38 protein-coding genes and 4 pseudogenes are annotated in these 49,430 nt (G+C 61.5%); 16 read left to right on the forward strand and 26 right to left on the reverse strand.

All coding sequences use genetic code 11. From position 1 onward, the window contains the following. Positions 1–70: 70 nt before the first annotated feature. Positions 71–226 (reverse strand): annotated as a pseudogene (locus tag AC0L23_RS28340) (DUF736 family protein); the annotation flags it as partial. A gap of 377 nt (positions 227–603) precedes the next feature. On the opposite strand from AC0L23_RS28340, the gene AC0L23_RS28345 reads away from it, so the two are divergent. Further along, on the forward strand, positions 604–762 hold the full coding sequence (locus tag AC0L23_RS28345) for a hypothetical protein (RefSeq protein ID WP_473357559.1): 159 nt from the start codon (positions 604–606) through the stop codon (positions 760–762). A gap of 16 nt (positions 763–778) precedes the next feature. Here AC0L23_RS28345 and AC0L23_RS28350 read toward each other — a convergent pair whose 3' ends face one another. From AC0L23_RS28350 to AC0L23_RS28375, 6 genes and pseudogenes are all read right to left on the reverse strand, one after another. After that, positions 779–1,258, reverse strand: a complete 480-nt coding sequence (locus AC0L23_RS28350; protein ID WP_473357560.1) for a hypothetical protein — start codon at positions 1,256–1,258, stop codon at positions 779–781. Between the two features lie 134 nt (positions 1,259–1,392). After that, a complete protein-coding gene (locus AC0L23_RS28355) occupies positions 1,393–2,316 on the reverse strand; it encodes a DUF2493 domain-containing protein (RefSeq protein ID WP_473357561.1) in 924 nt (307 codons plus the stop codon). Between the two features lie 329 nt (positions 2,317–2,645). After that, complete coding sequence (locus tag AC0L23_RS28360; protein ID WP_473357562.1) at positions 2,646–3,707, reverse strand: DUF7146 domain-containing protein; 1,062 nt, start codon at positions 3,705–3,707, stop codon at positions 2,646–2,648. Then, a complete protein-coding gene (locus AC0L23_RS28365; RefSeq protein WP_473357563.1) occupies positions 3,707–8,029 on the reverse strand; it encodes a strawberry notch-like NTP hydrolase domain-containing protein in 4,323 nt (1,440 codons plus the stop codon). Before AC0L23_RS28365 ends, AC0L23_RS28360 begins: the two co-directional genes overlap by 1 nt. 185 nt (positions 8,030–8,214) lie before the next feature. After that, complete coding sequence (locus AC0L23_RS28370) at positions 8,215–10,332, reverse strand: ParB/RepB/Spo0J family partition protein (protein ID WP_473357564.1); 2,118 nt, start codon at positions 10,330–10,332, stop codon at positions 8,215–8,217. A gap of 108 nt (positions 10,333–10,440) precedes the next feature. Further along, a pseudogene (locus AC0L23_RS28375) lies at positions 10,441–10,740 on the reverse strand (zincin-like metallopeptidase domain-containing protein); the annotation flags it as partial. 147 nt (positions 10,741–10,887) lie between these two features. Here AC0L23_RS28375 and AC0L23_RS28380 point away from each other — a divergent pair. From AC0L23_RS28380 to AC0L23_RS28390, 3 genes are read left to right on the forward strand one after another with little or no spacing between them, the layout of a single operon-like run. Continuing rightward, positions 10,888–12,099, forward strand: coding sequence for a tyrosine-type recombinase/integrase (locus tag AC0L23_RS28380; protein WP_354111401.1), 1,212 nt, complete (start codon positions 10,888–10,890; stop codon positions 12,097–12,099). Continuing rightward, entirely contained in the window at positions 12,096–13,037 is a 942-nt protein-coding gene (locus AC0L23_RS28385; RefSeq protein ID WP_247297731.1) for a tyrosine-type recombinase/integrase, read from the forward strand. Before AC0L23_RS28380 ends, AC0L23_RS28385 begins: the two co-directional genes overlap by 4 nt. After that, on the forward strand, positions 13,034–14,026 hold the full coding sequence (locus AC0L23_RS28390) for a tyrosine-type recombinase/integrase (protein ID WP_473357565.1): 993 nt from the start codon (positions 13,034–13,036) through the stop codon (positions 14,024–14,026). Before AC0L23_RS28385 ends, AC0L23_RS28390 begins: the two co-directional genes overlap by 4 nt. An 82-nt stretch (positions 14,027–14,108) precedes the next feature. Here AC0L23_RS28390 and AC0L23_RS28395 read toward each other — a convergent pair. The 3 genes and pseudogenes from AC0L23_RS28395 to AC0L23_RS28405 form a co-directional block, all read right to left on the reverse strand. Then, positions 14,109–14,762 (reverse strand): annotated as a pseudogene (locus tag AC0L23_RS28395) (ArdC family protein); the annotation flags it as partial. Between the two features lie 502 nt (positions 14,763–15,264). Beyond that, complete coding sequence (locus AC0L23_RS28400) at positions 15,265–15,594, reverse strand: hypothetical protein (RefSeq protein ID WP_473357566.1); 330 nt, start codon at positions 15,592–15,594, stop codon at positions 15,265–15,267. Next, positions 15,581–16,129, reverse strand: a complete 549-nt coding sequence (locus AC0L23_RS28405) for a thermonuclease family protein (protein ID WP_473357567.1) — start codon at positions 16,127–16,129, stop codon at positions 15,581–15,583. The genes AC0L23_RS28400 and AC0L23_RS28405 overlap by 14 nt, the downstream gene beginning before the upstream one ends. A 310-nt stretch (positions 16,130–16,439) precedes the next feature. Here AC0L23_RS28405 and AC0L23_RS28410 point away from each other — a divergent pair, with 310 nt between their 5' ends. After that, positions 16,440–16,706, forward strand: coding sequence for a hypothetical protein (locus tag AC0L23_RS28410; protein ID WP_473296787.1), 267 nt, complete (start codon positions 16,440–16,442; stop codon positions 16,704–16,706). Between the two features lie 31 nt (positions 16,707–16,737). Here AC0L23_RS28410 and AC0L23_RS28415 read toward each other — a convergent pair whose 3' ends face one another. Beyond that, positions 16,738–16,923: a DUF3606 domain-containing protein gene (locus tag AC0L23_RS28415; RefSeq protein WP_354062518.1), complete on the reverse strand. Its 186-nt coding sequence runs from the start codon at positions 16,921–16,923 to the stop codon at positions 16,738–16,740. A 109-nt stretch (positions 16,924–17,032) separates the two neighbouring features. Here AC0L23_RS28415 and ligD (AC0L23_RS28420) point away from each other — a divergent pair, with 109 nt between their 5' ends. Next, entirely contained in the window at positions 17,033–17,953 is a 921-nt protein-coding gene (gene ligD / locus AC0L23_RS28420) for a non-homologous end-joining DNA ligase (protein ID WP_473357568.1), read from the forward strand. Then, a complete protein-coding gene (locus AC0L23_RS28425; RefSeq protein WP_473357569.1) occupies positions 17,953–18,120 on the forward strand; it encodes a hypothetical protein in 168 nt (55 codons plus the stop codon). The genes ligD (AC0L23_RS28420) and AC0L23_RS28425 overlap by 1 nt, the downstream gene beginning before the upstream one ends. 48 nt (positions 18,121–18,168) lie before the next feature. On the opposite strand, the gene AC0L23_RS28430 is transcribed toward AC0L23_RS28425, so the two are convergent. Continuing rightward, positions 18,169–18,783, reverse strand: coding sequence for a cell envelope biogenesis protein TolA (locus AC0L23_RS28430; RefSeq protein WP_473357570.1), 615 nt, complete (start codon positions 18,781–18,783; stop codon positions 18,169–18,171). Positions 18,784–18,926: 143 nt separating this feature from the next. On the opposite strand from AC0L23_RS28430, the gene ligD (AC0L23_RS28435) reads away from it, so the two are divergent. After that, positions 18,927–19,874: a non-homologous end-joining DNA ligase gene (ligD, locus tag AC0L23_RS28435; protein WP_473357571.1), complete on the forward strand. Its 948-nt coding sequence runs from the start codon at positions 18,927–18,929 to the stop codon at positions 19,872–19,874. 84 nt (positions 19,875–19,958) lie between these two features. Here the strand turns inward: ligD (AC0L23_RS28435) and AC0L23_RS28440 are convergent, their stop codons facing one another. From AC0L23_RS28440 to ku, 3 genes are all read right to left on the reverse strand, one after another. After that, the gene (locus tag AC0L23_RS28440) at positions 19,959–20,423 is read right to left on the reverse strand and encodes a metallophosphoesterase family protein (protein ID WP_473357572.1); all 465 of its coding nucleotides are present in this window, start codon (positions 20,421–20,423) and stop codon (positions 19,959–19,961) included. Next, entirely contained in the window at positions 20,420–20,890 is a 471-nt protein-coding gene (locus tag AC0L23_RS28445) for an NUDIX hydrolase (protein ID WP_473357573.1), read from the reverse strand. The genes AC0L23_RS28440 and AC0L23_RS28445 overlap by 4 nt, the downstream gene beginning before the upstream one ends. Before the next feature lie 96 nt (positions 20,891–20,986). After that, positions 20,987–21,919 carry a non-homologous end joining protein Ku gene (ku, locus tag AC0L23_RS28450; RefSeq protein WP_473357574.1) on the reverse strand — a complete coding sequence of 311 codons (933 nt, stop codon included), beginning with the start codon at positions 21,917–21,919 and terminating at the stop codon, positions 20,987–20,989. 146 nt (positions 21,920–22,065) lie between these two features. Here ku and AC0L23_RS28455 point away from each other — a divergent pair, with 146 nt between their 5' ends. From AC0L23_RS28455 to AC0L23_RS28470, 4 genes and pseudogenes are all read left to right on the forward strand, one after another. Next, on the forward strand, positions 22,066–22,461 hold the full coding sequence (locus AC0L23_RS28455; protein WP_473357575.1) for a hypothetical protein: 396 nt from the start codon (positions 22,066–22,068) through the stop codon (positions 22,459–22,461). Positions 22,462–22,506: 45 nt separating this feature from the next. Beyond that, a pseudogene (locus AC0L23_RS28460) lies at positions 22,507–22,955 on the forward strand (hypothetical protein). Between the two features lie 82 nt (positions 22,956–23,037). Then, on the forward strand, positions 23,038–24,066 hold the full coding sequence (locus AC0L23_RS28465) for an IS110 family RNA-guided transposase (protein ID WP_473357576.1): 1,029 nt from the start codon (positions 23,038–23,040) through the stop codon (positions 24,064–24,066). A 263-nt stretch (positions 24,067–24,329) separates the two neighbouring features. Further along, a complete protein-coding gene (locus AC0L23_RS28470) occupies positions 24,330–25,055 on the forward strand; it encodes an SOS response-associated peptidase (RefSeq protein ID WP_473357604.1) in 726 nt (241 codons plus the stop codon). Between the two features lie 146 nt (positions 25,056–25,201). On the opposite strand, the gene AC0L23_RS28475 is transcribed toward AC0L23_RS28470, so the two are convergent. Beyond that, the gene (locus AC0L23_RS28475; RefSeq protein WP_473357577.1) at positions 25,202–27,835 is read right to left on the reverse strand and encodes a lysozyme inhibitor LprI family protein; all 2,634 of its coding nucleotides are present in this window, start codon (positions 27,833–27,835) and stop codon (positions 25,202–25,204) included. Positions 27,836–28,627: 792 nt separating this feature from the next. On the opposite strand from AC0L23_RS28475, the gene AC0L23_RS28480 reads away from it, so the two are divergent. After that, positions 28,628–29,260 (forward strand): hypothetical protein, encoded by a 633-nt coding sequence (locus AC0L23_RS28480; protein WP_473357578.1) that lies wholly within the window; start codon positions 28,628–28,630, stop codon positions 29,258–29,260. A 213-nt stretch (positions 29,261–29,473) separates the two neighbouring features. Here AC0L23_RS28480 and AC0L23_RS28485 read toward each other — a convergent pair whose 3' ends face one another. Next, the gene (locus tag AC0L23_RS28485; protein ID WP_473357579.1) at positions 29,474–30,271 is read right to left on the reverse strand and encodes a hypothetical protein; all 798 of its coding nucleotides are present in this window, start codon (positions 30,269–30,271) and stop codon (positions 29,474–29,476) included. A 284-nt stretch (positions 30,272–30,555) separates the two neighbouring features. On the opposite strand from AC0L23_RS28485, the gene AC0L23_RS28490 reads away from it, so the two are divergent. Next, the gene (locus AC0L23_RS28490; RefSeq protein ID WP_473357580.1) at positions 30,556–31,878 is read left to right on the forward strand and encodes a hypothetical protein; all 1,323 of its coding nucleotides are present in this window, start codon (positions 30,556–30,558) and stop codon (positions 31,876–31,878) included. A gap of 64 nt (positions 31,879–31,942) precedes the next feature. Here AC0L23_RS28490 and AC0L23_RS28495 read toward each other — a convergent pair whose 3' ends face one another. Genes AC0L23_RS28495 through AC0L23_RS28530 form a run of 8 tightly spaced genes read right to left on the reverse strand, consistent with a single transcriptional unit; the run spans position 31,943 to position 45,981 of the window. Next, complete coding sequence (locus tag AC0L23_RS28495) at positions 31,943–34,024, reverse strand: hypothetical protein (protein WP_473357581.1); 2,082 nt, start codon at positions 34,022–34,024, stop codon at positions 31,943–31,945. Continuing rightward, positions 34,021–36,420 (reverse strand): sensor histidine kinase, encoded by a 2,400-nt coding sequence (locus tag AC0L23_RS28500; RefSeq protein ID WP_473357582.1) that lies wholly within the window; start codon positions 36,418–36,420, stop codon positions 34,021–34,023. Before AC0L23_RS28500 ends, AC0L23_RS28495 begins: the two co-directional genes overlap by 4 nt. A 46-nt stretch (positions 36,421–36,466) precedes the next feature. After that, positions 36,467–37,384 (reverse strand): phospholipase D family protein, encoded by a 918-nt coding sequence (locus AC0L23_RS28505; RefSeq protein WP_473357583.1) that lies wholly within the window; start codon positions 37,382–37,384, stop codon positions 36,467–36,469. A 3-nt stretch (positions 37,385–37,387) separates the two neighbouring features. After that, positions 37,388–39,211, reverse strand: coding sequence for an ATP-binding protein (locus AC0L23_RS28510; protein ID WP_473357584.1), 1,824 nt, complete (start codon positions 39,209–39,211; stop codon positions 37,388–37,390). Next, positions 39,183–40,811 carry a DEAD/DEAH box helicase gene (locus AC0L23_RS28515; protein ID WP_473357585.1) on the reverse strand — a complete coding sequence of 543 codons (1,629 nt, stop codon included), beginning with the start codon at positions 40,809–40,811 and terminating at the stop codon, positions 39,183–39,185. Before AC0L23_RS28515 ends, AC0L23_RS28510 begins: the two co-directional genes overlap by 29 nt. Positions 40,812–40,820: 9 nt before the next feature. Continuing rightward, entirely contained in the window at positions 40,821–41,648 is an 828-nt protein-coding gene (locus AC0L23_RS28520) for a phosphoadenosine phosphosulfate reductase domain-containing protein (protein WP_473357586.1), read from the reverse strand. After that, positions 41,645–45,028 (reverse strand): P-loop NTPase family protein, encoded by a 3,384-nt coding sequence (locus tag AC0L23_RS28525; RefSeq protein ID WP_473357587.1) that lies wholly within the window; start codon positions 45,026–45,028, stop codon positions 41,645–41,647. The genes AC0L23_RS28520 and AC0L23_RS28525 overlap by 4 nt, the downstream gene beginning before the upstream one ends. Further along, positions 45,028–45,981 carry a DUF4007 family protein gene (locus tag AC0L23_RS28530; RefSeq protein ID WP_473357588.1) on the reverse strand — a complete coding sequence of 318 codons (954 nt, stop codon included), beginning with the start codon at positions 45,979–45,981 and terminating at the stop codon, positions 45,028–45,030. Before AC0L23_RS28530 ends, AC0L23_RS28525 begins: the two co-directional genes overlap by 1 nt. 93 nt (positions 45,982–46,074) lie before the next feature. Between AC0L23_RS28530 and AC0L23_RS28535 the strand changes: the two genes are divergently transcribed. Beyond that, positions 46,075–47,235: a cysteine desulfurase family protein gene (locus AC0L23_RS28535; RefSeq protein WP_473357589.1), complete on the forward strand. Its 1,161-nt coding sequence runs from the start codon at positions 46,075–46,077 to the stop codon at positions 47,233–47,235. A gap of 163 nt (positions 47,236–47,398) precedes the next feature. Here the strand turns inward: AC0L23_RS28535 and AC0L23_RS28540 are convergent, their stop codons facing one another. Continuing rightward, positions 47,399–48,460 carry a hypothetical protein gene (locus AC0L23_RS28540; protein ID WP_473357590.1) on the reverse strand — a complete coding sequence of 354 codons (1,062 nt, stop codon included), beginning with the start codon at positions 48,458–48,460 and terminating at the stop codon, positions 47,399–47,401. 390 nt (positions 48,461–48,850) lie between these two features. Here AC0L23_RS28540 and AC0L23_RS28545 point away from each other — a divergent pair, with 390 nt between their 5' ends. Next, a complete protein-coding gene (locus AC0L23_RS28545; protein WP_473357591.1) occupies positions 48,851–49,156 on the forward strand; it encodes a hypothetical protein in 306 nt (101 codons plus the stop codon). Positions 49,157–49,430: the final 274 nt, after the last annotated feature.

Consider the following 49,430-nt stretch of genomic DNA (forward strand, 5'->3'; position numbering starts at 1 on the left):
CGCAGTCGCAAAAGCTCGGGAAAATCGCGGCTACCAGTCCACGACTCCGCATAATCCCGCGCTACGCATAATCCGCTCGGCCCACGTAGATGCGGTGGCTGGGAGCGTTGTCGTTGGAGCGGTTGGTCTCGGCGACGATACGGACGCCCTTGGCTTGCAGGCTCAGGGTGACGATCTCGCCCTGGAAGTCGTTGCCGACCTTCTTGAAAGAACCGATGTTAGCCATGTCACTTCTCCTGTTGTGTTTCGAGCCCGCGACCACCGCGGCCTCGTTGGCGATCTAAAGGCCGAGGACGATCGGCGACGCACCCGCTCGGGCCGGAGCGCAGCGGAGGACGCCGTTGTTGCGACTTTCTTGCCTCGCGAGGAATGGGCGAAGCCCAGGGGAAGAAAATCGCATCAAAGGCGTTGCGGCTCAGACGATCGAGGCGCAGCCGGTCTTCGGCCAGATCAAGCCATCAAAGAGGCCACGTGGTCTGCGTGCTGAACCGCAATCTTGAGGAGAAGACTGGCGAATCTCGGTTCTGCTGAATAAGGGGTTGGTACGGTTCGGCGCAGAAAGAGAAACAATCTGCCGCAAAGGGCGGTATTGTCCCGGAAGGAATGATCGAGCGCGGCGCGCCGCTCCACCGCAGCCATGTGGGCCGGACAGAGATTGGTAGGGCTTGCTTGAAGCGCTCCGAGGAGAAGCCCTGTTACTTCTCGCTTAAGCGCGACGACCCCTCGTTCAACGTGGCGCCCTGTGCGCCGTTCGACCGATGATGGCGACCAAGCCTCATCACCCTTGCGTGGCGGCTGTGAGAACTGGTTGAGGCGCATTCTCCACCACCCCGGCCGACTCCGACGGGAGGGTCTCCGCGAACACGGTCAAGCGTGTCCATGCCGTGCCGCCGATGCAAACCGCTCCTAGGCATGCGAACGCCTCGCGCCAAGCCAGTGAAGGCACCCCGATCTGCGATAGAGCAAACACCACATGATAGCCGGCGATCGCTGCGGGGACCGTGAATACGGTTGCGATCGCGACGCGCAAGGTCAAGGACCGACCAACGGCGACGGCGACCTGACCAGCGGCAAGCGTCAGCGTGCCAGAAGCAATTCCGATAAGCGGTGCGCCGAAGACGCCCGCGCCATGACGAAATGCCAACATCCCGACACTGAGTGCGACGAAAAATGGCAGGGCATACACAGCGAGCGCAAAGATGGCCCAGCAGAACAAGCCAATGCCGAGTGTGTTGAGAACAAGCCCAAGCGCGAGCATGGTGGTGGCTCCATGTGCATGGATTTATCAATCGCGCCTTCCACCACCACCACGGCGCAGTTTTGGATGTAAAAACGAAACGAGGCGGAGTTGCGGCGTGCAACTCCACCTTGGCGTCTTCGAGGCGACGGCGCTCATGCGCCGCCGAACTTCCAGACGGGAATGCCGAGCCGCTTCGCCTTGTCGGCGAGATTGTCCTGAATTCCCGTGCCCGGGAAGTGCATGACGCCGATCGGCAGAAGCTCAAGCATCGCATCGTTGCGCTTGAAGGGGGCTGCCTTGGCGTGCTTCGTCCAGTCAGGCTTGAAGGCGATCTGTGGCACCTTGCGATTGGTCGCCCATTTCGAGGCGATCAGTTCGGCACCCTTGGGCGAGCCGCCATGGAGCAGGACCATCTCGGGATGCTTGACATGAACCTTATCGAGGCGATCCCAGATCAGATGATAGTCGTTGAAATCGAGCCCGCCAGTGAGTGCGATCTTCGGCCCCGGTGGCAACATGACCTCAGTCTCGGCGCGGCGTTTTGCTGCGATGAAGTCACGGGAGTCGATCATTGCCGCGGTGAGCGTTCGGTGATTCACCAATGATCCCGACCTCGGACGCCAAGCTGAGCCGGTGTGGACCTCAAATTGCTCGATGGCCTGATCCCGGAAGAGCTCCAGGCAATTGCGGCGCTCAATCAGCGTGATGCCTTCGGCAGTCAGGCGCTCGAGTTCGACCGACCGCACTTCCGATCCGTTCTGCTCGCGCTGGCTCTTATGCTGCGCCTGTTCGTTGTCGTCGAGCTGCCGTTCGATGCGGTCAACGGCACGATGGAACAGATTGACGGTCGACCAGAGCAGATCGTCAAGGTCCGGCTCAAGCCGCGTGTCGTTCAAGGTCGCAACAAGGGCGTCAAAGATATCGACCACGGCGCCGACGATCATCTTGCCCTCCGGGAGCGGTCTTGGATCGGGCTGGTCATCTAAGGGACGATAGCCGAAGAGCTGTAGTTCGGTGAGGACGTGGTCGGTTGGAGATGTGGCGTGCGGCCGTTCGATGTCGTCATGGTCGGTCATGAGAAGGGGTCCTTTGCCGGATCGGCCGCGACCATCGCGGCTTCGTGGCGATCCTCTGACGGCAGGCGGAACGGGTCAGCACCCGACGGGGCCGAAGCGACAGCGGAGGATGGCGGAGGCCGGCTATTTTGCTTCGCGATGCAAAGCGCGCAGCCAACCGCATGATGTGTCTTCGCATCGCGGGCGCGCGGCGGAAAATAGCCGGACGCAGCCATTGCCGGCCCGGGCCGCTTGCCGTCCGATCGCCCTCTAGAAGGCCGAGGTCGCGTCCTCTTCCGGTATTGGCCTCGCCTATGACCGGCCTGGCAGCGTCGATCGAGGACCGGGAGCTATTCCGCGGCCACCCTCAACGAATGCAGGAAGCGGACGAGGTCTTCCGGTACGAGTTGAACCCGCAGCGCTGCTTGGAGGGCATCGTGACCGAAGACATGCAGATCTTCGTTGAAGTCGCCCAGCCGGGGTGACAGCGCGATCGCTTCAATGCCGGCGTCGGCTGCGCGCTGGCTGAGAATAGCCTGCACCGCATCGCCGGCGGCGTCGGCGTCCTGGGCAATGTAGAGCCGGCGCAGGCTCGAGGGCAGCAACATTGCCGAAAGGTGATTGGCCGATAGGGCTGCCGCCATCGGCATAGTCGGCAGCACGTACCGCAGCGACAGCATGGTCTCGATACCCTCGCCGGCAACGAGCACGTCGTCGACCACATCGAACCGAACGGCATTGCCGAGCAGGTCGCCCATGGCGCGTCGTGGCGTATCGATCGGAGCCTTGCCCAGCCGAACGCGATCGAAGCCGTCCGGATCAAGCCAGGTGCGATGCACGCCAGTGATCCGTCCAACTAGATCCGTGACGCAGGCAATCATCGCCGGCCACGTTTCCGTCGGCAAATGCTCGTCCGGCCGATAGTAGCAGCGTGGGTGAAAGCGCAGGGAGCCACCATGGTGGATGCGGGTTATTCCGCGGCGCTGCAAGTACGTTTCAGCCACTGTCCCTTCGATCGGACTGGATATCGCAAAGAGCCGACGGGCAGCCGCCTGCGATCCCGCCGGTACTGCCGGACCAATAGTCCTTTGGACGAGCTCGGGTTCAGCGCGGGGCAGTCTCAAAAAACGTCTTGCCTCCTGCGCGACTTCGCGGAAGTCGCGCAAGCCTAGGCTTTCACGGATGATGTCGAGGAGATCGCCATGCTCGCCGGTCGCAGCATCAGTCCACTTGCCCGCCGGCCCCTTCGGCGATTCCTGGAGCCGCACGAACAGTGAGCGGCCCGGGGTGTTGTGCACGTCGCCGACCACCCAGTACCGCCCCGCCCGCTTGCCATTGGAGAGATAGTGTCGGCACACCGCCTCAGCCTCGCGCGCGAGGCGGCGTGCTAGCTCGGAGGCTTCGCGGGGCATTAGGCGGCCTCCCGCTCACTGATGCGCGCGACCGGATAGGTGTCGAGCACCTGCGACAGGATCTCGACGCCGCTCGCATCCGTCGGCACGAACATGCGCAGCTTCCAGGAGATGATCTCTCCAAAGAGGCCATAGGCCCGCAAACGGTCGCGCATCGTGTCGTTGAACCCAGACAGTTCGATGCGGTATGCGCCCATTACGCGGACGCGGCAAAGCTGGAGCCCTTCCGCAAGCTCGAGGACGGTCCGTCCCTCCACGAGTGCGGCAAAGGCAGCGTGCGGCGTCAACGCCGGCGCGTCAGCCTCAAGGGCGCTCGCGACCCAGGTCGCCGAGACCTTGCGGCCGATGATGCGTTCGCCCGCGTCGGTCTGGAGCCGATACACCCGTGTCGACTCGTTCGGTAGCCGCTTCCAGATCGGGAGCAGCAAGCCGGCCACGACATGGATTGTCCTGTCCGTATACTCGGGCACATCGGCGAGCTCTGCCAGCCAGGCCGCGGCGAAGCGTTCGCGGTCAGCGTCCACCCAATCGCTTTCCGCCATGACGGCCAAGGGGACGGTGTGCTGCTCCATCAGCCGGATCAGGCGGACGCGCCGCTCGATCTCGCCATCATCGAGCATGACGCTCGCTGCCGGAACCTGCACGGTTGCCCGCCCCGAGCGCTCGTTGATCAGCAGGACGGAATGGCGATCGGAGACACGAGCAAGAGCATCATCCAGCCTCAGAGGATGATTGCGCTGGCGCTGGGTGATCGTGAGAAGCCGGGTCTCGGCACCGGTGCCGGGATGAGCATAGATTGGCCGCCGGTCGGTGACCACAAAGCTCTCGGCGCGGAGCGTTTCCAGCCCGAGGTCATAGGTGCCCGAGGCAACCGCGCCTTCGATCCGGGCCGTCAGTAGCTGCTCGAAGACGGTGAACAGGATGTTCTGAAGATCGATCGTGAGCGCGAGCAACCTGTTCAGGAAGGTCGTGATCGGCGGCAGGTCATCCCTGAGCCCATTGGCATCCGTGAGTTTCAAGCCGGTCGCATCCTCGAATCGCTCGAGCGAGCAGCCCTCGACCTTGCCGCGTGCCAGCAGCGTGTAGAGCTGACGCAACGCGTCGCGGCCGTACTGGCTTTCGAGATTGTCCTCGGGCCGGAACAGGCCCTGCCCTCCGGTCTGGCGCTGACCGCGCGTGATGGCTCCCAACGTGTCGAGCCGGCGCGCAATGGTGCTCAAGAAACGCTTTTCGGCCTTCACGTCGGTCGCGATCGGACGAAACAGCGGGGGCTGCGCCTGGTTGGTCCGGTTGGTGCGGCCGAGCCCCTGGATCGCAGCGTCCGCCTTCCAGTCGGGCTCAAGCAGATAGTGGACCCGCAGGCGGCGATTCCGCGCCGACAGCTCGGCGTGGTAGCTCCTCCCCGTGCCGCCCGCGTCCGAGAACACGAGAATCCGCTTGACGTCATCCATGAAGGCGGAGGTCTCGGCGAGGTTGGCCGAAGCTGCCCGGTTTTCGACGACCAGCCGGTCGCCCTTGCGAACGATGCGGCGCGAGCGCCCGGTTACCTCGGCGACCATGTCGGTGCCGAAGCGCTGGACCACCTGGTCCAGCGCCCCAGGCACCGGCGGCAGCGAGGCGAGTTTCTCGATCAGGCGGTCGCGGCGGGTGACGGCCTCCCGGCTCTCGGCCGGTTGGCCGTCGCGATAGACAGGCCGGGAGCAGAGATTGCCTTCCGAGTCGGTAAAGGGCTCGTAGAGCTGGACCGGAAAGGAATGGGCGAGATAGTCGAGGACATACTCGCGCGGGGTGATGTCGACGTGGACGTCGCCCCAGTCCTCCGTTGGAATCTCGGCGAGCCTGCGCTCCATCAGCGCTTCGCCCGTCGACACGATCTGGATGACAGCGGCGTGGCCGGCCTCAAGGTCGCGCTCGATCGATCGGATCAGCGAAGGCGTCTTCATCGAGGTCAGGAATTGGCCAAAAAAGCGCTGCTTGGCGCTCTCGAAAGCAGATCGCGCGGCCGATTTGGCCTGGCCGTTCAGCGTGCCGGTCGCGCCGGTGATGTTGGCGGCCCGCACTGCGGCGTCGAGATTGTTATGGATGACGCTGAACGCGCCGGCGTAGGCGTCATAGATCCGAACCTGCTCGGGCGTGAGCTGGTGCTCGACGAGCTCGTACGCGACGCCCTCGTAAGAGAGCGAGCGGGCGGCGTAGAGGCCGAGCGCCTTAAGGTCGCGCGCGAGCACCTCCATGGCGGCGACGCCGCCCTCCTCGATCGCCTCGACGAACTCGGCGCGGGTGGCGAACGGAAAATCAGCGCCGCCCCACAGGCCGAGCCGCTGGGCATAGGCGAGGTTGTGCACTGTGGTGGCGCCGGTTGCGGAGACATAGACGACGCGGGCATTCGGCAAGGCGTGCTGGAGCCTCAGGCCCGCGCGCCCCTGCTGAGACGCCGCCTGATCACCGCGCTCGCCCTTCTGGCCTGCCGCGTTCTGCATCGCGTGGCTCTCGTCGAAGACGATCACTCCGTCGAAGTCGGAGCCCAACCATTCGACGATCTGCCGAACGCGCGAAAGCTTCTCGCCACGCTCATCGGTGCGCAGCGTAGCGTAGGTGGTGAAAAGGACGCCTTCCGCGAGCCGGATGGGTGTGCCCTGCCGAAACCGGGAGAGCGGCGTAACCAGCAGGCGCTCCATGCCTAGCGCGGACCAGTCGCGCTGCGCGTCTTCGATCAGCTTGTCGGATTTGCTGATCCAGACCGCGCGGCGGCGGCCTTTGAGCCAATTGTCGACAAGGATGCCTGCGACCTGCCGGCCCTTGCCCGCGCCGGTGCCGTCGCCCAAGAACCAGCCGCGGCGAAAGCGCACGGCATGTTCTGCATCGTCGCGCGCGGCCGCCACAACGTCAAAGGTCGCATCCAGCGTCCAGGAGCCCGCAAGAAACTCGGAATGCGCCTCGCCGGCATAGATGACGCTCTCGAGCTGGGCGTCGGACAGGATGCCATCCGCCACGAGTTTGGCCGGCAGGTGGGGCCGGTAAGACGGCTTCGGCGGCGCGACCGAGGCCATCGCGGCGGACTGCACGAGTTTGGTCGGATGCGCATGCGTGTCCGGAATACGGATCGCCTGCAGCGCGTATTCCTCATAAAGCGCATCGGTCAGCCGAGCGCCTTCTGGCGGCGACCATTCGACTGTCTCATAGGTCAGTTCGGCGCCTTCTGGCGCTACGGTGGTCGAAGCGGACGATGGGCGTGGCGCCGAGGCGCCGACCGCTCGTAATACTGCAGGGCACCTGACGACATCGACCGCTACCGGCGTCGCGATGGGCAACCTCGAGGGCACATGCTGGGTCACCCACTCGAGCAAAGTGGCGACATCGCTCGCCATGCCCGGTGAAGCCGGAAAAACTTTCGGGTCTGCGACGGGCTGCTTGTCGATCACAAGCAGTCGTGTGTCGGTCTGCGTTCCGTGTTTCGCATAGACCGCGCCGTCCATGGCGGCAGAAAATACCACCCGCCCGCTCTCCTGGAGACGAACGAAGGCTTCTCGCCATGCCGGATTGTCGGGCGCAAGGCTCGCGCCGGTGATGGCGACCAGACGCCCGCCGTCGGAAAGACGCGCCAATGCAGAGGCGATATGCCGGAGAGCCGCGTCCGCCATACGTCGATCGACATTCACCAACGCCGAGAACGGCGGGTTCATCAGGACGACGCTCGGCACGACGCCCGCATCGAGGTGATCATCGATCTGGGCGGCGTCGAACCGCGTCACCTTAACGTTGGCGAACAGTTGGTCGAGCAACGCCGCGCGGGCCTCGGCCAGCTCGTTCAATACCAATGCGCCGCCGGCGAGCTCGGCGAAGATGGCAAGCAAGCCAGTCCCCGCGGAGGGCTCCAAAACCCGGTCGGACGGCGTGATACCAGCCGCGGTGCATGCGGCAAGCCCCAGCGGGATCGGCGTTGAGAATTGTTGAAGGGCCTGGCTGTCCTCGGAGCGCCGCGTGTGGGTCGGCAGGCAGTTCGAGATTCTCGCGAGCATCGGCAGCATCGCGGCCGTCGAGCCGGCCTTGACACGGATGGCGGGACCAAACTTGCGAAGAAATAGAACAGTTGCCGCCTCGCATACGTCATAGGCGGTCTTCCATTTCCAGGCGCCAGCGGCGTCGGAAGCGCCGAAGGCAGCTTCCATGGCGGTGCGCAGGACAGCGGCATCGATGCGACGTCCGCACTCGAGATCAATCACGAGCTGTCGCGCGGCCCTGATGGCGCCGGAGGTGAGACTTGCAGCGGCACGCATCGAGAGCGGCGCGGCGGCAGCGCCGCCGGCGAGAGATTCGGTCATGGCAGGATTTCTTTCAGAGAGCAGGAGCGGGTCGAACCATCAGGCGCTCTCCTTTAAGACCCGACGGCTCAAGACCTTCCCGGCCCGGCTCTCCCTCTCAGCCCTCGCCCACAAGAATGGGGACCGGCACGGCACACCGGTCCCCAAGCGATTGCCGGACGGCCGAAGCCATCCCGTTCTAGATGTCACTCAGCCGCGTCGAGCTGTTGCGGATCATCCTCGCCCGCGTTGTCCCGATCCTCGTCCTCGCCGAGGAATTCGGGCAGCGGGCCCGCTTCACTCTCCTGCTCCACTGACGCCGCATTGGGATCGACGAGACGCAGCGGCTCCGCTAGCCACCCCGAACCATCGAGAAGACGCTCAGCTTCCTTGGCCATGTCGGCCTTCTTCAGGTGGTCGATCAATTGCGCCGAAGACTCGCCTCTCGCTTCTCGCACCGCCTCCAGAATGCGAGGCTTGGTGACCCGGCCGAGATAATTGTCGACGGAGGGCTTCCACCCCGCTTGAACCAGGTCGAGGCCGACGGCACGTGCCAGCACATCGGCCTGGTCGAGCCGGGTGCGGACGCCGTGGGCGGAGACGCGGCCCTGATTGTAGCGGTTGGCCGGCTCATAGAGAGCGTTGACCGCAAACGACGCGCAGTGCGCGAACAGCGATGCCTGTGCACCACCATCGAGAGCCGTCAGCGCGTCCCAAAGATCGTTCTCGCCCTTCGGCAACCGTGCTTTCCAGGACTCATGCCGCGCCTCGACGGCCTTCGCCGACGCGCTTTCCCTCAAGCCAGGCGCTTGAGCCGGAAAGGCCGGCGTCCGAAGGCCGATCTCGAGGCAGCTTCTAGACGACGCGAACCGGTAAAAGGCCGTCAGCACGAAGTTGTGCAGCACCGCCTGGAACGCAATCGCAGGATTTTCTGCCAGCGCATCCCGCAACGCCAGCGTGCGATGCGCCGTCAGTTCAGTGATGAGGCGATCCGGCAGAGGTTTTGTCGCGTCCTCATCATCGTCTTCGGTATCAGCAGCGCCTCCCGCGACCGCGATGACTGTGCGCTGGATGGAAGCACCAGCCGCTTTCCCTTCGGTCGATTGCGTATCGGCACCCTGCTCCACATCGGGATCGACTTGAGGCACCTCGTCTTCCGGCCGGACATAACCCCGGTCCACCGAAAGCCGTCCTTCGGAATCGATGCTGACGAAGACGCCGGCCCGGGCAACCTCGGCCGGATCGTAAGTCTTAGGCCAGCCTTCGAGCGCCAGCAGCGCCGCTTCGATCGCGCCGAGACGCTGGTCGACCTCTTCGGGCAGCTCATCCGCATGTTGATATTCGGTTTCAAGCTTCGCTTGCTCGGCGCTGAGAGCGTCGATGGTGGCCTGCTCCTCGCAGTTGAGATCGACAGGTTGGCCTTCCAGCTCGCGCAGGCGTGTCGTGTGGCCGTAGGGGAAGTCAACGGCGACTGATATCCATTTCCATCCCTCCGCCGCAATTGCTTCCGCCTCGGCTTTGAGCTTCTCTGTCACGAGACGGTCGAGCAGAGCGACATCCTGGAGCCAGCCGCCATCATCGTGCTCGAACAGATCCCGCAAAATCCCGCCGCCAGCCTGTTCGTAAGCGTCCAGCCCGATGAACTGAACGCGGCGATCGGACGCGCGAACGGTATTTTCGGTGAGCATGCGCCGGATCTGGTAGGGCTCATCATAGCCGGACCGGCTGACGTTCTCCCAGACCTGCTCCTGCCTGGCGTGATCGGCTGTCACAGAGAAGGCCATGAGCTGCTCGAGGGTCATTCCGTCCTCAGCATAGACGTCGTGCAGCTTTGGCGACACGGACGCCAGCCGGAGGCGTTGCTTCACGACGACCGGCGATACGAAGTGCCGGGCAGCAATGTCCTCGTCCGATAGTCCGGTACGACTCAGGGTCTGGAATGCCCGGAACTGATCGAGCGGATGAAGCCCTACCCGCTCGTCATTCTCTGCAAGCGAGTCGTCTTCAGCGATACCCCCTTCGCGCACGACACAAGGGACGACTTGCGTCTTCGCCATGCGCTTCTGCTTCAGGAGAAGCTCCAGCGCGCGATAGCGCCGGCCTCCGGCGGGCACCTCGAACATGCCAGTCTCATTGCCTTCGGCGTCCACGACCGCTCGCACATTGAGACTCTGCAGGAGCGTACGCTGCGCGATACTTTCGGCGAGTTGCTCGATGGAAATACCCGCCTTCACATGACGGACGTTGGACTGGCTCAGCACCAGCTTGTTGAACGGAATATCGCGTGAGGGCGACAAGGTGATCTTTTGGACAGCCTTCGTCATATCGATTCTCCACGACGGGCAGCCGAGAGCCTCTCTCTCGGCCTCCAACCCGTCACGGAAACGACAGCGCCCCTCTTACTCTTGTACCCGCGGCCACCAAGCAGAACCTCAGGCCGCCTGCTGGTCATCCGTCATCATGTCGACGACAGGTTCTGGGAGGAATCCAAGAAGATAATCCGCAACCTTGCTGGCTTGGGAAGCGGCCCGGACAATTGCACGATGGTCCTCGCGCAACACGTCAAGCCACGATCCAATATAATCGGCGTGCCGCACCGTCGGCACGATACCGAGTGACGCGCAACCGAACGCAGACGCGATTTCCGCAATCAACTCCTCAAAGGCATACTTCCTGGTACCAAAGCTGCCCGACAAGTCGCGGTTTAGACGTGATGGATGGCCGCTGGCATGCACGTTATGCCGATATCGGCATAAGGCGCATAATGCCGCGATCCAGATTATGCCGCATCTGCTCGGCTGGGCCCGGTTGGCGGCATGATCGCGCCAATCCCATTCGGCATAATCTTCGTCGCTCCAACAACAAGGAGCACGAAGATCATGTCTCAATATTTGCAGACCTGCATCGAGCCGCATCTTGGCTCGTTCGCAGCGAGTTTTGCGGCGGAGAATTACAGCGCCGGAACGGTCAAGACCTACCTATCGATCCTACGGAAGGTGGGTCACGCGATGGACGTCCAGGGCATCGGTCCTTCAGCGTTGACGCTCGATATGGCCGAGCATCTGGGACGCAAGGTGCCGCGTAAGAAAACCGGCACGATATGGCCGTATAGGTTGGCCCGCCGGTTCGCGCAGCATCTCCTCGATATCGGCGTGACGCATCCAGTGCCGTTGAGCGAGGCGCAGCAAGCGCGTGCGGCCCTACTGGCGGACTTCGAGACCTATTTGGTCAAGCATCGCGGCCTTAGCCCGCGGACGATCTATCACACGCTGCGGTTCGCCAACCGGTTCCTCGATCATCGCTTTGGCGATGCGATGGTTGATCCGGGGCGGTTGCGGCCCGCCGACGTGATCAGCTTCCTTGAGCACGTAATGGCAAGTGCGCGGCGCGACAAGACGGTAGCGACGCATGTTCGTATCTTCCTGCAATATCTGTTCGGCAGTGGCGCGACAGCGACCAATCTAGCTCTGAGTCTGCCTAGAACGGCGAAACGCTGGGGAGCACGACTGCCGCGCCATCTGGTGCCCGAGGGCGTTGAGGCGGTGCTCGCCTGCGTGCGCGACAACCCGCGGCACGGGGCTCGGGACTATGCGATGCTGCTCATCATGGCCCGGCTTGGCTTGCGTGCTGCCGAGGTCATCGCGATCCGGTTGGACGACGTCGACTGGCGCGCGGGCGAACTCTTGGTTCGTGGCAAGGGCAAACTCCACGATCGCGTGCCGATCAGCTCGGAGGTTGGCGATGCGCTGAGCCGCTATCTGCGCGAGGAGCGCGGCCCCACGTCTTGCCGCATGATGTTCGTTACCCATCGCGCGCCACACCGTCCGTTCAATGACAGCCAAATCGTCAACGCCGTCCTAAAGGATGCCCTGAAGGCGACCGGCCAGAAACCGGTGACGCCCTATGTGGGATCGCACCTGCTGCGTCATAGCCTTGCGGTCCAGTTGGTGAACTCGGGTGCATCGCTCGACGAGGTGGGCGACGTGCTGCGGCATCGCTCACGCACATCGACCATGATATATGCCCGTCTCGACATAGATGGGCTGCGATCGATAGCAATGCCCTGGCCCGTAGTGGGAGGCGCGCAATGAGCCTCACCTCCCAACTCGATCGCTATCTGGCCGTGCGGCGCAGCCTCGGCTACGACCTGAGCACCAGCGAGCGCATCCTCCGCCGCTTCACGCGGTTTGCCGACCGCGAGCGTGCGACGCATATCGACACGGCGCTGTTCCTGCGCTGGCATGCTACGCTCGACGAGGCCAACGGCAGGACGCGAGCGGCGCGGCTTACCGTCGTGCGCCTCTTCGCGCAGTGGCTAAGTAGCTTCGATCTGGCGCATGAAGCCCCGCCCCGGGGATTGTTGCCGAATACCGTGATGCGCTCCCGACCGTATATCTACAGCGACGCGGAAGTCGCTTCGATCATCGCGGCCGCAATGGCACTTCCGTCGATTTGCGGATTGCGCGGGCTGACCTGCTCGACGCTGTTCGCACTCATCGCGATCACGGGCCTGCGCGTCAGCGAGGCGCTCGCGCTCGATGGAGACGACCTCGATGCCGATAATGGTGCGTTACGCGTCCGACAAGGTAAGAACGGTAAGGAGCGACTGCTGCCGCTCGACCCCAGCGCCGTCGAGCGACTGCTAGACTATCGCGTCAAACGCGACCGGTTGATCGGTCATCCGGCGAAGCCGATGTTCATAACTGACAAGGCGACTCGGCTCACCGACTGTGGGGCCCGCTACAACTTTGCGCAAGCATGCCAGCAGATCGGATTGCGATCCGAGCAGCAGTACCAGCGGCACGGCCGGGGACCGCGCATCCACGACCTGCGCCACACCTTCGCCGTGCGTACGATGATCAACTGGTACCGGACTGGCAAGGACCCGGCGCGCGAGATGATCCGGCTGACGACCTATCTGGGTCATAGCAACCCTTCTGGAACATATTGGTATCTGGAGGCGGTCCCGGAGCTGCTCGATCTAGCGATGGGCCGCGCCACCGCGAGCGGCGGGGAGATGGCACAATGAGCACCATCGCCTTACCAGCGCTGATCCAGCGCTTCTTCACCGAGCGGCTTTGCACGCAACTGGAGGCGAGCCGACATACGGTCGCTGGCTATCGCGATACGTTCCGGCTACTGCTCAGGCACGCGAGCACTCGCCGCAACAAGCCGCCAGTCAACCTGACGGTCGAAGATATCGACGCCGATCTGGTCGCGGACTTCCTCGCCCATACCGAGACCACGCGGGGCAATAGCGCCCGCAGCCGCAACACCCGGCTCGCGGCGATCCGATCGTTCTTCCGCTTCGTCGCGATGACCGATCCGACCTGGCTACTACACTGCCAGCGTATCCTGGCCATGCCCAACAAGCGCTATGTGAAGTGTGCAGTTACGTTCCTCGATGCCGAAGAGATGGCGGCGTTGCTGGCGGCTCCGGATCGCACCACATGGGCGGGCCGGCGCGATCATGCTCTGCTGTTGCTCGCAATCCAGACAGGCCTGCGAGCTTCCGAACTGGTCGGCCTTACCCGGGGCGATGTCGCGCTTGGAACCGGCGCTCACATCCGTTGCATGGGCAAGGGCCGCAAGGAGCGCGCCACCCCACTTCGCCGCGAGACAGCCAAGCTGCTGGCGACGTGGATCGGCAACGACAAAGACCAGAGCAAGCCGCTGTTCCCGTCGATCCGGGGCGAACGGCTGAGCCGTGACGCTCTTGAGCATCTGGTCCGCAAGCACTGCCTCACGGCGTCGCGCGCGTGCCCGAGCATCGGCACCAAGCGGGTCACACCGCATACGCTGCGCCACAGCACGGCGATGGACCTGCTCCATCATGGCGTCGATCCTGCGGTGATCGCGCTCTGGCTTGGTCACGAGAACGTCGAGACCACCCAGATCTACATCCACGCCGATATGCGGATGAAGGAAAAGGCGCTCGCTCTCGTCGCCGCACCATCCGCGCCGCCGGGTCGGTTCCGGCCGGACGACAAACTGCTCGCGTTCCTTGAAGGGCTCTGATTATGCCGAACAGCCGCATGGCCAACACCGGGATATCCAGCCTCCAACAGAGGCCATGCGGCATAATCTGGATCGCGGCATTATGCGCCAGCTCGTGCAAGGCCGTTCGATGCCAATTGATCGGCTCAAAATAAGCTTGTGGGGGCGGCACCTGCACATAATCTTCCGTCGGTGCATAGAAGGCGCGGTTGCCGCCGATGCGGAAATCGATGCCGGTCACCTTGATCAGGTATTCGACCTGCGGCTCGATCAGGCCGGGCGGCGGAGGCGGCGCCGTTGTTGCGATCTCGGGAGGCAGGCCGTCGCATTGATCGCTGTTGAAAACCGTGAAGCGCTTGAGGAACGGAATGGCCTGCGCTTCCTCGCCGTTCTCGCTCGCGCGGCGCTTTTCATCGACTGGCACAAAGCGGTCGGCATAGACGACGGTCGTGCCGCGCTCACCTTTGCGGACGTGACCACCGAGCGACAGCGCCTGACGGAATGTAAGCCAGCTCTGACCTGTGAATGCGCGCTCAGTGGCTGCTCCCCAGAGAATCAGAACATTGATGCCGCTATACTGACGGCCGGTCGCGGCGCTTTTCGGTATGGCCAAAGGCGCCTTCGCCGCCGCGCTGCCCCATGGCTGGACCCACGGCACTCGACCAGCCTCCAGCTCGGCGATGATCTTGTTGGTAATATCGTCATAAAGGCTTGCCCGGTCCTCACCGGTGCGCGCCCGAGGATGATGTCTGGACATCGCGGATCTCCGCGACGGGCGCCGCGAGCCTCTCTCGCAGCCAGTAACCCGTCACGGCAAAACCGCGCGAGACTCTTACTCTCGCCTCTGCCTGAGAGAATGCGAAATCTGGGACGCAGCCCGCCTTCCATTGGACGTTCATGGGAATTGCGTCGAGCTACCTAGGGCCGAAGGCGCGACCAGGCGTGCGCCAGGGGCGCATCGCCTCTACGGAAAATGGCACCCGGAGAGCGTGAGCATAGCGACCCGAAGGGGCACGCGGGTCCGAGTGCAGCGACGAGACCGGTTCAATAGCGGCACCCGGGAACGGGGCAGTGATAGCGGTCGCCGCAGGCGAGCCCCTTTTCCGAGTGCCCCCGGCGAGGAGCTCCGCATCCCCTTGGCGCGAGGGATCGACGCCGCACGGCCGAGACGCAAAGCGGCTCGGTTCAAGAGAGCCCGGTGCGGCGACAGCCGCACGCGCGCAAGCGGAAGAACTCCGCCAAGGCCTGAGTCCAAGGACCTAGATTTCCTCGCGCGCATTCGTCTGCGCGTCGTAGATCCTGATCTGAAGCATGGGAAAACGCTTCTTTAGTTCTTCGCCACCTGCCCTGGCGCCGTCCCTGGTTGTAAATTCGGCTTTGAGCCGGCCGTCCACTTCAAGCGCGTAACCAGAGGCCGGCAATTCACGGGTGGCTGCAACCATTTCATTCCCATTGTGCAGTGAGGTAATTGGAACTGATGGGTAGCGCGAGTCGCCCGAGCCGCGCCAGACCCACCGGCCGAAATGCGGTGATAAACCATTGCACATTGTGAATTGGCGCGTTGCTGGGATTCCGTCAAGGATGGGCATTTGCATTGTCCGAACAGGCGGACGGCTTTCCACTTGCGCGGATGCATGCACGATAGAGCCATGGCTCGACGTAGCTGCCCTTCCAGAGTCCCTGGCCGGTGCGCTCAGCCTCGCGCTGAGCTTCGCGATATCTGCCCTTCGAGTATTGCGGCCAATCCAACGCAAGGCCGTTGCGTACAAGCCATTCACCGAGATCAACACCAGCGACCGAGCAGGTCGCAACCGTGCGGCCGTACGGGTCGAGGCTGACTGGAACACAATTGACGGGACGGCGGGCAATGAAGGCGTCAAGGTCGTTCGCGGCCTGCGCACCACACCGATATTGCAAGCTGTCTTCGCCGCGGCACAGCTGGCTGCTCTCCGGTGCATCGATGCCCCAAAGCCGGATGCGCACTCCATGCATTTCCAACGTGTCGCCGTCGATAACGCTGGCCTGTCCGGCAAACTGATCGGCCAGCGCCGCGCTCGACAGAATGGCGAGAATCAATGCGACAGCAGTTCGACGCATTCCAATGACCTTGAAGTTACTGCACATCTCGCCGACTGCCGTCGTTGAGCCAATCGGAAGATCATGCCAATGATCCTGACCACCGAGGAGGGGCGAAGTCTTGATGCACGTCCCTCGTGTCGAGGCAAAAAGGGAGGGCTACAGCACACGAAACGCTGAAAGTTGTCATGCGCGACGCGGACAAGGAAGACAAGATTGCTGCGTGGCTGGTTTTACACAGGGCGGCGGAACACGTGGACAAGCACCTGCCCTAACGATTTGGAATCCCTGCTCTGTGTTAGCAGCCGGAACGAATCGACGGCCGCAATGATTCGTCATTCGCGGAGGAGCGATCTTGATGCTTATGACCAAGGAGAGACGGACGGCGATCCGCACGGTACGGGGGTGGGCGATAGCCGTGCTGCAGGAGGCAGGCGCTTTCCGCGAGTGTGAGTACCACGGCTGGATGCAGGACCGCGCAGATCCGCACGCCCGTGAGCGGGCGTTCGAAATCGCCCGCCAGGACGCGCCACCGGGTCTTTCGCCCGAGGCGGCCGCCGACGCGGTGAGCGAGGTGCTGGACTCGATCGGCGACACCTGTCCCGAATGCCCGCCCGAGGTCTAGGCACGCGATCGCCAATCGAGCGAGCAAAGACCTAGCGCGCGAGACGCTTCTCGACCCGCTTCCGGCTGTTGCCGACCTTCTTGACAGCTTTCTTGACTGCTGAAGCCGACCGCCCGGTCTTCTTGGACTCGTACCCCACTTCATACTTTTGCCCGCCGGCCACACGGGCCCGGTCCTGCTTGCGCCCGCGCGCCGTCTTCTTCTTCGCTGCCGCCATCGGCTCCTCCTGTCGGACTGATAACAGACCAACGCAGTAGGGGATTCACGGGTTCCGGAACGATTCGAACTGTGTCAGTTTGAATCAGCTGTTGCGTGGAGTTTCTCCAGTGGCGTTTCAGCGTAAAAGACCCGCGGCAATCGGCGTGAAGGCGCCGTTGCCCGACTTCATCGAACCGGCCTTGGCCACCTCGATCGAGAGGGTGCCGTCCGGCAGGCGATGGATTCACGAAATCAAGTTCGACGGCTACCGGGTCCAGGTCCACTTGGCCAACGAGGCGGCGAAGATTTTCACCCGGCGCGGACACGATTGGACGCATCGCTTTAAGAAGGTCGCCCATGACGCCTGGCAGATCAAGGCGAGCTCGGCCGTCATCGACGGCGAGATTGTCGTTCCCGCTGCCGACGGCACGACCGATTTCTCGGTGCTGCAAAACGAGCTCAAGGGTAAGTCGACCAAGATCGTGCTGGTGGCGTTCGATCTGCTCTATCTGAACGGCCGCGATCTTCGGAAGCTGCCGCTGATCCAGAGGAAAGCCGAGCTCAGGAAAATCGTCGATGGCACCGACGTCCAGTTCAGCGAAAGCTTCGAGATCGAGGGACGCGAGATGTTCGCGCACGCCTGCAAACTCGGCCTGGAAGGTGTCATCTCGAAGGTGCGAGACGGTCCCTATCCGAAGGGCCGTACAAGCGATTGGGTGAAGAAAACATGTGTCCAACGGGAGACCCTGACCATCGCCGGCTTCGCACTCGATGGAACGAAGTGGGACGGCATCTATGTCGGCCGCCGCAAGGGCGACGATCTGGTCTATGCGGGCAAGGTCGACCATGGCTTTGACAAGACGTCCGCCGCTGACCTCCAGAAGAGACTGAAGCCGCTGATCCGGAAGACGCAGCCCTACACAAGGAGGATCACCCACAAGGGCATCTGGGTCGAACCAAAGCTGCTCGCCGAGATCGAGTATCGCGCGAAGTCAGCCGAGGGAAAGGTACGGCATCCGTTCTTCCGGGGCCTGCGGGAGGATCTGTGATGGATGCATTCGATCGCTTCTGGCAATGGGCCAACAAGCCCTTGGAAAGTCAACTGGCGATACCGGCCGAGCTACATCGGGCCGTCATGGAGCTCGCTCCTGAGGAACGACGGGACCGCGCCGCCGTGAACCAAGCCGCAGCACGCGTCCAAGATCCCGAACGATGAACGCTTGAAGGAGACACTGGCCTTCGCTCGTGAGCGCCGCCACAGAAACTAACCCCGCGCGCGCCGCAGTGCGGCTTCCAATCGCTCCTTTTCCTTATCCCAGCGGGCTTGTTCGGTCTGCGATCTCTTCTCAAGAGCCTCGAGTTCGGCCTGGATGACGGCAGCCCGCTTCGCGTGCTCCTGTTCGGCCTTGTCCAACGCAGCCTGTGCCTTGTCGACCGCCTGCTGACGGCGTTCACGCTCTTTCTGCCTGGCGGCCTCTTCCTTCACCCGTTCAAGCTCGCGGCGCCTCTGCTCTCGTTCGTAGGCGAGAGCGGCGTTGCGCTCCGCCGACTTATCAACGGGGCGAGAGGAAGGCTTCTTCGCCTTTGGGCCTTTCAACTTGCGGGCGGCTTTCGTCCGTCCGCCGCCGCCAAGGTCGGTAGGCAGTTCGGCGTGTTCGCTGAAAGGTCGATCGGTACCAACCGGACGCCTGAGAACGACGCCGGGCTTTGCCATCGTCGCGGCGATGACGTCCGGGTCGTGGCTTTCCTTCGCAGCGCCCTGGTGGAAGAGATTACTGTCAGCCCCCCATGCTTCGAGAGCCGCCTTCATCGAGGGAGCGGCGATTGCCTGATCGAAGAAGCCCAGCGACGTCTGATAGGTCTTCAGTTTCCTGGCCATCTGTCTAATCCGCCCCTCCCCGATCAATCGTCAACGACGCGCCCGCCAAGGCGCCAGCGGAACACGACGCGGCCTCGAAGCGTTCCCTCATCCTTGAAGGACGTCCATGCATTTCGCAACGCGCTCTTAAGGATTGGCCTCGAATGAGCCGGACGTCGACCCTGCCCAAGCGCCTGCAGCCGATGCTCGCTACGCTCACCGACGCGCCGTTCGACGACCCCGGCTGGGTTTTCGAGGACAAGTACGACGGATTCCGAATGATCGCGGAAATCCGGCGGGGCAAGGTTGCGCTCTACAGCCGCAACGGCAAGATCATCAGCCGCAGCTATATCGAGGTCGCCAAAGCGTTGGAGGGCGTGACGGGCGACGCCGTGATCGACGGCGAGCTCGTCGCGATCGGAAAGGACGGTGTCTCACATTTCCAGCTACTCCAAAACGCACTGCGCCATGAAGCGAAGCTCAAGTATTGCGCCTTCGATCTCATGTTTGAGAACGGAGTGGACTTGCGCAAGCAGCCTCTCCTCGAGCGCAAGAAGCGGCTGAAGGCAATTCTGCCGCGCCACAAGCTGATCGCCTTCAGCCATCACCGTAAGGGGAACGGCACGAAATTCTTCGCTGAGGCCGAGCGGAAAGGTCTCGAAGGCATCATGGCGAAGCGCGCCGACAGCGCGTATGCGTCCAGAAGTCGGAGTCCGGATTGGCTGAAGATTAAGACGGCAAAGCGACAGGAAGTGGTGATCGCGGGCTTCACTGCGCCCAGGCGCACTAGGCCGTTCTTCGGCGCCCTGGTCCTCGCCGTGCGCGAAGATGACGCTTGGCGCTACATCGGTCATGTCGGCACTGGCTTCAGCCACAAGGTCCTGGAGAACATCCATGCCAAGCTCATGAAGCTGACGGCCTCAAAATCACCCTTCGCTGCCAAAGTGAAGGATGAGGCCGCGACGACCTGGGTCAGGCCCTCGTTGGTTGCCGAGGTCAAATTTGCGGAGTGGACGAGCAAGGGCGAACTGCGCCAGCCCGTCTACCTCGGGCTCAGGTCCGACAAGCGGGCGAAGGATGTCGTGCGCGAACGAGAACGTTCTCAAAAATAGCGCTTCCCTTCGGGCCTAACCGGCAAACGGAACGAATTGATGCATTCGCCTCCTGCGCTCTGAATTCCGTCCAAAATGGTGTGCTCAGTCGCCTCCAAGATCGTGAATTTCCGGTCGCACGTCCTCACGCGTGACTTCGAGCGTCGCAAGCGTGATCGGCAGCTTGAAGCGCCGCGGTCCCGCGCTGCCGGGATTGAGGTAAAGAACGCCACCGACCGTGTCGACCTTCGGTACGTGGGTATGCCCGGAGACGATGACGTCGATGCCGGCGCAGGGATCGACCTGCAGCGTCTTCAAATCGTGCAGAATGTAGATCGACTTTCCCGCCAAGCGCACAAGATGCGTGTCAGGGTATTCGCGGGCCCACTCGCCACTGTCCACGTTTCCACGGATGGCGGTGACGGGCGCGATCCGGCGAAGCGCGTCGACGATCTCGGGCCGCCCAATGTCGCCAGCATGGATGATGTGATCGACACCCGTCAGGCTTCGTTCCGCCTCGGGTCTCAACAGGCCGTGCGTGTCCGAAATGATTCCAATTCTGAACATCATTCACCGGCGCTCTCACCCGCGATCGCCAAAAAGCGGTCGAGAAGCTCTACCTGCCCGGACAGAATCTTCGTCCGCGCGAATTCGGTATTGAACCATTCCGCTCGGTCGACTTCGGGAAAGCTCTGCCGTCGACCGCTTCGGGGCGGCCATTCGATATCGAAGGTATTGCTGATCAGCGCCGCCGGTTCAAAATGGCCCTCTCCGGCGAATGCGATAACGCGCTTCCCTCCTCGCTGTCGGACCTCCCCCAGCGGCTGCAGTGGTCCAATCGAAGCACTCGGGCCGAGTTCTTCCGCAAACTCGCGCCGCGCGACCTGGTCCGGAGCATCCGCGGTATCGATTTCGCCCTTGGGAATGGACCAGGCGCCATTATCCTTCTTGCGCCAGAACGGACCGCCGGGATGAACGAGCAGAACCTCGAGGCCGCGAGCGCCCTTGCGATAGGCGAGAATGCCCGCACTCAACATCGATCTGCTGGAAGTTTTTTCAGCGCAGCCATATCGCTCCCTATCGCGGAGGACGAAGTAACGGCCGTCTGGCGGCACTGGATGCTTAGCGAGTCGCTATGCTGACTTCCGCTGCGGTTTGGCCGCCGGCTTCTTCGCCGCGGCCTCCTTGTCCGATTTCTTGCCGGTGATCGGCATCAGCATTTCCTTCTGCCCAGCAGCCGCCTTGCGCGGCTTCTTGGCTGTCTTCTTCGGCGCCTCTGTCGCGGCCGCACCCTCTCGTCCGATGCTCTTGCGCAGCGCGTCCATCAGGTCCACGACGTTCTCACCTCGAGGACGCGCTTTCGCGGTGATGGGCTTGCCGGCGCGCTTCTGATTGATGAGATCGATGAGGGCGGTTTCGTACTGGTCCTCGAACTTGTCCGGCTCGAAATGGCCCGCCTTCTGATTGACGATGTGCCTGGCGAGATCAAGCATGTCCTTGGTGACTTTGACGTCCTGAATATCGTCGAAATACTCATCCGCGGAGCGGACTTCGTAGGGATAACGCAGCAACGTTCCCATCAGCCCCTTGTCGAGCGGCTCCAGCGCAATGATGTGTTCGCGATTGGTCAGCACCACCCGACCGATAGCGACCTTGTTCATCTCACGGATCGTTTCGCGGACGACGGCGAAGGCGTCGTGTCCGACCTTTCCGTCTGGCACCAGGTAGTAGGGACGGATCAGATATCGCGGATCGATCTCGCTGCGGTCGACGAACTCGTCGATTTCAATCGTTCGCGTCGATTCCAGCGCGACGTTCTCGAGCTCCTCCTTCGTCACCTCAATGAAGGTGTCGGTGTCGACCTTGTAGCCCTTGACGATGTCCTCGTTGGCGACTTCCTCGCCGGTATCGGCATCGACCTTGGCGTACTTGATGCGGTGGCCGGTCTTCCGATTGAGCTGGTTGAAGGAGACCTTTTCGGATTCCGACGTGGCCGGATAGAGCGCTACCGGACAGGTGACGAGGGAAAGACGCAGGAAGCCTTTCCAGTTAGCGCGGGGGGCCATGGCGGGGGAACTCCAATACTGATGCCGGATTCAAGACGAACGGCCGGGCTTGGTTCCGACATCGCGGCCCGTCCAACAGCGCGATTTTTTCTCCGCAACCGCTTGGTCGGACTCGACATTTGTTCTCTTTATGTTCTAATTCGGAAATGACCGATCGACCCGCGAGCTGGCGCATGCCGACCCCGAAGCAGATGGAAAAACTGGCCGCTGAAGCGGCCCGCAGGCCAGCTCTCCCCACGGCGGCTCCAGATGCGCCGCTCCCGGCCGAATACTGGGAAACGGTCCTCAAAGACCCTCGCGCCGGAGCGGCCGAGGCCCACCTGCGGCAGCGGCGTCTTTCGGAAATTCAGGGCCACGTGCTGCGCATCTCCTGCCGTCGCTGCGAGCGGACCGTGGAAATCCAGACCGCCGATGCCGTCCGCTTGTATGGTGCCAACGCGGTCTGGAAGGACGTCGCGCAGCGACTGCTCAACAACACCTGCCAGCAGCGCACCGGCAGGCATGAAGAAGACGGGTGCTGGCCGGCGTTCGAGACGCCGTAGCCCGCTCTGGATTGCCGATCCGATCTTTAGCGCCTGGATGTCCGGATGGCCCCGAAATATCACCCCACGCCCCTGTCGGGCGGCGACCGCAAGGCTCTGGCGAAAGAGCTCGGCAATGCGCGGGCAATGGCCAACATCCTGGCTACCCGATCGGCGGAGACGCGAGCGAAGGGGGAAGCGCTCATCCAGCAGGCCGACAAGTGCTATGCGAGAGTTGGAACGAACGCATGTGGTCAGACGGACAACCGATTGATCCGTCCCCGACGATCGACCAAGCGGTGAATGGCGGCTTCCCTTGGTTGGAGATCCAGTGTGCGCGCTGCAAGACGCCGAGCGACGTTGATCTCGCGGCGATGAACCATCCGCCGACCACCTTCGTGCACGACCTCGCCGGCCGGCTGCGCTGCCGCAAATGCGCCAAGGCGGGCCGGCGTCCTTCCGCGACTCTGCTACAATTGGCCTTGCAGCCGCGCCACCCTCGGACCGAAGCCTGACCGATGTGCTGGTGTGGACGGCCTCTCATCCCCACGGTTTGATGGCGCTCTCGGCGTCACAGAAAGATGAGAGGAAAGTCTAATGAATATTCCCGTTCGTATCGGCATGGATACCTCGAAGTCGGTGCTCCAGCTTCACGGTGTTGATGAAAATGAGGTAGTGGTTGTCCGGCGCCAATTTCGGCGAGCCGAGATGATCCGCTACTTCGAGCGGCTTCCGCCGGTTCTCGTCGCCATAGAGTCTTGCGGCAGCTCGCACCATTGGGGGCGCCTGCTCCAATCTTTCGGGCACGAGGTAAAGCTGATCCCTCCTCAATACGTCAAGGCTTACGTGAAGCGCGGCAAGAACGACGCGGCTGACGCCGAGGCACTGTGCGAGGCGGTCACCCGGCCCAGCATGCGGTTCGTACCTGTGAAGTCGAAGGAACGGCAAGCGGCTTGCATGTTGATGACTGTGCGGGAACGCCTAGTCAGCGTTAAGTCGCAGCTTTCCAACGCTTTCAGGAGCTATGCCGCTGAGTTTGGTATCGTCGGACCCGCCGGCCAGCAGAACGTCGCGGCACTCATCAAACGTGTGCTCGAAGACGAAAGCCTGCCGGAAATGGCGCGGGATCTCTTCCGCCTTCAGGCTGACGAGTATGCCGCGGTCCAAGCTCGCCTGGCGAAGATCGAGGCCAAGCTGATGAAGTGGCATCGCGAGGATGACATCAGTAGACGTATTGCGACAATTCCAGGCGTCGGTCCGATTGGGTCGTCGATGCTCAGCATGAAAGCGCCGCCGCCCGAGACGTTCAGATCGGGTCGCGACTTTGCGGCGTGGCTCGGGCTGACACCCAAGGATCATTCAACTGGCGGCCGGCAAAGGCTCGGCGGCATTACAAAGGCCGGAGATTCTATACTGCGATCGACATTGATCGTCGGCGCAACCGCACTGCTGAGGCATATCCGAAAGGGCCGTCATAAGCCCACACCATGGCTCGCTTCGCTGCTGGGGCGAAAGCCGCCAAAGTTGGTCGCGGTGGCCTTGGCAAACAAGTTTGCCCGCATAGCTTGGCGCTTGATGATATCGGGTGGCGTGTACAAGCAGCCGGTGGCCGCCATGCCGACTTGATCTGAAATCGGCCCGCGAGCGAGGTTGCTCGGCGGATTGCCCACGAACTTGCAGGACGCAGTAGATGGAAGGACCGATCGGTCGATACGCGCGAGCTTCCGAAGATTACACTGGCACTAAGAGTGTCGCCCATGTGCTTGGAGCGTGCGTAGCGAACACCATCTCGGCCAGCGGGCTTTGTCCGCGCAAACAGGCCGGACATCTGATAGCAAGCGATCTGGCCAAAAGTCTGCTACAATCCTGACAAGTGGGGGGCCGTCCACATCTGCAATCTCTACTCGATCACGACCAACCAGGCCGCGATCAGCGCATTGTTCCGCGTCGTGAACCGATACGTTGGTAATCTGGCGCCGATGCCGGGGGTCTTTCCCGATTACAAGGCGCCGATCGTGCGCAATGGGGCCGAGGACCGAGAACTCGCCACGGCGCGGTGGGGAATGCCGTCGTCATCAAAGGCGCTGATGGACGCCACCAAGAAGCGAGCCGAAAAGCTGCAGGCCAAGGGCAAGACTGTCGATTTCAAGGAGCTGCTACGGATGGAGCCGGACGGTGGCACGACCAACATCCGCAACGTGAAGAGCAAGCACTGGACGAGATGGCTGGGAGCCGAAAACCGCTGCGTGGTGCCGTTCAACTCGTTCAGCGAGTTCAACAAGGCCGAAGGCGGCGACATCTGGTTCGCGCTCGATGAGACCCGCCCCCTCGCCTGCTTTGCCGGCATCTGGACCAATTGGACCTCCGTCCGGAAGGTCAAGGAAGGCGAGACCACCAACGACCTCTACGCGTTTCTCACGACGGAGCCGAATGCCGAGGTCGGTGCCGTCCACCCCAAGGCGATGCCCGTGATACTGACGACACCGAACGAGGTCGAAACCTGGATGACAGCCCCTCTCGACGAGGCCCTGAAGCTGCAGCGGCCGCTTCCAAACGACACGCTTCGGATCGTCGCCCGCGGCGTCAAGGAAGATACCGCCGGGCTGGCGACGTAACACTCAAGGACGAGGCAGCGTTCGCGGGTAAGCACACGCATCCGAGGGACGCCTCCGGGGAATTGGTCCGGGGCGCCGTGCCTGAGGATCGTTTCCTTGCAGGTGACGTTAAACAAAGACGTGACGTCGCCTAAGCTAACGCCTTTTCACCAACCGAACGTCTTGGCGAACCACTTGCCGGCTTTGTTCTTTGCCTCATCGAAATCGCGGCCGGCCTTGGGAAGGAATGCGTCATGACCGCCGAGAGGTGTTCTGAAGGAAACGTCTCTCACTTCGATGCCAACGGATTTAAGGGCTTTGACGACCTCGTTGTTGGGACCCGGTCCCTTTGTCAGGTCGTTGACCGCGTTGTTGATCGCCTTGACAATCGTATTGTCGGGTCCGAAGCATCCGGAACCGCCAATTCCCTGCGAGAAGCATTTGCTAAGCTCGTTCAGCGTCAGCCAGCCGGCGGTGCAGGCCGCCGCCGTGACGGGGACACCGCCCGAAGACGCGGCGCATTGTGCCGCGATCATCCATTCCGGATTCATTTTTGGACCGGCCGCGCATAGCGCGAATCCCGCGTAGCTTTGCGATTGAGCGGCGCAAGTCAGTAGGCGGCCTTGATCGCCGCCCAGGAAGGGAGCGGCCGCGCACCCCGCTAGAGTTCCCATGTCGCCGTTCGACTTGGCGGCGCACGCCAGAGCTTGCCGCGCTTTCGGGTCTTTGACGAACCCTTCCGTGCAGGAGACGAGCAGATCGCTCGGCTCTTTCCCGCTCGACACGCAACGTATGGCGGCCAAGGCATCGCGAGTTCTGGAATCGGCGCTCGCCAGGCACGTCAGCACGTCGTCGTTGTGTCCGGAAAACCGCGTGAAGCAGGACAATTGCTCCGTCGGCGGGTTCGGCAGACAGGACGCGATCCACTGTTGCGCATCCGTAGTCGCCTTCTGCAGACATTCATTCAGTGCCGTGTCTAACTTCAAGTTCGCCGCGCCCGCGCAGCCGAGAAGCGCCGCCGGACCGGTCGAAGCCTTGCTGAGACAGGAGACCAATTCCACGGTGTCGGCGGCCCCGGGCAGCAGCGAGGCGCACTTCAGGCCGTTGGTCGGCTCCTTTGTCAGACAAGCTCCGACTTGCGTGATGGCGGGGTCGATTCCCCGGGATATGCACGATGATATCGCATCGAACGGTTGGGAGTGTCTGGCGAGGCAATCCTTCGCTTTCGCCCAATTTTGGGCAGAAGACTCGTCCAGGCACGCAGTCGGATCACCGCGATGATTCGAAATTAGACAGTCGAGCCGATCTACGTCTTGCCCAGCGGCCTGCATCACACAGATCGCCAGCGCTTTCGCATCGTTTTGCTTGCTTGCGCACGCGGATACCGGATCGCTACCGACCGCCGTCTTCAGGGCGCAGTCGACATAGGCCTTTTCGTCGCCGACGTGATCGGCCTGGCAAGCCTTCACTTGGTCTAGGTCGGGTAGTTTTGCTTGCACGATCAAGGGCGCATTCCAGGAAAGATTCTGGCTCGCCAGGTACTGCGCGGCGGCGATCGGCGTCATGTTGAGCTCGCAGACCCCATCCTGGATGCATGTCCGCAACAGGGGCGGCGTCAAGACGCTGCCGGAGCAATTGAACATTTCTAGGATGGAGGTCGCACCGTGCGCCAAGCAACTCAGCACGACGTGTTGAATGTCCTCGGGCACCCAGGTTTTGGGAACGTCGAACGGCTGGGGTATCTGCCAGATATAGGCGTCTTGCGAGATACCCAACCATTGGGCCAAGGCCAACGTTTGGCTGGCGTGCGCATTATCCGTGTACGACGCGACGACGATCATCCATTGCGTTTTGTCGAGATATGGCGGGTAGAGGCTGAACTGCTGGGCTGGAAATTGCCTCATCAGTCGATTGAGTTGGCGTTGTGCCTCAGGCTTCGATCCAACGGACGCGACAACCGTAAAAAAGGAGTTGCCGATGTTTATGTCTGCGGGTCGATCGTTCAACCGATCTCGAAGATATTCGTTTGCTGACGCGACATCCTTGGCCCGAATGTCGATCTCCTGGTTACCGCAAGTCATTTTCCCGATCGCGAAGGGCGAGGGCTGGCAGGCGGTCCACGCGGGAGCCGATGCGAGCGGTTCGGGTAAACGCCAAGCGACCGGAGACGGCGACATGGCGAGCGCTCGAGCGACCTCTCGTGCCTTCTGCGCCTGAGCTTCGTCTATGTACGAAGCCGAAACGATCATCCATGATGTCGACGAAGCGTACGGTGGATAGAGATCAAAGGACTTGAACGGATAGTCTTTCCTCAGACGCTCCCACTCGATGATTGCATCGGCGGGGGTTCCGCGCGCAGCCACGATCGTGAAGTAGGAGTTGGCCGGCGCTAGTTGGAGCGGCCTGCTCCGAAGCATGTCCCTTGAAGATCCGGACGTCTTTGCCAGTTTCTCGATCCGGGCCAGATATTGATCGACCACGCAAGGCCGGGCGCGTAGAGCATCCGGCGCTTCGACGATCGTCGGGAGCTGGCACCGGTTGGCGATGCTCTGCTGCCAGGCCCTTTGCTCCGTTTGAATTATCCGGCGGGCCGGCACTGCCGAATTGGCGAGCGATCTTCGATAAAGCTCGACGTTCTCCGCATTCAGGGCTGCAATTTCTCGATCGTTGCAGACGATGAAATCGAGTGGTGCGAACCAGGGTCCTTGACAGCCTCCCGATGAAGCCGCGAACGCGGTGGAAATCTGCAGAGCGAAGGCCAGAACGGTAGCAGCTCCTAGCCGATTACCGAAGTCGCCCATCCTTACCTCCATTGCCGGAAAACGAAACGAATGCCTCAAAAAATGCTGCGAAACTTGATTCGATAGCGATTTCGTACGCTTCGGGCGCGACGACGCGGAAGCGTTGGATTCTTAGCCGATGTCTGGATCCTATCTGCGGGCGAGTAAGCCGCGCCTTGGACCGGCAGTCATTTGGTTTGGGGACCGGGCGCATTCGAGCGGCGTTGTCTACTTTCCGGCAGAGCAAAGCTTCGTAAGGCCCTCCTGAAGGGCCGTGCGCGCTCGCCCATTTAGATCGAATGCGGCGGCAAGAACTCTGCCGATGTCGCCGGACGGCCTGATGCCCGCGCTTTGCACGGCGCAATCGGAGCCGCCAACGACCGCATCCGCGGTCACGCGCTCGGAAATGCTCACGGGTATCAGGGCTCGGTCGCCGGAGTGGCATCTCAAGCTTGCGATGACCTGGACCGAGGATGTAGGTCCTTCTGAGGCGTAACAAACGCTTTCGAGCTTATGGTCGGATTTGTCGACGCCCGCCCTCCCCAATTCGGAGCAACCGAGAGAAGCGATCGCGGGGGCGACGTAGGTCGCGAGCAGCTTGCCCGCGAGTTCATCGCAAGCACCTGCGGTTTCGGCCGACGCCACCATGAAACCGAAACATATGTAGGCGCGCCACCTCGAACCGATCATACGAATGATTCCCGAATATGAATGAGACTATAGACACGTAATGGCTGCAATTGTTACTAGTCGCAATCGTCTCGTCAAGCGAGACCGCTTGTCCGGGGTCATAATTTTGAGAATGAGGCTCGTGTGCTCTCGTATCTGACGGCCGAGTCCGGCTTCCTCAGGGCCTACGGCAATCGTAGCCTGCTCCTGCTGCTGATGTGCGTCCTGGTGCGGACCGGCGATGCCGGCGGACAAGCGGGATCAGCCGGCCCCAAAGTATCGGCGCTAGGACTTTCGATCGACATCAATCCCGCCGTCTTGCTGTGGTTCGGACCTTTCGTTGCGCTTCTCCTGGTGGTCTCGCTCAAGATGGAAGCGGATACGCTATGCATCGCTCGAGCGGCGGTCCTCGACGAATCGAGCAAGCTGAAGATGCGGGTAAAGGTCAGCAAGTGGATACTCGTGCTTTTCTACACGCCGACGCTGGCGGCCGCCTACCTGACCCTTCAGTTCGTCCTGAAGCTGTTCCCGGGCAGCGACTGCGCGGCCTGGAATTGGGTTCGCCAGTTCTACGATTTCGGCGGTTGGGCGCGCCCTTCGATCTACTGCTTCGGCGACATCACGAAGGGTACGCCTTGGGTGTACGTGCCGGTCCAGACCTGGCTTTACGTCATAAGCGTCGCGGCCTGCGCGTATCTGACGCGCCGGATGGAGCTCGATTGGAAGCGGTCCAGGGGCGGCCAGGCGCCGACGGACGACAGGAGTTCGCCCGACTAGCCCCACGCCCAGTCGTCGTGAGCATCAATGACAACTTACGCTTCAGAGACGCCAAAACTCGATGCCGATAGAGGCTTGTGTACAACTATTGGAGTGGCAGGAAATCGTCCACGGGCGAGAGTCGATAGTCACAATGCCCTGGACGATGACATCAATTGACTTGCCCGGTATGAAAGAGACGCCTTCAGGACTATGAGATGGGTAAGGCTGAGATCATTTTTCAGCCACGGGAACGTTTAGCTCCGGGCGAGACACACGAGTAGGCTTGGGCCATTCCTTTAACTTCAGACTATCTGATATGACAAGATCCTCGATCGGCGGGATCGGCTTTCCCGGATTTGACCGGATCAATTCTTTCCTTTTTTCCAATCGCTTCACTTCCAAAGACAGCACATCATCAAGCTGAATCGGAAAAACATAGAGATCCACGAACGGCTTGGCATCGTTGCCGAGCTTGCCTTCATACGCGAGTTCCAGAACACGATAATGTGCCGCAGCTCGCGAAAGATAAGGTTGGACCTTCGCGTTCACCATCTTCGCACTATCCGCGATGAAGGCGCGCAGATTCTTTGCGTTAGCGACGACCTCCGCCACGAGAGTCTGCTCTCCTAGGGGAAGATTGCGCAGCCATTCGCGGTCGAACAAGCTTTCGAGTAACAGAAAGCGTTGCGAGTCGGCTTGGCGGGCCCTGAGATCGCGAGATAAGAGGCGATTTACATCGGACATTCGCATGAATGGACCGAAAAATCCGTCGAGTTGTGTCTGAATTTCGTTCATCTCGCCGTCGTTCGCTTTTTGCCAAATGCTTGCTTCCGTGTTGGCCAGCGACGCCTTTAGCGTCCGAGAGCTGATGAAGTAGCTGACAATGAGTGCTGCGATCGCCGTGAGTGCCGTGACCAGCTGCAAATAATCCCTTGGCTCCCACTCGCCCGTCGGCGGCGCCGCCGGCGATACCGGCGCTGCATTGGCCGCAGTTACTAGGACAAGCGAAAAGAGATCCGCACCAGTCATCGTTTGCCTCCACGAGCTCGGCCGCCACGTACCCTCTAGAGGAGGACATGGAATCGACTTTTGCGTCACCAAGCCAGCATCTACCACAATGGGTTCGCTTTTTGTTCCAGTCTCATGCTAATGTCAACCGGGATGTAGAATGACGGGCTCGGGCAGCCCCCGTGTTACTATCATTGAGCTTGAGCGTGTCGAACGTGGACGTTTCGGAACCATCCGAGTGCGGCGATCCCGACTGTACGGGCGGCATACCCGTGAGACAACCATTCGGGATATCGATAGACGTCGTGTCGGATAGCTTCGCGGGAGCGGAACTCTATCTCACGGTGCGAACGACCTCGTGGGAATTTGGCGGCGAGCGCACGGACCTGCACGATATCTTTAGCCTGCTTTGGGCCGCCACGCTGCGCGCCCGAGAGGTGGCTTCCGGCCGACTCGTGACGGTGTTGAACGGATTCTCGGGAATTGACAGCGAGATTTACGCGCGTCTCATCCGCCTCGACCAACTCGGCACGCTTCGGACAATGCTGAAAGCACAGGCGGAGGCACTATCAGCCGAATCCTTCGATATGGGCAATCTTATCGTAAACGCGTTTGGTCAGCCGAACGGTGATCAATCGGTCGAAGACATTGATCTGGAGGCACCTGAACCGGATTGGATAAAGAGCGTTCGTCGGCGCTTTCGGCTGGCGGAATTCAAAGACAATGAAGTTCGCCAGCGTTCCTATCCGAGATGGGTCTACTTCGGGTCGAACAAGCGAGGCATCAGCGCGGTACAAATTGACGAAAGTGCAGCGTCGGTCTTGAAGGCGGCCTTATCGCCATTTCAAGCAACGTCAGTCCCCGGCGTGAACGCACAGCTTTATCGCTCCCACCGCATCCGCAATGCGGCAGAAGATAAAGCCTTGGCGCAACTTCATTGGCTGGCGACCCAAATAGACGGGTCGTCGTGCCCTCCCCTCGTCATCCCTGTGGATTCTCATCTGATTGCCATCGGGGAGCGCAGTTTGACGGCCGTCCGCTCATGGAGTGGGCGAAACAGCTACGATGCCGCTCACGACGAACTCACCGCGAGGCGGGTTAACGAGGCCGAGGTCCTTCACGGCGACCACATTTGCCGATGGTCGGAAGTCATCGACGACGGCCGGTTCGAGCTACTGGTCTATGATCTTCTTGCCGCGGAAAGAGGCGTGCACCGCGTTCGTCAAGTAGGAGCTGCCCGCGAACCCGACGATCGTCGCGATCTGATGGTCGAGTGGGCCACCGCGCCGGACCGCGGCGGCAATACATGGAAAGACAAGACAGGTTTGACGCTGTCAGCCCAGCGAAACATCGTCGTACAGGTCAAGGTGCGCCAAAGAGGCGTCAACCGGGCTGACCTTCCTGGCCTGCGCGACACTCTCGAGCACTATCGCTGCGACGGAATTCTCATCGTCGGATATCCTCGCATAACTGTTCCCTTGATGAACCACCTCGACGAATTGCGACGCAAGGGCGATTGGTGGGTCGACTGGTGGGGGCGGAGTGAACTGGAAGAACGGCTGCGCCGCCATCCTGAGATCGCGGCCCGCTATCCCGATATCGTCACGCTGTCTCCACCGGAATCTTAAACAGTTCTGCGCTTGTCATGCAGTGTGGCCAGGCCGCGCCGTAACGGCCTCGCCGGCGTGCGGATTAGCCCTGCTTTGCGCCTCCAGGATCCGCAGCCCCCGCCTTCGCGACCGCCGGGTCGGCCTCCGCCGTCGCAGCTGCCGGGGCGGCCTCCGCAGAACCTGCTTCAGCAGGTGCCGCAGCAGGTGCTGCTGCCGGCTTTGCCGCAGGAGCGACAGCCGGACCAGCCGACGGGGATACGGCATCGTTGATCACAAGGACCAAGGCCGCGAGCTTGGGGTCGACCTTCATGTCGGCAGGGTTCCTGGCGATCAGTCCGACCGTTATTTGTTCGATCACACCGCCAGGGTTCGGAATTGCCGCCTTGATCGGCGTAAAGCCGGTCTTGTCGTTGCGCGGTACCGGAAATCCCTTCTGAAGCTCGGAGGCCAGAATCTTCGCCTTCTGCAGCTGTGCGAGGACTGGCCTCGTCTTCGCATCGAGCTTATCGGGCAGCATGGTGTCGATCTTCGCCAGCAGCTCGTCGATCGCCGCCTCTGTCATGATCAACCTGGTCTGCTCCTTGCCATCCTTGTCGCGACCGACGTAGCAGACACCGCCCTCGCGGCCAGCCACTTCCAGGTCGTACTTCTTCAGTCCTTCCGGTGATTGATAGTGGGCTTCAACCTGGACCGGGAACGTGCCGGGCATGTGCGCGACGAGACCGATGCGTCCCATTTCCGCGAGCAGACGTTGCTGCAATTCGAGCGCATGCGCCTCCCTCAGCCGAAGATGGAGACCGTAGTGACCATTGGCCGACAGCAGATCGCGGATCTGCGCGTGCGTCAGCGTAACGATGTCCTTTGCGTCCCATCGAACGAAGACCCGCTTGTCTCCCGGCAGTTTCATGATCGGCGTCTTGAAGCTGGTCGCGCCATAGGTCCAGGACTTCGGCGAAATCTCGGTCACCGTGCCGCTCAGCAACAGCACGCGCTTCGCGCCCTCCTTTCGCACCAGATCGCATGCCGCAGTCATGACGACATAGGCATCCGGCGGCTCCCCGGGCGCGCCGCCATTGAGCAGATCCTTCCTGATCAGGACATCGCCGAAGCCGACCGGAATCTCGTCGACGGTGGTCTTCACCTTTAGACGTTTGGGATTCTGCCAGATAGTCCGGAAGACGAGATCTTGAAGGTCGGTGGTGCCCGCGATGTGCGGCGCCGGGTATCGCGCTGGATCAATTTCGTTCAGCGCCTGCGCGGCGTCGATCGTATGTTCGTCGCCCTCGATCTCGTGCGCCAGAACGCGATCAAAGACATCCAACATGTAGCTCCCGAGCGGCTGCCCCTCGAAAGCCAGCAGGACGTCGCGGATCTGAGCATAATCGGACAAATCGAGCCGGCCGATGCCGTGCAGGAATCGCTTCGAGGCCTGCGCCAGCCCGGTCTTCCATCCATAGACGAATTTTGCGACGCGGAGCGCATCGGCTCTATGCGTTGCGAGCCGCTCGAGGGTCGTTTCGAGCGTGCGCCCTTCCAAAAGCGGTGCCTTCGAATAAGCTCGGAACAAGGCGCCCAAGAGACCGGCACCGTCGCGAAAGCGCTCCTTCTTGTCGGTCAAGAGCTCGCTTCTGGACATCAGGACCACGCAAGGTGGCTCCTTTTCGTGCCCTTGCAGCATCGGCGCGAGAGCAGCAAGCGACAGGTCGATATCGCCCTCTTGCTGGGCCGCACCGAGAAAGAGATCGACGAAGACGAGCGGCACGCCTTTCGCCGCTTGCGGCGGGGTGCGCCCGGACTGGATGACGTCAAGGCCGGCGGCCTTCAGTCGCGCCTCAAGGTCGTCGAGGAACTTTCGGTCGGTTTCGATCGCCTGCCGATAGCCTTGGAAGAGCGGATCCCGCAACTCGGCGGGAAGTTTCCCGTCTGCACCCCACACGGCCGCAACGAATGGGTCGGACAATTGCAGCTGCTCGGGCTCCATCTCCGAATAGGCAGGGAATAACTCGATCAGCACGGCTTCTGAGGGAGCGGCATCAGCCCAAAAGGTCGACCATATGCCCTGTCCGTCCAGATCTGATGCTTTGGGCACCTTGTCATACGCATCGTCGATCACCACCGCGGACTTAATTCCGCTAGCCTTGAGGAGGTCTTTGAGCGCGGTCATTTCACCACCGCGCTTTCGGGGAGCTCCAGAATGAATTCATGAAGCCGACCGGTTTCCCGATCGGCCTTATCCGACAGCGTCAAGGTGGCACCAAGGCTGGTTGCATGATCGCGCGCGACGAATAGCCCGAGCCCGCGCCGCTTTCCTTTTTCCTTGAGCGACCAGAACGCGCGGAAGACACGTTCGATGTTTTCCGGAGCGATACCGGGTCCGTTGTCCGAGACGGTCAACGTTGGTGGATCCTCTTCAAGGGTGATGTTCAGTCTCGGCGCGTAATCGGCCTGTCTTTTGGCGCGCGTTTCCATCCAGTACATCGAGTTGATCACCAAGTTCTGGACGATCTGGACCACCATGCCTCTGACCAGCCTAACGCGGACGGGATGCTTCGGATGCTTGAAAGATGGTTCGATCGAGTGTCGCCGGAACTTTGCGGCGTGGCCGTCGAGCACGTCCTGCACCAATGCGACGAGATCGAATGTTTCGGACCGCTGGCGGCCGGACACGCTCAATTCGTCGAGCACGCGCAGCCGCTTCGTGACGGTCTTCATCTCGGCCCGCAGCGTTTCGAGCTGGGCGCGCACTTCCGTCGGAAATTCTTCTCCCTGAAGGCGCTCGAGAGCGCCGAGCGCGCTCTCGGCGGCTCGGGCCAATTCATGCGCCACCGACTCGACCATGAGACCGACGCCCGCCATATCGATCATCTGGCGGCTATCCTCTTCGACCTGCTCGATCTTCATTTGCGCCCGTGACGAAAGGTCTCGGAATTCGTTGAAGACGTGTTGCAGCGCATCGAAGGTTTCGCACTCTTGCTTCGGAATGAGCTGTCTCACCTTGGTAAGCGCATTCTTTGCACGCGTTTCCAGGGTGTCGATGTCGGCCTTCAGATCGTCGAGCTCAATCGGTGCCTTCTTGTATTTACGGTCGGTCTCCCTGAAGAAATCCCAGAGCATGTCTCGTATGACGTGCTGCAGCATTCCGATGAGCGCCCGCTCTTCATCGGTGCGTCTCAATCCCTCGCGATTGGTCTGATCGACCAGTTTCGGGTTCTTGGCGCGCGATATCCGCACATGGCCGACGAATTGTGCCTTGTTGAGAACGTATCCTGGCCGGCTCAAGGCCTTACGATCCAGCCCCAGCCAATCGTCCTCTTCATTTCCATACGGGAAGACGCGGAAGTCATCTCTGAAGAGCATGATGCCGGACCAGTTGCGCTGCAGATCGCGGACTTCTTTCTGATTGCCCAATTGCTCGATTCCGCCGAGGAGGCGCCGGTTGTACCAGTAAGCCTCGAAGTCGAACGGACCGAGTGTCTGCAGCGCGGACGCGGGAAGCTCATGTGATGCATCCTGCAAGAGAGCTTCAAGCTCCTGCGTCGAGCGAGAGACGTCGTCGGTCTCCTTGGGATGGGGGTATCCTAGGCGTACGGCCTCCATATGAACGCTGAGCACGCCGCCCACGAACTTCCCGGAGAATTTGGCGTGGGCGTTATCGAGCAGCAAACGATTCATCACCGGAATCAAAACCCGCGTGCCATTCCAGATGAGCGCGATGCGCTTGCGCTTGCGGACATCGACGAACGGATCCGTCAGGCGAGCGAACTCCTGCTTGGCCATGTCCTCGATGCGCTTCTCGGTCCAATCCTCCGTGAGGTCGCCGATCACCAAAGTCGTCCCGCTCGAGGAAGCGTCGCTCTTCGTTCCACCTTTTTTGGCTTCGATCTCGATATCTTCGACTCTCGCCTCGATATCCGCGAACTTGTTCCAGTCCACCTCGAGCACATTGTATCGGCGATCGTTCGAACGAGCGGTCACGACCTTGAGGCGGTTGCCGAGCCGCATCGATGACAGCCGGCCAATCCCTTTCTCGCCGAGATAGGGCGATCTGCCGCCTGCATCGAGCGCCTTGTCCACTTCGCGCTTGCGGGACGGAGTACCGATGGTGAGGAAATTGTCGACGAGCTCCTCCAGCGACATGCCGCTTCCAGTGTCAGCGACTTCGATCGTGTTGCCGGCGGCATACGCCTCGTCGAGGGCGGCAAGGAATTCCCGCAGAGAGGTGGCTTTGTCGATGATCGAATTGAAAGCGTCGACGGCCTTTTTGCCCGCAGTTGGGTCCAAAGCCCTCCCTACGGCGGCCTTCGTGTCCGCCAGCATGCCTGCTAGCGCAGCTTTACCCGGCCTCGGCTCCTTGCCGGCCGCGGCCAGGTTTTCGAGAGCCTTGCTGCGCAATCGGAGATAGGCATTCCTTCGGAGCACGACATTGAATGAGATCGTCGCGCCCGTCTTCGAACCGGCATCGAATGCATTCTTGACGAGCTCATAGAACGCGATGATGTCCGAACTGATCAGTTCGGATCCCAGCTCCAGAACAGCGCGGGCGTTGACGCGAAAGCTCAAAAAATCCCCCTAAACCGAGGCTGGATCGCTTCTCAGTCGATCCTGCTCACCCCAAAACGCGTCGATAGCGAAGGACCTCGCCGGTCGGTTCCATTCTATATCGGTCCGGAAAGTAATACTGAAGCCAGGCGGCCAGAATTTCCCACATCTCATCCGTGGCATACGGGGCAGCGCCGCCTGCGGCAGCTATCAACTCGACGGCCCTTCCTGCGTCCAGGCCGGTCTCGGCCTCCCGCTCGATGAGGCGGACCAGGGGCATTTGGTTGAGAGCACCGGACATGACGCGGTAGAACTGGATCTCGGTCAGCCCTTCGCCGACCTCAAGACAGGAGATGTCCGCGCGCTCCGCCTCGAACGCGGATTCGACCATCCTGCGGCGCGCATTTGCCAGATCGCAGTACACGTCCCATAGCTTCTCGGGCGACGGGCAGGTTGGCAACCACGATGCCGATAGACCGCCAATCTCGGCTGCCAGCGGTCGTGGATCGAAACCCGCCTTCACCAGCAGATCGACCTGTCGCTTGATCTCGTCCCTGTAGCGCGCATCTGCCGGCATCGACGTTGCCAGCAGCGCATGCTCGAGGGCGCGCAGGTCCGTGTCCAGCCCGTCTACCGGTCTCAGGATTTCGATGTTCGACGGCGCTCTCCATCCGAGCGCCCTTCCGGTCAGGTTAGCCGAACCGAGCCGGTAGGTTTGATCGAACCGGTAGAGCTTGGCGTGCAGCATATTGTTCAGCAACAGCCGCGTGCCGGGGCGCGCGGAGACCAGATCGAATACTTCTAGGTCGCTCACTCCGGCTGCGACCTCCGCCGGAATCCATCTCGTGACCATGTCGACCCGGACATCCGGAGACAGCTCGGCGAATATGCGTTCAACCACCTCGGCCTTGACGAACGGCGCGATGAGGCAGGCGTCGGTGTGTGCCGAGCGGGCCGCTTCAAGCAGCATATCCCCGAGGGCCAACGATCAGTCCTCGCGTTCGTCGGTAAGGAAGTCGCGTGCCATCCGGCCCCAATCCTGGCGCATCCGCCTGATCCTCTCGCGATTGGGCACGTCCTCGAGCTCCTGGCGCGCCCACGCGGCAAACAGCATCTTGATGGTGTCTGACGCGTTGACGATCCGGTTGACGAGATCCTTTTCGGTCGCTTGCGTCGTGTCGGCGTCAAGCGTCTTGATCAACAGATCGTAGGCCGGATGCGACCTGTTGAAGACGATCTCGGTGACGCCGCCTGGCTTAGATTCCACCGCGAAGAAGGCGTCCATGTCGCTGGCGGCTTCGACGAAGATGACCTTGCGGCGGCGAAGCAGCACGGCCGCCGCGATGTCCTTAGCAACGTCCTCCTCGTACTTCTTCTCCTTGACGAGGTCTTCGACGAGTTGGTCCTGCGCCGCGTCGTTGAACACTTCCGCATCGCTGGGAGCCGTATGGCCTGCATCCGCGCGCTCCTTGAATTTGGTGGACGCCCTGTCCTCGACGTTCGTGTCGTCGTGCCGCTTTCCAGGCCCGCGGCGCCCCTTGCCTTGATCCGCGATCGCGTTGCGCAGGGTCGACAGCGTCTTCTCGATGTAGCGCACGATCTCGATCAACGGTACGCGGTGGTCGCCCTCCTCGGTGAGGCGCCTTTTGAAGTCAACGTAGGATTCGTTTGGCTCGGCCTCCGTCTGCCACTCGAAATTGACCATGTGCGAGAAGGTGGTCGCGGCCTGCTTGTTGTTGGTGACGCCGAAGATCTCGTCAAGTTCAGGCGGAAACTCGACTTCGAGCCCCCACCAGCGTTCGCGCGGATCGTAGCTGTTGGTCCAGGATGGATCGAGGTCGAGCTCCCGGCCCGCGCGCACGATCGAGACGCCGATGTTCTTGGCTGCGTGCTTGCCGTAGTCCTTGCTGCCTCGATCGGTGCCGTCGGCGGGCAAGGTCGCAGGTGTCGCCCAGGACGCCCTGACGTGGACGATGTGATTCTTCCCGCCAAGGTCGATGTGGAATTCCTCGTCCCGCTCGCCGAACTTCTGAAACATCGCAGTCGTGTCGAAGGGCGCCGGCGTTGCCGAAGGCGCACTCAGGTACAGGGGATCGTTGACTTGAGCATCCTGTTCCTTCACGACCTGCCCGCCTTCAGCCGCGCACAGGCGCAGCCGCAACGAGCCGTCTGCAATGAACTTGCGATAGATGCGTCCGACCAGCATTCCCGTATTTTCCAGGGTGTGCTTCGCGCCCTTCCAGGTCAGCCTTTCCTCGTCGAACTTGCTCCAGACGACGAGCGTGCCGGTTGTGCCGAGCCCAACCGACAGCGAACGCCACTCGGCCGGCACTGCGTCCAAGACCGGCTCCGGAATCATCTGCATGCTGCCTGCCTCGATCTCGTCAACGTCGAGGTAGCAGCGCACGGCGTTCGCGGGTCCGCGCTGCCAGGTCCACACATCGACCCGCCTGCCTTGTGAGATCGAAGCGTTCGGGAGCCCGATCCCGAAACGTCCTATTCCCGATCGGTCATCAAGATGAGTGCCGTATCCGAACTGCAGGGCGTGGCGCAGGAGATCGGGGCTCATGCCCGTGCCGTTATCGAGGACACCGATGCTCTTGACGCGCCTGCGTCGCCGTTCACCGACCTGGATCATTTCTTCGTTGCAGATCAGCTCGACAACGGACGCCGTGGCCTGCACCGAATTATCGATCAGCTCGGCGAGCGCGTATGCTGTGTTACGATATCCACTGTCGCGCATCGCCTTGATGGCGAGCTCCGCTGGGATGATGTAGCTGTCCTTAGGAAGTTGCTTCGCCCCGACCGCCATTGCCCCACACGTCCTCCCAATTGACGAAAGCGTCAGCCACGCTTCCGAAGCCCGGCAGATCGGTATCCACCACCGTCACGATCTCGGCCGTCGCATTTCCACCCGCGGCCGGACCCCGGATGGCCCTTCCGACCATCTGGCTGTACAGGACAAGCGATTTGGTCGGTCTGGCGATCACGGCCGCGCTCGTATTGGGCGCGTCAAATCCGGTCGTCAGCACACCGTAGTTGCAGACGACCTGCGGCTCAACTCCGTTGCCCTTGAACCTACGTAGTATGCGCTCCCGGGCGGCGCGCTCCGTCGAGGCCGTAACCACGTGGGATTCTGTACCCCGAAGCGTCAGGATCGATGACAGCAGATGGGCATGGGCGACAGATGCAGCGAAAACGATGATGCGGCGGTGCCTGCTCGCGAGATCTTCGATCGTGTTGAGCACCGCCACGTTGCGTTCGTGATTTTCGGACAATCCAGCGATTTCGTCCAAATCGCCTTCGTCGGCCTCTCTTCTTTCTCTCGCGCCTGCAGCAATTTCCAGGACGCGGAAGGACGGCCGGGCGAGAAAGCCGCGATCGATGAGGAAGTCGACCGCGTTGTCGTAACCCTCGACTTCGATCGTGATCTTCCGGTTGTCGAAGAATGAGGCCAGCTCCGCGTCTTTGGCGATGTCGGACCAGGTGCGCCCCGGAGTGGCGGTTAAACCCAGGAGGGCATTGGCGGGCCTTTTCTCCGAGATGAACGAGGTCAAGGCCCTGTAGGTGGGGGCGATCGCCTGGTGCGCCTCGTCGACGACCGTCAGCGTCGCACGGTCGCCCAACCGCAAGATCATGTTCGGATCCCGTCGGTACAAAGCGTACAATTTGGCGAAGCCTGCAACCAGGAAGCCGGACCGGGCCTGCGAGAGGTCGGGTTCGTAGTCTCCCCAATAGCGGTAGACTTTCGCCGCGGACCGGCCGCGCGAAGTCCAAGCTCTTTCAAATTCGGAAGCCGCCTGTTCCAGAAGCTCCGAGCTTTGAGCAAGCCAGACCACGAGACGATCGTCAGCGCGATTATGCCATTCGCACACCAGGTGCATCGCGGTTCTGGTCTTGCCCGCCCCCGTCGGCATGTGGACGAGAGCCTTGTGAGGATGTTCGCGGAGGGCGTCTCGGGCGCGGTCGGCCACGGACAATTGGTGCGCGAATAGCGGATATGCGGGATCGACAGTCCGTTCGGCTGATTCCTGGCCGCCGGGCGCGCGCTCGGGCACGACGCCGCCGAAGAATTCAAGCAGGCGGTCGTCCACTCCCTTTTGGCGTACGAGATCTGATAACCGATCGAAGACACGGTTTCCTGCGGCACGCAGTCCTAGTTTCTCGGCGAGCTCCGTCGCCTTCGCGAGCGGTAGCATCGCGATCAGCCGGTCGCGCGATGCGCCATCGCGCAGCATTTGCCAGGGCTCGGCCGAGCGCAGGGCGAGAACGACAAGATTTTCCTTGGTGAGCAGTTCCGGATTCATGATGGCGACGACGCCTAAGGTCGCCTCACCTACGAAACCCCGCAGCGCGGTTTCAGGCGCTCGTTCCAGCAGCTCTCGGATCGAAATGCCCGGGACGGAGACCATCCTGCCGGTTCACTTATGGCAGACGACGCAGGAGCCCGCGTCTGCATAGAGCTCCTCGATCTCCGGCGAAGCATTAGGACGAAGTGGATTCGGCCTGATCGATCTGCGCATCTTATCAATTCGCTTTTCATGGTCAGCGCGGATTTCCGCGACACGCTCCGGCCGGATCAGTTCGCCCAGCGATTCGCCCTCGCTCCATGTGAACGGCGAACCGTTTTCCAGCGCCGTCTTTTCATAGGCCTGCGCCTCTTCGAAGCGGTCGGGATGCCGCTCGTTCAGACGGACCCACTCAATCTTCTGCTGGAAGAAACAGAAGGTACATCCGCTGCGAGAGCGCCATTCGTAATATTTGGGCAATCCAAGTCCAGAGCCGTCCAGGATCTCCGTGACGCCTGCTTTGGCGATGCCCGCTTCCTTGAACGGCAGCTTGACGACGAGATTGTCGAAGGTCGAGGTGTAGCCGTCCCGAAAGTTCTCGTCCGCCCGGATGGCCACATAACTCACCACCTTCGCTCCCCCCTCGAGCATGGGCCTAACCCAGGCCTCGAACGGCCTGATCTTCAGCATGCGGGTGCACCAGCGGGTCCGCACCGAAGGCAGGAAGCTCTTGTAGCGCTTCAGCCAGAAATCGAAGTCCCGGTCCGGATTGAGCCGGACGATCGGCTTTCCCAGAATGCCTTCAAGCTTGTCGAGAAAGGCGTAGACCTCCGGCAGCTCTTTGCCGGTATCCGTAAAGAAGTATTCCATATCGATTTCAGGATGGAATTGTCGCATGTAGACAGCGAGTGCTGCGCTGTCGCGCCCTCCCGACAATCCCAAGACATGCCGCTCGCTCATGCGTTCGCTCCCACCTTCGGCTCAGCCGATGGGCGATCGGAAGGCTCAGACATGTAGCGCGCACTTATTTCGGCGAGCGCCGCAAGGATGATGTTTTTCCGCTGCTTCGAGGCCGATTTCATGGCTTGCTCGACGGTAGCGATGACCTCGCGCACCGCCTGTGCATCATGGTCCGATATCGCAAATTCGTGCGAACGGGTGTCCTTCCTGTCGCCCATTCCCACGACCACGGCCATCGCATGGCGCTTGGGCTTCCGCCCGTTCACGATCGCCAGCGCCTCTAGGCGGATGAATCGCTGCGCAAAGGCCACGATTTCAACGCGCGCGCGATCGAGTTCCGCGTCGGTCCAGTCCTTCGCCGGTTTATGTGCGGCAAGGCCCGCGATGCTTTCGATATCGACCTTGTCTCCGAGCGGCCGGGACAGGCGCAGGACGAATGCGTCGAGATCAAAATCGCCTGAGATCTGCTTGACGTTCTCAGCCCTGTCTCGGAGAACCGCTGCGGCATCCGCGACGCCGTCCATGTCGAGCTCATGCAGCATGAGCGCCAGAAGCTCATCAAGCATGCTCTCATAGCGACCTTTGAGCACACGGACCGCCGCTCCGATGCGCGCGACGACCTCCCGGATACGTTTGCCGTCATTAGTGGAGTCCTCGCCAAAAAACAGCTTCGGAAGTTCGTCGAACAGAAGTGTGTTCGGGTCCGAAGCGTGGCGGAGGATGTCGCGGATCGACAGCACCTCGGCGTCGAGCCGCGATGTGCGCCTTGTCCACGGCTCCAAGGCGTCGAAGCTCGCGACCAGCGCCCGGGCGACATCCAACGGAGACGTCGAAGAAACCGCATCAGCCCCCTCGAGTTCGATCAGCACACCGCGCACCCCGTCGAGGAGCTTGCGGCCCGCTGCGGGAATTTCCAACCAACGAACCTGGATGTCCTTTGGGTCGTTGATGAGCAGATCGGCATCGTAATCGGTCCAAAGTGGCTGGAACACTTGTTGCCGGTAGTAGGCCAGATGATCCCGCCGCGATAATGCGTAGGCGAGACCCAGCACCGCGTGGACGCCGTCCTTGATGCCAAATGGTGGCTCGCGCCACACGTCGAAAATCTCTTCGAGCGGAATCACGCGCTGCGCGTTCTTCCGCAAAAAATCGTCGGTCGCGCTCCACAAGGGCGCAAGCCCCGCCGGATCAATGTCATCGGTACCGGGAACGACGTACTTCCACTTCCGCCCCACCCGCCTGTACAGCTCGGTCTTCTCCAGGAGGGAGATGAACAATCCCGCCTCGGCCGGAAGGCCCGTCATTGCCAGCCGCTCGACACCCTCGCTCTTCACCATTGCCTTCAACAGCGTGTTCTTGGCGGTGTTGGCGTTCGAGGACGGGGACACCCTGATCAGAAGTTCGTTAAAAAGCTTCGGAGCCGCATCGTACCGGGCATCGGCAAGATCGGAGGCCAGCGAACTGAGGTCGGCCGCCGAAAGCTTCTTGTTCGGAGCTCCTTTGCGCACCCACAAGGCGGAGTCCAATACCAGACGGAGAACGTTCTCGAGCCGGCTCTGCGCGGACGACAGCCGCGCGGTCACTTCGCGTTTTGCCACCGGGTCGCCATGAAGCTCGGGCCGCTCCTCGTTAATGCGTTCGAGCGCAAGCGCTTCCTTCGCGGCGTCCAGAACCGTCGCCGCGTTCGGCGAAACCCCGATCAGCACATCGCCTCCGCTCGACAACGCCTGCCGCGCTGCGGCGAGAACATCCTCCACGGTTTCATTCGCGGTCGGTATCGGCAGCAGCAACAAACCCATCGCGCCTTTGCCGACCTTGTAGCGCTCGACCCGGCTTTTGAGTTCGGACGCAGGCACCACGTCAAGGTCGAACCAACGCAAGGATCCGGTCTCGTGATAGTGGCGCTTGGCGATGACCGGTTGGAATAAGGCGAGCGACCGCAGCGATGTGAAATCAGGCTGAAGCTGCTCCGACAACGCCTTCTCGAGTGCGGCCTCGATATCGAAATCGCTGCCCGCATAGACGCCATAAGCGCCGAGGTGCTTTCGGAAGACGATCAACGAGCGCATCGCGAGATCGTCCAGCGCGGCGCGGACGTCAGCCTCGGAAACGCCGGGGATGCAGTTCGCAAGCAGTGTCTTCGTCGCAGCAATCCCGGACCGCTCACGGAACATCTCGATGACTGCAATCGCTTTCACGAGATCGACCTGGAGACGTTCACCTTGCGCTGCTTCGCAGCGTTCGACGACTTCGACCGCCGAGGACCACCGGTGCCCGTCGGGAGACGCTAGGATGGAAGGCTCAAGATTGGAACGAAGGTAGTTCCAGAGCCGGGGGACGTCGTAGGTATCGCTGTCATCGGACGAACTCAGGAATTCCTGGAAACCGTACGGCTCGGCCGAGTTGAGGAAGCCGAACATGCTGCGCTGGTTCTGCCCGAAGCGGCGGCGCGAGATTGGCCCCAGTAGCGCTGCAACGATCGGATGCAACGGCAGGCACTGCGCGAGCGAACCAGCGATCTTGCCGGCATCTCCACGCCTCGAATTCGCAATCGACTCCGCGACCACCTTGATCGACTTGGACCTTTCGGGACCAGCGCCATCCATCTGGACTGCCCTGGCCAGCAGCTCGAGCTGCTCCTCGCCGGCAGTGTCGACCAGAAGGTCGACGTACCGACCCTGCACCTTCGACCACTCGTCGCGCTGCTCGCGCGACAGGCGCTGGGCATATTCCTCGAACGCCTGGTGGAGGATACCGATCACCACGAGACGGCCCCCACTCCTGCTCGCAAGCTCAGCTACCTGCTGAAAGAAGAAGATATCGGTGTTCTCACCCACCACACCTTCCAGAAATTTCCCCATTTCGTCGAGGACGAGGATGAGCCCACCCCGCGTCCGAGACTCCTGTTTCGCCACTTCGGATAGAGCCTCCAGAACCTTTGCTTCGGTCCATTCGCCACGCGAACGCGGCCACAGCCTCGCCGCTGCAAGACCTTCGCCGACTGCGGCGACCGGCGAACCGCGCCGCCCGACGATAGGCAGCATCCGCCACCCCTTCGACAGCGGCGGCATCAACTTCCACAACTGCTCGGCAGGCTTCTTGCCGACGATCTCGGCTGCGCGGGCCCTGCGCTTGGTATCCCCGGCCAAAATCGCATTGAGGGCGACGACGAGACTGGACTTCCCGCTTCCATAAGGACCCGTCCAAGTAAACGCCGAGTGCCCGGTTTCGCCTACGTGGCGCCCCATCGTCAGGAGCGTCTCGACCGCGGACTGCGGGCACAGGAATCCTTCCAGCGCGCGCGGATCGTCGACATCAGTGTCGATCCGAATAGCCCTCTGGAAGCGCGGCGCGACGCGAACCCTTTCAAAAAGCGTCATCAGCTCATCTCCCCCTGCCGGCTCTTCTTGTAGGACGCCCTGATCAGCGAATTGAGAGCGCGACCATCGAAATCCCCCCCGCGAACAACCTGACGAAGACCGGCCGTCTCCGACCACCGGAAGAGGCCGTCGGATTGATCTTCGAGTTTGATAAGACGATCGGCTAGCCCCGGCTCATCGAGCAGAAAGACGCGCCCGGGCGAACCCGGCTCGTGCGCAATCATCTCGAAAGACAGCGTCCGGGTGTTACCGACACGCTCCCAGAAAGAGTTCAAAGCCAAGGCGAAAACGCTTGGGGGAAGCGTGGGCTTGGGACCGCGCGCAAACTGATAGTCGTCTCGTCGTCCTATCGTCCGAATGAGGCCCAACTCGGCGAGCGGCGACTCGAGCGCGTCCTCCGGAGCACCGACGTGAGAGGCGGCCGTCGATGAGTAGGTCCGGAGGAAGCATTCAACGTCGCGGCGTACCGTGGTGTCGGAAGCCTTGGGCCATCCACGGGCCATAGCAAGCTTGAGGAGCCCTTGGATCAGATCGTCACGCCTGAAGGTCTGCGCTCCGAAATGGTTGAACGCCCAGAACCATGTCGTCTTGTTGGCACGACCACAGAGCTTCCAGTGGAGCAGCCACATTGTGGCATGATGCTCCATGAAAGGATCCTGCCCCGACGGACCGAAAATCAGCTTTCCGAACGCCGTCGGCCTGACTTGATCGCCCTCATCTTCGATGACCTCGGTGACGGTCGCCCAATGCCGGATGGAGGCGACCATGTTCTTTCCGACACCAAACCTTGCGATTGCATCGTCGGCAAGAAACACGGTACGCTTGTTGTTGGGCTCGTCCGCCGTTTCCAAGGTGGCGTCTATGGCTTTCTTCAGCCATCCGTATCGCAGCGGGAAGGTTTCGTGACCGGAAAACTGCGAACGGTAGCCTTCCTCGAACAACGGACTTTTCACGGATCCCGGGCTCCCCTGGCGGATGTCTCCAGGTGGACAGTAGGAGTGGCTGCCGTTAGGGTCAATGTGCAAACTGGATGAAGTCCCCAGCCCATGACCGAACGCCCTGTCTATCTCGACAACATGGCCTCCACACCCGTCGATTCTCGCGTGGTTGAAGCCATGGCACCTTTTTGGTCAGCGGCTTTTGGCAATCCGCATTCCGTCGAGCACGCGTTCGGTTGGCAAGCTAATGAGGCCGTGGAGCGGGCCGCGGCTTCGGTGGCGGCACTGATCGGCGCTGACGCGGACGAGATCGTCTTCACCGCGGGAGCAACCGAAGCCAATAACCTCGCCATCCTAGGCTTGGCTCATCGCGCACCTGCCGGGCGGCGGCGAATGCTCGTGTCAGCCGTCGAGCACAAGAGCGTGCTCGCTGCGGCGCGCGCCGCCGCGGAGAGGTACGGGATGATCGTCGAAGTCATTCCGGTCGACGCGGAAGGACGGATCGACCTCGTTCATCTCTCTGCAACGATCGCGGAGGATGTGATCTGCGTGGTGGCCATGGCGGTCAACAACGAGATCGGCACCGTTCAGGACATTCCGGCTGTTGCGGCGATCTGCGCCGCAGCCGATGTTCATCTCTTGTGCGACGCCGTGCAGGCTCCATTGGGCGTCGATCTTGATGTCGACCGGCACAAGATTTCGCTACTCGTTCTGTCCGCACATAAGATCTACGGTCCCAAGGGAATCGGCGCGCTCTACGTCCGGCGCGATGTTCAGAAGTTGATCGAGCCTCAAGTCTACGGCGGCGGACAGCAGCGCGGGTTGCGGGCGGGCACGCTGCCGACGCCCCTTTGCGTCGGCTTCGGTACCGCGGCCGGTCTGCTTGGAACGGAGGAAGCTGTCAGAGAACGGGCGATAATCGCGGCTATCCGTGACCGCTTCGAAGACGGGCTGCGAGGGCTCGGTCATCCCGTCGCGATCAACGGAGGTGGGGCCTCCCGCCATCCGGGCAATTCGAATGTGCAATTCCGCGGCCGGGATGGTCGGGATCTCATCGCGGCGCTTCAACCGAGGTTCGCGGCCTCCTCGGGCTCGGCCTGCTCATCTGGAATCGTCGAGCCCTCGCACGTGTTGCGGGCAATCGGACTGACGGGTGACGAAGCGAATTCGTCGGTGAGATTTAGTTTTGGCAGGTTTAGCACCGAGGCAGACGCTGCCGCAGCGATCGATGCACTTTCAGAGGCGATCTCCGCCGATGAAGCCGCGTAAGCAGGCTTGCGGCTTTCGCAAATATTCGGATGTCGTCGGCCCGATCAAAACGTCTAAAATAGCTAATAACGTTTGGAAACACTTCGCAGAGGCGCGCGGCCCATTTCGGACCGTGCCTTGGCGCACGATTGCGCCACTAGCCCAGCCGCACTTACAATTTGAGCTACGTTCGAGCCGCTGTGCGCTTGATGCTGTCAGCAATCTGCCAGCCGCGATTGATGTAGCCCTTGCTCTCCGCACTGCTGCGCTTTTTGCTTTGAAGCACTCGCCGAAAGTCGATCATCAAGGAATCGTTGGCGCCGGGGATCGCGACGGTCCCGTATGTCTCGGCGGCGAACCGGTTCAACAATGTGTCAGCCGTATTGAGCTGCTCTCCGCTAGTGATGGCGGTGGCAAGTATCATGATGTCGTTGACCGAGTTGCGGACATTATCCTTGATGTTGTGCGTTTCGCAGAACCGTGAGAGCAGCGTCAGTCCAACATCCGCGGTCTCTCGGCTAAGCGGAACGCAATCGGCAAACGTCGTACAAAGAAATGCAAAGCGCTGCTTCAGGCGTTTCTGCAACTTCTTATCGAGGGACCAGATGATGGAAGTGAATGCGGGCCCGTTCCGATCGTTCAGGAGCGCGGCCATCGAACGGCTGTCATGCTGGACAAGCTTGGGAAACTCACGTCCGAAATCGAAGACGAGGCGTTCGCCCCGGGTCGGCTTGTGGTCTGACGGTATTTCGCGCCGCTGCGGTACAACGTGCCCCGGATGATATCGAATGTAATACTTCGCGTTTGTCCGGGACGTGGGATCGTAGCTTTCGAGGAACTCGTGCGCGACGATGGAGGAAATGCGCGCTCCGTCCAGCCGGCGCTCGCCTTTGAACGCATAGGAAAGGATTTGGGTATCGACCATCAGCAGCTTGCCGGTCTTTTCGTCGAAGACGTATCCTTTGTGCCCGTCCAAGAAGGAGCTAACATGATCATGGGTGCCAACGGATAGGGCGACCATCACACCATCGGAGTCGCCTCGCTGCAAGACGAGGCGATAGCCGTCCGGAAGCTCGTACTTGACGCACTTTGGAATGCGCGTTTCGGCTCGACGCGGCGCCGACGGCTCGACGTCGCGTTGGATTTCGAAAAGTATCTCGGACGCGCGTTGATAGTGCTTGCGTGAAGAGCGTCTCAGACCGTCGAGATCCTTCGTGAAGCTGGGTCTCAAGGTGATTTTTGGCATTTGTGCATCGAAGCTCTGCGGCTACCAGACAATCTGGGAGACTGCAGAATTGCGCCCCACGATTATTGAAACGAGCATGAAATAGAGCGCACAACCCACAAGAATGCAATCTGATTTGTCCCACGGCTACCGCTCGCGCGGCCGATCGTGCCCCGACATCAACCGCGCTGCGCATCGGAAACTTCTGCGGTTCAGCCGGCATCTCTGGGGTCGCCTTTGCTACGCGCTTGCAGCAATACTTCCGATCCATCCGATTTGTACGCCACAGCGCGCAAGACTGCGCGGATGCTTCGGAGAAGCTTTCGCTCTGCAGTGTAGGCGATATGGATCAACAGATCTCAGGCAACGGGCTACGCGCAGCTGAATGGCGAAATTGTTGAAGTAGGCACCATGGTTGACATTGACAACAACAAGCGGCGGCGGCTCGCCGAGTTCAAGGACGGTTGCCGCTACGGCAAATTCGGAAAGACGAAGGCTTACGAACTGATCGCTTGCGACAGCATCAAGGCCTACAAGATGGGCGGAAAGACCATGATCGACCTCGACAGCGTGGATGAATTTCATGCTGCGTTGCCAAGGATCGAAACGAAGGTGAACCAGGTCTCCGAACTGCGCAACGAAACCGAGCGGACACCGTCGCAGAGGCTGTCGAGGCAACCGGACCAATGCCGCGTTAAGACCATGCGTTCGGCCTGATAGGACGATCGAGCCGCGGGTTTTGTGTTTGTCGGCCGTTGCGTCCGTACCACTTCGTGGAGCCGTCGGCGCGTCTCGCGGGCAAGCTGGCTTTCGCGGCAGTTCGTCTTGTTGGGCCGCACCGTGCTAAACGAAAAGGGGGGGGGGGCGGGCGCCGCCCCCCCCGGGGAGGTGTGTGGGTTTTTTGTGGTCGACCCGGTTGAGGGGGGGGTGGTGGGCCCGCGCGATAGGGTTATTGTTCGACAATTATATTTTAAAAGGGGGACGAACGCCA

This window comes from Bradyrhizobium sp. MI1.4, from assembly GCF_055811315.1.

Bases quoted from the DNA above. Each gene is read 5' to 3' on its own strand.
- AC0L23_RS28475 (WP_473357577.1), bottom strand. From the start codon at position 27,835: ATGGGCGACTTCGGTAATCGGCTAGGAGCTGCTACCGTTCTGGCCTTC.
- ligD (WP_473357571.1), top strand. From the start codon at position 18,927: ATGAGCCGGACGTCGACCCTGCCCAAGCGCCTGCAGCCGATGCTCGCT.
- AC0L23_RS28365 (WP_473357563.1), bottom strand. From the start codon at position 8,029: ATGACCGAATCTCTCGCCGGCGGCGCTGCCGCCGCGCCGCTCTCGATG.
- AC0L23_RS28520 (WP_473357586.1), bottom strand. From the start codon at position 41,648: ATGAGCGAGCGGCATGTCTTGGGATTGTCGGGAGGGCGCGACAGCGCA.
- AC0L23_RS28465 (WP_473357576.1), top strand. From the start codon at position 23,038: ATGAATATTCCCGTTCGTATCGGCATGGATACCTCGAAGTCGGTGCTC.
- AC0L23_RS28360 (WP_473357562.1), bottom strand. From the start codon at position 3,707: ATGCCCCGCGAAGCCTCCGAGCTAGCACGCCGCCTCGCGCGCGAGGCT.
- AC0L23_RS28535 (WP_473357589.1), top strand. From the start codon at position 46,075: ATGACCGAACGCCCTGTCTATCTCGACAACATGGCCTCCACACCCGTC.
- AC0L23_RS28455 (WP_473357575.1), top strand. From the start codon at position 22,066: ATGACCGATCGACCCGCGAGCTGGCGCATGCCGACCCCGAAGCAGATG.
- AC0L23_RS28400 (WP_473357566.1), bottom strand. From the start codon at position 15,594: ATGCCCATCCTTGACGGAATCCCAGCAACGCGCCAATTCACAATGTGC.
- AC0L23_RS28525 (WP_473357587.1), bottom strand. From the start codon at position 45,028: ATGACGCTTTTTGAAAGGGTTCGCGTCGCGCCGCGCTTCCAGAGGGCT.
- AC0L23_RS28430 (WP_473357570.1), bottom strand. From the start codon at position 18,783: ATGGCCAGGAAACTGAAGACCTATCAGACGTCGCTGGGCTTCTTCGAT.
- AC0L23_RS28345 (WP_473357559.1), top strand. From the start codon at position 604: ATGATCGAGCGCGGCGCGCCGCTCCACCGCAGCCATGTGGGCCGGACA.
- AC0L23_RS28440 (WP_473357572.1), bottom strand. From the start codon at position 20,423: ATGATGTTCAGAATTGGAATCATTTCGGACACGCACGGCCTGTTGAGA.
- AC0L23_RS28410 (WP_473296787.1), top strand. From the start codon at position 16,440: ATGCTTATGACCAAGGAGAGACGGACGGCGATCCGCACGGTACGGGGG.
- ku (WP_473357574.1), bottom strand. From the start codon at position 21,919: ATGGCCCCCCGCGCTAACTGGAAAGGCTTCCTGCGTCTTTCCCTCGTC.
- AC0L23_RS28355 (WP_473357561.1), bottom strand. From the start codon at position 2,316: ATGACCGACCATGACGACATCGAACGGCCGCACGCCACATCTCCAACC.
- AC0L23_RS28350 (WP_473357560.1), bottom strand. From the start codon at position 1,258: ATGCTCGCGCTTGGGCTTGTTCTCAACACACTCGGCATTGGCTTGTTC.
- AC0L23_RS28445 (WP_473357573.1), bottom strand. From the start codon at position 20,890: ATGTTGAGTGCGGGCATTCTCGCCTATCGCAAGGGCGCTCGCGGCCTC.
- AC0L23_RS28370 (WP_473357564.1), bottom strand. From the start codon at position 10,332: ATGACGAAGGCTGTCCAAAAGATCACCTTGTCGCCCTCACGCGATATT.
- AC0L23_RS28485 (WP_473357579.1), bottom strand. From the start codon at position 30,271: ATGACTGGTGCGGATCTCTTTTCGCTTGTCCTAGTAACTGCGGCCAAT.
- AC0L23_RS28510 (WP_473357584.1), bottom strand. From the start codon at position 39,211: ATGGCGGTCGGGGCGAAGCAACTTCCTAAGGACAGCTACATCATCCCA.
- AC0L23_RS28405 (WP_473357567.1), bottom strand. From the start codon at position 16,129: ATGTGCAGTAACTTCAAGGTCATTGGAATGCGTCGAACTGCTGTCGCA.
- AC0L23_RS28380 (WP_354111401.1), top strand. From the start codon at position 10,888: ATGTCTCAATATTTGCAGACCTGCATCGAGCCGCATCTTGGCTCGTTC.
- AC0L23_RS28425 (WP_473357569.1), top strand. From the start codon at position 17,953: ATGGATGCATTCGATCGCTTCTGGCAATGGGCCAACAAGCCCTTGGAA.
- AC0L23_RS28495 (WP_473357581.1), bottom strand. From the start codon at position 34,024: ATGACCGCGCTCAAAGACCTCCTCAAGGCTAGCGGAATTAAGTCCGCG.
- AC0L23_RS28515 (WP_473357585.1), bottom strand. From the start codon at position 40,811: ATGGTCTCCGTCCCGGGCATTTCGATCCGAGAGCTGCTGGAACGAGCG.
- AC0L23_RS28385 (WP_247297731.1), top strand. From the start codon at position 12,096: ATGAGCCTCACCTCCCAACTCGATCGCTATCTGGCCGTGCGGCGCAGC.
- AC0L23_RS28390 (WP_473357565.1), top strand. From the start codon at position 13,034: ATGAGCACCATCGCCTTACCAGCGCTGATCCAGCGCTTCTTCACCGAG.
- AC0L23_RS28415 (WP_354062518.1), bottom strand. From the start codon at position 16,923: ATGGCGGCAGCGAAGAAGAAGACGGCGCGCGGGCGCAAGCAGGACCGG.
- AC0L23_RS28540 (WP_473357590.1), bottom strand. From the start codon at position 48,460: ATGCCAAAAATCACCTTGAGACCCAGCTTCACGAAGGATCTCGACGGT.
- AC0L23_RS28545 (WP_473357591.1), top strand. From the start codon at position 48,851: ATGGTTGACATTGACAACAACAAGCGGCGGCGGCTCGCCGAGTTCAAG.